Raw genomic sequence first — 57,671 nt, 5'->3', positions numbered from 1 at the left:
TAAATACAATAACCTACCTGTAGTCGAGGCGGGGAGTATTAATACGATTATCGATATGTTGAGTTATCAAAGGTTTGATTATTTCCCCCGAGGCGCATTAGAGAGTGTATTTGAGTTAGACGAATTTAAAAATAAACCTGTGGAATTAGAAAGTAACTTATTATTGATATACCCAAGTTTAACTGTTTTTTATGTGAATAAAGATAATAAGTTATTGAGAGACCGTTTGGAATTTGGTCTGAATACAGCAATCGATAATGGCCAATTTGAACAATTTTTTAATTCCCATCCAATCTCTGTTGAGGCGTTAACATTATTAAACTTAGATAAACGTAAAAAGCTATTTTTATGTAATCCATATTTACCCAAATGGGTTCCACTTATGCAGGACAAATACTGGTTACAACCTTGGCCTGAACATGTTCATAAAGACCAATGCAGTTAAGAGAGCAATGTAATTAAGAGAGCAATGGGTTAATCCGTTCTCTGAATTTTTTGGATGGTGCCATCGGCATTAAAACTGACGTTTTCCATCGCACTATGACGTTGTCGTTTACCACAAAGACTATCTTTTGCATTTATCCAACGGTGATAAAATAAAATCCACTGACCGTTGAAATTAACTATCGAATGATGGTTGTTTGCATTGTTTTCTTGCTCCATAAATACACCTTGATAAGTCCAAGGTCCAGTTGCAGACTTAGCTGTATAATATGCAAGTTCACGATTATTTTCTGGCATAGTGTAGTAATAAAGATCATTACGTTTAAACACCCAAGGGCCTTCCATTTTTGGCTCATAACCTCCCATATCCATTTTGATAAACTCCCCATCAATACTTAATAGGTCATCTTTCATTTTGGCTACATAATAGTCATGGTCTTTACCATGAAAATATAAATACGTTTGCCCGTCATCATCTGTAAAAATACTAGGGTCGTTTGCGTAAGGTTTGCGCCAAAGTGGTTTGCCTATGGCATCTTTAAAGGGGCCCGTTGGTGATTGACTAACCCCAATCCCTAATCCCATCCACTTGGTGCTTTTACTTGGCGTTTCTCTGTCCTTATAGCCATTGCCGGCTGGAAAAACTAAATAATATTGACCATTTTTATAAATGGCATCGGGGGCCCAAGCGTAGTTATCAGCCCAAGATAAATCGTCTAATGACATGACTGAGCCATGATTAGTCCAAGTATTCAGATCGCTTGAGGAAAATACCATCCAGTCTTGCATATGGAAGTCTTGTTGGCATTCAAGATCATGGCTGACATATAGATAGATTTTACCATCCTTCCACACATGAGCGGATGGATCCGCTGTTCGTAAATTAGGCCCTAAATCGAGGATCTTTGCATAGGTTGTATTGCTAATTAACACCAAGGAAATCAACATGGAAATACACATGATTAACTTGAACTTATCTAGCGAAACCTTGTAGATCTTTGAGTACATAATTTAACCTATAACCCTTTATAAGAATATGTTAAATGTTTTGGATCTGGTGTACGTAATAATTTAGACAAAGGATGTTTTTGTGCTTTTAATTCAGTCAAAACAAGTTGCGCGACTTCTCGGGCTCCTAATTGATTTAAGTGGGTATTGTCGGTGATGCCATTAGGATAATTGGGGTGTAAGTCTGGTTTTATATGCATAAAACGCAAGGCTGATAAGGTTAAACCTTGCTGTTGAAAATGTTCCCGGGTAAGGGTTTCCATATCTATAAAACTAACGTTAGTGTCTTTGGCTATGTTTCTTACAATATCAGCGTAAGGGTGAGTCAATTTTAGTTGGGCATTATCGTCAAAGTGACGGCGGGTTATGGGAGTCATTAATATAACACTAGCCCGTTTATTTTGTGTTATGTGGATCATGTTTCTGATATTAGATTCGTATTGCTCAGGTGAAGTGTAGCGGTCAACTTTATGTTTGGATTGGTCATTATGGCCAAATTGTATAAAGACAAAATCACCAGGTTTCAGGTTTTGTTCTATCTTGTCCCATAATCCTTCTGCGATAAAGGTTTTGGTACTTCGACCATTTCTAGCTAAGTTGGTCACCGTAACGTCTTGCGCAAAGAAGTGGGCAAATGGCATTCCCCATCCTGTTTCTGGGTAGTCTTTGGGATCTTTAATGGCCATGGTGGAGTCACCGGCCATAAATACTTCAATTGCTAAGGCGTGAAATGAGAAGAGGGTAATGAAGGAGCTTAATGCTCCCATAAATAAAGCTGAGGATAGTCGATTGGTTAACTTGGACATTGTTTAGTTGATTCCCTAGTTATCAGATAGGGTTTGACCACGATTTTTTCGTGCTCAGCACCTTGATCTGGTGAAATACTTTGAATGAGTTTTTGAGTAGCTAAGCGTGCAATCTTTTGTACTGGGCGCTTTATCGTTGTCAGTGATGGAATGATCCTAGAGGCGATAATATTGTCATCAAAACCAGCAATGGATAAATCACTTGGAATTTTTATTCCTAAATCGCTAGATACCCTAACTGCTCCTGCTGCCATTTCATCGTTATTAGCAAAAATAGCAGTTGGTCTAGGTGTTTGGGTTAATAATGCGCGGGCACATTCAATACCAGTCTCATAGGTATTTTCGCCAAACTGGATTCGATTTTCTGGCAAGTCTAAACCATTCACTCTAAGTGCGTCTTTAAAGCCTTCAAAACGCTCTTTAGATGAATGGAAAGCCATTGGTCCTGTGATCATAGCAATGTCAGTATGTCCGAGTTCTATCAAATGCTCGGCAATATCTGTCATAGCACCACGGTCATCAGATATTACAATATTATCTGGATCACCAAGGTCTGTTGATGCAATACGAATACAAGGTAATTTAATGGATTTAAATGCTTCTGCTAATTTGTCACTCTCTGATACTGGTGGTATGACAATAATGCCATCAACTCTTGAGCGACTAGCAAAGTTTAAGCAGTCTTCTATAAAGTCATCAGATTGCCATTGGCAAGGGTGAACTACCAGTTCAAAGCCTAATGAGGAACATATATCTAATGCCCCTCGTTGCACTTGGTCTATATAGAGTGCATCGGGATTGTCATAAATTAACCCCAACAAATACGAACGATTAGAGGCTAAACCTCGGGCTTGTTTATCTGGCTGAAATTTAACTTCTTTGATTATTTGTTCAACACGCTCTCGAGTAGCTTGACCAACCATAGGCGAGCCATTAATAACTCGTGAAATAGTTCGTTTTGATACACCGGCAATGCGTGCAACATCATTGATCGTTATGTTGGTTTTCGTTTCCATTATCTTTTCCAGTTTTAACTGACTAAACTAACGTGTTTAGTCAGTTTAAAATTCAGTATTAAAGTAAGCCTAACATTCTAGGGAGTGTCTCACTTATTGCTGGAACATACGTCACTAACATTAGCACCAAAAACATAACAAAATACAAAGGTATCATTGGCTTAATGATTTTGTGGATAGACGTTTTAGCAACTGCACAAGAGACAAAGAGAACACTGCCTACAGGAGGAGATACTAACCCAATTGACAGGTTTAATACCATCATAATACCAAATTGTATTGGTCCCATTCCAAGTTCAGCTGCCACCGGTAGAAATATTGGGGTGAAAATTAATACGGCTGGAGTCATATCAATAAAAGCACCAACCAAAATCAGTATTAAATTAATCATTAATAAAATAACAATTGGGTTATCGCTGTATTGTAAAAAGAAGTCACTAATTCCCTGAGGGATATGGGCATAAGACAACAACCATGACATAGCCGAAGATGCGCCTATGATTAACATCACTATAGCGGTCGTTTCGCAGGCTTTTAAAAATAACGCTGGTAATGATTTAGTGGAAATTTCTTTATAAATAAACACCGATAAAACCAAAGCATACAATACTGCGACAGCGCCGGCCTCGGTTGCAGTGAATACCCCACCGATAATGCCGCCAATTACAATAAAAACTAACAATAAACTCGGTAGTGCCGCGGTGACTTTTTTGGCAACTAAGTTAAAGGGTAAACGTGCAGATACCGGATATTTATTTTTAATGGCGTACAACATACATACAGTCATTAACGCCAAACCCACTAATATTCCCGGAACATAACCGGCAACAAATAAAGCGGCAATAGACACACCGCCGCTGGCGATGGCATAAATAATAAGAATATTACTTGGTGGTATTAACATGCCAGTGGTTGCGGCCGATGCGGTAACTGCGGCTGCGAAGTTTTCATCGTAACCGTGTTTTTTCATTTCTGGCACCATAAAGCTACCAATCGCAGACGTGGCGGCTACGGCTGAGCCTGATATAGCACCAAACATCATGCAAGACATGACATTCACCAATGCTAAACCACCAGGTAGAGCACCAATTAACGCCATCGCACATTCAATAAGACGTTTAGCAATACCACCTTGTCCCATAATAAGTCCGGACAAGATAAAAAATGGAATGGCTAATAAAGCAAAGCTATCAATGCCTCCAGCCATTTGTTGAGCGATGGTGGTTGTTGCGGCTGTAAAGTCGATGTGCATTAACAAAGACACTAACGTGGCTAATCCAATACAAATTGAAATAGGTACGTTGATGAGCAACATGGAAAAGAATACGAGTAATAAAATAAGCGCAGTGATATCCATTATATGCTCTCCTTGTTAGTTAAAATGGTACGAATATTAAGTGCGGCAAAAAGAGTAATAAGCATGCCTGACAGTGGGATTACGGAGTAGACCCAACCCATTTGTAAGCCAAGGGCTGCTGAAGTTTGTTTTAACTCTAAGGTCAATATCATCAAAGATAGGCCACCGTAGACCATAACTAAGGTCGCAAATAAGAGCACCAATATTTCAATTAAGACCAAAGCGTAATTTTTTAATTCAGCAGGCAGTTTTTCGACAAATAAGTCTAAACCTAAATGGGCTTTTGTTTTATACGCATAAGCGGCACCTAAAACGCCAATCCAAATAAGTAAGTAACGAGATAATTCTTCTGTGTATGAACTTGGGGATCCTAAAATAAAGCGTGAAAATACTTGCCAGCTGACGGTAACCACTATGGCTAACATCATTAACATTAATAGTTTTTCCAGCACGTGATTGATTTTTGATAGTAGAGAATTCATGAACCCAGCCTTACATTGATTTTATTTTTTTGATCTGTTCTGCAACAGGGCTGTTGTCGAAAGTTGCATGAAACGGTGCAACTTGTTTTTGGAATGCAGCTTTGTCAGGGTAGGTGACTTTAACGCCCTCTTTGATCACTGCAGCCAACGCATCATCTGAGGCTTTTTGCCATAATGACTTTTGATAAACCACGGAGTCCGCCATGGCTTGTGATAACCAATCTTGTTGTTGTTTATCTAACGAGTCCCAAACCGGTAAGCTAGCCAAAATGATGTCGGGCACAAAAGTATGTTCATCTAAGCTGTAATAACGGGCTATTTCATAATGACGGGATAAATAGTAACTCGGCGGGTTGTTCTCGGCGCCGTCAACGACACCTTGTTGTAAGGCCGCGTATAATTCTCCCCACGCAATTGGTGCTGCAGCGCCGCCTAAGGCTTTAACCATGTCCATTGCCGTAGGGCTATTTAATACACGGATCTTCTTACCAATTAAGTCTTCTGGTGTGTTTATTGGAGCGTCAGAAGTATAAAAGCTTCGGCTACCGGCATCGTAATAGCCCATACCTTTTAACTTAGCAACGGCGGTTTTATCTAAAAGAGATTGGCCAATTTCACCTTCTAAAATTTTCCAGAAGTGCTCACGGTCACGAATAAGATATGGAATGCTAAACAACTTCATTTCCGGTACAAACCCTTCTAATGGACTGACCGATACTTTTGTCATCGATAAACTGCCAATTTGCAGTAATTCAATCATTTCTCTTTCTGAGCCTAATTGCCCACCTGGGTAGATAACCAGTTCCATTTTTCCGTTGGAATAATGGTCAAGTCTCTCTCCCATATGGACCATAGCTAGATGCACAACGTGTCGTGTATCTAATGTATGCCCTAAGGTTAAACGTGTTTTACCCTGTTTTTCACCGCAGCTGGCTAAAGTGAACATGGCGATGATTATTATTAGTATGCGCATGTTTGTACCTTGTTATCGTAATTGGTTAGGATCGTGAAAATCCATATCACTGTAATCTAAATTCTCACCAGCCATACCCCAAATAAAGCTGTAATTTTGTGTGCCACAACCTGAGTGTATAGACCAAGGTGGCGAAATGACCGCTTGCTCGTTATGCACCCAGATATGTCTGGTTTCAGTGGGTTCCCCCATAAAATGACAAACCGCTTGCGACTCAGGGACTTCAAAATAGAAATAAACTTCGTTACGTCTATCATGCTGATGGGCTGGCATCGTATTCCAAACACTGCCATCTTTTAAACAAGTAATGCCCATCTGTAACTGGCAGGTTTCAACCACAGAATTGATCATAGATTGATTAATGTCTCGTTCATTACTGGTAGTTAAACTGCCCATTTGCAGTTGTTTACCACCTCCAAAAGGTACTCGTTTATTGGCGAACGATTGATGGGCAGGTGCTGAATTTAAGTAAAATCTTGCAGGTGTTGTACTTTCAACACTGCTAAATGTTACTTGTTTGTTACCACTGCCCAAATATAAAGAATCTTTGTAGTTAAGTGGGTACTCTACCCCATCTGCCGTCACAACTCCTGCACCACCTACATTGATAATGCCAAGTTCTCGGCGCGATAGAAATGTGTCTGCTTTTAATGCATCTAACGTTTCTAATGTGAGTGTTTCATTAACGGGGACCGCACCACCAACCATAAAACGTTCATAATGGGTATACACCCAATTAATGGTATCGTCTTGCATTAACGTGGCCGCTAAAAATGCATCTCGAAGTTGTTGGGTATCAAACCCTTTCACTTCGTTAGGACCGATAGCGTATCGGTTTTCAAAATGAGTTCTTGTCATAACATAAACCTATATTTATTTTTGTTAGTGTTTATTTTTATGTTTAGCGAGCTAACCAACCGCCATCCACCGCTAAAATATGTCCATTGACATAATCACTGGCTTTTGATGATAAAAATACTGCAGCGCCGACTAGATCTTCTGGGTTACCCCAGCGTCCAGCAGGAATGCGGTTTTCTATTTCTTTGTTTCGAATAGGATCATCTTGTAATGCTTGGGTATTATCGGTACGGAAGTAACCTGGTGCGATTGCATTAACTTGAATGTTGTGTGACCCCCATTCATTAGCTAATGCTTTGGTAACGCCTGCGATAGCATGTTTACTAGCTGTGTAAGCTGGCACTGTTATGCCACCAGAGTATGAGAGCATAGAAGCGATATTGACGATCTTACCTGAGCCTGTTTTGATCATTTCTGGCGCTAACTTTTGTGCCAATATAAAACTTGCGTCCAAATTAACCGCCATCACCTTATGCCATTCATCTAATGGGTAATCTACCGCTGGGCTTCTGAAAATTGTGCCACCCACATTAATTAAAATATCAACTTTACTGGCGATAGCTAACGCTTGTTCTGCAAGTTGAGTGACTGAATTACTATCGGCAAGGTCGGCACTTATTTCAAATCCCTGTTGTCCTGTTTGGTTTATAAGGTCTAACGTCTGAGTGCAACCACCTGAACGACTGCTACTGCAAATTACATTTGCACCATTTTGTGCTAACCCCAAAGCTATTTTTTGACCTAGTCCGCGACTAGCGCCTGTGACAAGCGCCGTTTTACCTGATAAGTTAAATAGTAAGTTTTCCATCTGTAACCTTTAGTACTGTTAGATATTTATGGTGTGAACAATGGATTTAGTTCGCACTGAATAATGATTGATTAGTATTCTTTGCCACCGGTAGCAAAATGTCAAACAAAATATGTTGCCACCGGTGGCAAATTGTCGTAATGTTACAAAAAACAGGTAGTAATCATGGTGATATATGAAACAATTAAATCGACAAAACTTTCCATCTAACCGTTATCCTACAAAGATAATGCAGTTTGGTGAAGGCAACTTTTTACGTGCTTTCATCGACTGGCAAATAGACCATTTAAATAAAGAAACGGATTTAAATGCGGGTATTAGCATCATAAGACCCATAGATTACGATGCACTCCCATTGTTAAATACCCAAGATGGTTTATATACCACCTTAGTTCGCGGGCTTAATGAATCTGGTGAGGCTGTTGAACAAGTTAATGTTATTGAATGTGTAAATGAAGAAATTCCAATTTACAAAGAGTTTGATAAATACATGGCATTAGCAGAATGCGAAACGCTAAAAGTTATCTTTTCAAATACCACAGAAGCGGGCATTGAGTTTATAGCTACTGATAAATTATCCGATGCACCTGCAAAAGCATTTCCGGCTAAATTAACACAATGGTTATATAAACGTTTTGTTCATTTTGGTGGTGATAACGATGCTGGATTAATGATCATTCCATGTGAGTTGATTGATTATAACGGTGACAAACTAAAAGAGATCGTACTTAAATACGCTGAGTTGTGGCAATTAGATACTACATTTATCACTTGGTTAAATGATGCAAATCACTTTTGCTCAACCTTAGTGGACCGTATTGTTACTGGTTTTCCACGAACTGAACACGACGAGTTGCAAACAAAGCTTGGTTATTTAGATAACTTTATGGTGACGTCAGAATACTTTCACTTCTTTGTTATTCAAGGGCCAAAACAATTAGAAGAGGTTCTATGTTTAAAAGACACGAGTTTAAACATTTTAGTCGTTGACGATATTTATCCTTATAAACAACGTAAGGTTGCTATTTTAAATGGTGCTCACACTGCGTTAGTCCCTTTAGCTTATATGGCAGGCATTGATGCCGTTGGGGAGGCTATGGATGATACCTTGTTCTCAAAATACGTTGAACAACTAATGTTTAATGAAATTATACCTACTCTAAACTTGCCGAAAGATGAGTTAGAACAGTTTGCATCTGATGTTATAAAGCGTTTTAAAAATCCATATATTCATCACTTATTGATCTCTATTTCATTAAATAGCATGACCAAATTCCATACTCGGATATTACCGCAACTTTTAACATATGTTGAAAACAAACAGCAAGTGCCTACGCTTATGGCACATGCCATTGCAGGACAAATATTAATGTATCGTGGAACTCGTGATGGTCAAACTATAGAGCTAAGTGACTCGGAACAATGGATGACATTGTTTAGCGATGTATGGCAGCAACATGAAGCCGGTAAAATCAATACACATCAATTAGTAGATGTAATATTAGGCGCCGATTGGCATTGGGAACAAGATCTAAATAAAGTTGCTGGATTAACTGAAGCTGTAACAAACAGCCTTGACGGCTTTTTAGAAAAAGGTGTACGTGCCGTTTTAACTCAATCTTTGGAAGCATAAATAATGAAACATATTATCCGTTTACACGCGACAGATAATGTCGTAATTGCTTTGGCGTCGTTGACTAAAGGCCAAACTTATCAAGATGGCGATGTTTTTGTCACGCCTATAAGCGACGTGAATAAAGGTCATAAAGTCGCTATCGTTGATATTGCTAATAGTACACCTGTTATTAAATATGGTGCGCCTATTGGCAATGCGGTTAAAGATATTGTTGCGGGTCAATGGGTGCATACGGATGATGTGAAAACCAATTTAAACGACGAATTAGAATATCGTTATCTGCCAGAAAATATACTGTCTAAGTTTCAGCAAGATGATTCGCCGGAAGTGCAATTATACCGCAGAGATAATGGCGATGTAGCGATAAGAAACGAGTTGTGGTTAATCCCTACTGTGGGGTGCGTAAATGGTATGGCGCAACATATGGTAAAAGAATTCTTGCGTCGTCATCCAGAGTTAGAAATTGATGGTGTCTACGTATTTCCACATCAATTTGGTTGCTCACAGCTTGGAGATGATTTAGAAACCACACGTGTGCTGCTTCAAAATATGGCCAAACATCCCAATGCGGGCGGGGCGTTAGTTGTAGGTTTAGGTTGTGAAAATAATCAAGCCGTAATATTCGAAGATGGTTTGGGTGATTATAACCACGATCGAATTAAGTTTCTGATCACCCAAATGGTCGAAGATGAAGTTGAAGCAGGGGTTGCTTTGATGGAAGAGATTTATCAAACCATGCGCCAAGATAAACGCCAACCGGGTCGATTGTCTGAAGTTAAATTCGGCTTGGAGTGTGGTGGCAGTGATGGTTTGTCAGGTATTACCGCAAATCCGTTATTGGGACAGTTTTCTGACTTTTTGATCAGTCGTGGTGGTACAACAGTGTTAACCGAAGTGCCGGAAATGTTTGGTGCTGAAACCATTTTAATGTCTCGCTGTAAAGATGAAGAAACCTTTAATGACTTAGTCGGTATGGTTAACGGCTTTAAACGTTATTACAAAGATCATAATCAACCTATTTATGAAAATCCGTCACCGGGTAATAAAAATGGTGGTATCAGTACCCTTGAAGATAAGTCTTTGGGGTGTACGCAAAAAGCGGGATTAAGCCCAGTTCAGGCTGTTTTAGAATATGGCGAGATCATGACAACTCCAGGGCTTAATTTATTAAATGCGCCTGGTAATGATGCGATCGCAACAAGTGCATTAGCTGCTAGTGGTTGTCATATGGTGTTGTTCACTACTGGCCGAGGTACGCCTTATGGTGGTTTTGTGCCGACACTTAAAATAGCCACCAACAGTGAAATGGCCACTAAAAAACGCCATTGGATAGATTTTGATGCAGGCCGTTTAGTAACAGATACCAGTATGGAAGAGTTGTTAGCTGAGTTTATTGATTTATTAGTGCGTTCTTGTAATGGCGAGCCGGTGAAAAATGAAATAAATGAATTCCGTGAAGTAGCAATTTGGAAAAAAGGAGTAACCTTATAATGAGCGAGTTTAAACTTGCCATTATAGGCGAGTGCATGGCTGAAATATCTGGCCGTGTGCTCGGCACCATGCAACAAAGTTTTGGTGGCGACACACTAAATACCGCTATATATTTAAAAACCTTATTACCTGAAGACGGTATGGTTAGTTTTGTCACAGTGATGGGGAATGACCCATTAAGTACTGCCATAATTAACCGTTGGCAGCAGGCTGGAGTTGATACCTCTTTAGTCTTGATAGACCCTGACCGTCAGGTTGGTTTATACATGATTGAAAATGATGAAAGGGGAGAGCGTACTTTCCAATATTGGCGAGACGATTCTGCAGCTAAGTACTTATTACAACATGACAAGTTTAGTGCTGCTTATACATCTATGTCTGATTACGATGGCATTTTTTTGTCAGGTATATCATTGGCGATTTTGCCCGACGAAGACAAGTATAAACTTATCGAACGGTTAAAAGTACTTAAACAGCAGGGTGTCCAAATCATTTTTGATGGTAATTATCGTCCTAAGTTATGGAACAATAAGGACACAACACAGTTATTTTACAATTTGATGTATGACATCGCCGACCTGGCGTTAATCACCTTTGATGATGAAGAATTATTATGGGGTGACAAAAATTTAGATGCTTGCCGTACAAGATTATTGCAACATGATATTAACCATTTGGTGCTAAAAGACGGTGCCAATGGTTGTTATTATACGCATCGTGGTGTGACAACTCATATATCGACTACTCCCGTAACAACCGTCATTGATACAACCGCCGCTGGTGATTCATTTAATGCTGGGTTTTTAGCTGGATGGTTTAATAATAAACCAGCTAAACATTGCGCTGAATTAGGCAATGCACTTGCAGGTCAAGTTATCCAACAGAAGGGTGCAATAGTGCCTGTAAATATTGACCTATTAAATTTATAGAGCCTTTGATATGAATCGAGTCATTATTATCTTTTTAGGGGTTGTGTTTAGTTTTATCGCTGAAGCTGCATTTAATGAACAACAAACCAAACTCTATATTGTTGGTAAGCATCAACAATATACAAATATTCAAAGTGCGATAGATGCCAGTGTTGAAGCATTAAATGCCGTTATTTTTATAAAACCTGGTGTTTATGAAGAGCGGTTGTTTATTACCCGAAACAATATTGCGTTAGTGGGGGAATCGTCTAAGAATACCATTATTAAAACGTCAATCTTACGGTCTGACTGGCGCAAGACACATCCATCGGATTGGGGGGCGGCTGCGGTTAATATTAATGGAACCGATATCGCCTTAGTGAACCTGTCTATTGTTAACGAGTATGGTTTGTTAACTGGCGATCATGAACATCAGTTTGCAGTAAGGGGGTTTGAGCTTAGCGATAGGATCATCACTCATAATTGCAATATAATTACTGGTGGGGCCGATACACTTAGCCTTTGGAACAAAAATGGCCGTTATTACCACTCCCATTGTTACTTTGAAGGGCACACTGATTTTGTTTGTCCTCGCGGTACAGCGTTAATAGAAAATTCCAAATTTTATAATCAAAAACGTTCAGCCACTATTTGGCATGACGGCGAGTTAAATTCGGATTATAAGCTTGTGGTCAGCGAAAGTGAGTTTGACGGTATCAAAGGATTCTGGCTTGCACGACATCATTATGATGCACAGTTTTATTTATTAAACTCCAGCTTTTCTAACAACATGGCAGATAAACCAATATTTAGAAAACGCTATAATAATAAAGCGGTAGAGCGTCCTAATTTGTATGGTCAGCGATATTTTTTTGAAGGTAACCGTTCTGAAAATCAATTTTCTTGGCTTGAAGATAACTTTAAAACCTCGGATGTTATTCCAAAACAATATCCAGATTTAGCCGCTTGGGTGTTTGATAATACTTGGCAACCAAATCAAGACTTAAGTCGTTTATCTCAGTTTTTAATAGAAAGCTTAAATGGACAGAAATTTGAACCATTTAATATAAATGCGGCTAAAACCAAGATGTAAAATCAGATTAGAAATAACTCACTACTGAGCTAAGTATTTGAATTTAGCTCAGCCTACATATAACACAATAGATCACAGGTACAGATATATGAAATCATTCCGTTCGTTAATGGGTGAACAGGTTTTATTGCCAATTATTCAAGCAGACACTGCAGAACAAGGCGTTCAAATTGCAAAAGCAATGCGTGATGGTGGTATTCATTTAGTAGAAGTTGTTTTAAGAACTCAGGCGTCATTAGAAGCGCTTGTTGCGATTAAAAGTGAATTCCCAGACATGATAGTTGGTGCAGGTACTATTATTGACGTTCAGTCGTTAGATGACGCGATTAATGCTGGTGCTGATTTTATCGTGACGCCAGCACTAACACCTACCTTAGGGCAAAAATTGAGTACTTGTGGCGTGCCGGTATTACCTGGTGTCGCAAACACAGCGGATATATTATTGGCCCGTGAATTCGGTTTTAAAGAATTGAAACTGTTTCCTGCTTCCTTATCAGGTGGCGCTAAGTTTATTTCGGCTATGTCAGGATTATTTTCAGATACTATTTTTTGTCCGACCGGTGGTGTGAATCAAGAAAATAAAGATGAGTATTTATCATTAAATAACTGTTTTGCGGTTGGTGGTACTTGGGTCGCATCGCCACAATGGATTGCCGACAATCAATGGTCAAAAGTGACTCAAGCTTGTTTGCAAGTAACAGCTTAAGCTTTGATTTTATTGGTAAAGTAATAATATAAATAAAACCAGTCGTTTGACTGGTTTTATTATTTTACTGATTACTGATTATTACCCTTTCTGTCTTGCCGCTTTAGAGTTAAGACAAAATGGAATCAAATAACTCGATACTAACGGTTTCGCCAGCTTGATGTCCTTGATTGTCTTGGGCAAGGATTATGTAACAATTTGCCCTGCTAATTGAAGACAGTATGCCTGAACCTTGTGCCGAAAGTGGAGTCACTTGAAGGTCGCCTTTTGGGTTAACTGCCATGCTCCCACGTTGAAAATCCATGCGTCCTGTTTTTTTCTTTATGCTGTGAGTGGTGACGGCATTAAGCTTAATGCTTGGGATTTGATTTCCGCCAGACATATATCTTAAAGCGGGAACGGCTAATTGATGAAAGGTGACGACAGCAGAAACTGGGTTACCTGGTAATCCCAAAAATACGCTGTTAGGTAGAGTGCCAAAAGCAAAAGGTTTGCCCGGCTTTATTGCTACTTTCCAAAATCCAATATCGCCAATATCATTTAAAACATCTTTAGTGTAGTCCGCATCACCCACAGACACACCACCACTGGTGATCACCACATCGGCTAATTTATCGGCATTAATAAAGGCATCCGCAATCGCTTTACGGTCATCTTCGATAATACCAAGCGATATTACATCCACATTTAATCGTTGTAACATGGCCACTAATACTTGGCTGTTACTTTCGTAAATGTCACCTTGTTGTAATGTTTCACCGGGCATTTTAAGTTCATCTCCGGTAGAAAAAACAGCTACTTTTAACTTTCTATATACATTAACGGTTGTTAAGCCTAATGAGGATAATAAACCAATATCAATCGCATTAAGTTTGTGACCTGCATTAAATAACGTATGCCCTTGTAAAATATCTTCACCAGCAATACGAATATTAGAATGCAGTTTTGCGGGATGTAATAAGGTGATTAGTACATCTGAATTGGCATCAACATTTTCCTGCATCACCACAGAATTGGCACTTTGCGGAACTACTGCACCTGTCATAATACGAATGCATTCTCCGTTATTTAATTCACCATTAAATGGTGTGCCTGCCAAGGAGGTGCCCACTAACTTAAATTGGGTGAATGGGGCAGACGTTACGTTTTTATCACTTAATGCATCATCGCGGATGGCGTAACCGTCCATGGCCGAATTATTAAATGCTGGCACATTCAAGGGAGAGGTTATCACTTCAGCTAATATACGATTATCCGCATTTTGGATAAGAATACTTTCGGTTTCCGTGATTTTTTTTATGTTACTTAACAATGTACTTTTGGCTAATTCAAAAGGCATCAAGTTAGGCACATTGTAACAAGTTGTCATAATTTTCCTTATTTAACGACATAGTCGTTTGTACTAATTAGTTCTTTTCAATCATATCTTAATATGTCTTAGGGTTTTACCTTAAGACTCACTTTTATTTACTAACTATATTTTGACGCAGACCTTTAACAACTTCACTTTTACATCGAAAACCTTGTGGCAGAAGGGATTGAGGAATTGGCGCGAAAATTGCGATTACTAGGGCGTTTAATGGTTATTCTTGAGTATCTTAAAGGATTCTGGTGTGAAATTTTCTTTTTTTAAAATATTGACGTTTGTCTTATGCAGTGTGTTCTCCTTCAAAGGGGTAGGACAGGTATCATCGTCACATTTAGAGGTTCGTACATATTCTGAAGTTGAGTTAGAAACTGGTTTTTACTTGCTGCCAGACATCATACTATCGGATGAATATTTTGATTTCAGTTCGGTTAACCTTTTCATTTCGACCGGAGTTAAAGTAGATCAAATAACTTTATACAACTCAGAGCTTATTTCTATTGATGCTGCTACTAACAGTATTTTATTTGAAAATAAAATAATTGGCGTTTTCTCAGGTGAATTAAGTGCAGAGTCGGACGATTTTAAAATTCAGTTTAATGCTTCAGCCAATAAATTGTCTATTCAAGCAACGTTAAGATCTATTTTCATTTTTAATCAAAATCCACAACCAGACACTCGTAATTTACTCATCAAATTACAAAACGCCGAAAATGACGTGACAAAAATTGTAAATAACTATTTTTACCAAAGCCCACAAGAACTAGTGGTTTTTGATGATGAAAATATGAAAGAGGAAACAACAGTTGCTCTTGTTGATATAGATGATGATACAGATTTTGATTTGGTTGTAGGCGATAAAAACGGAGAACTTACATTTTATCGCAACACTGGCGATAGTAATAATCCTTTATTTGTGCTGGATACCGAGAATAGTCCACTCGCACCGGTAAGTACGCTAAATTTAACCTATTCATTTCCAGCCTTTACTGATATCGATGGAGATGGTGATTTTGATTTTTTCCTAGGTGAAAATAAAGGGATTGTTACTTTTTATGAAAATATAGGGTCAAAATCGGCTCCTGAGTTTGTATTAAATGATCAGGCTAACCCGTTTAAAGAGCGTATTAATTATACAGTTAAACCTAACTTTCTAGATATTAATTCTGATGGTTTAATCGATGCATTATTTGGCCGACTTAATGGCGGGCTTAGTTATTATGAGAATATAGGGACCAAATTTGAACCTAGTTTTGTTCTAAAAGGATATGGCGACAATATTTTTCAAGATGTAAGAGAGCATTCTCGTGCAGCTCCTTTTCTTTATGATTTTAACTATGATGGTTTTGTCGATTTGCTTTTAGGCGAAACGGATGGTTCGTTAAATTTGTATTTGAACCTACCTGTAAATGACATGCGCAGTTACATAAAACAAAGTGATGAAGAAAATCAATTTAGTACAATTAACGTGGGTGAACATGTAACCCCAATATTTGTTGATATTAATAACGACGGGTTTCCTGATTTAATAAGTGGAAATAAAGCTGGTGAAGTTAAGGTTTTATATGATGACTCTAAATTTTCGTTTGAAATTTCCCCAGTAAACGATGCTCCAATTATCGATGTTATTTCAACCCAAGACGTTGATGAGAATACAAGATTTGTAACTTCGTTATCCATCACGGATGAAGAAGGAGATGATTGGCAGGTAGAATTATTCGGTGATGATGCGCTCCAGTTTGAGGTTCTAGAAAATAATGACTTGAACTTTATTGCAAATCCAAATTTTGAATTACCAACAGATCAAAACGCAGACAACATTTATTCATTATCCATTCAAGTAACGGATGTTGCTGGCGCCAGTAATATATTAGATTTAACGATTACCGTTTTAGACATAAATGAAGCTCCAACCATTAAGGGAGATGAGCAGATAACGGTGATTGAAAACCGATCTGAATTAGCTTTATTTGAAATCGAGAACCCAGAGACCGAATCGTTAATTATAGAGCTGTTGGGTGACGATGGTGCACTGTTTAATTTGAATGATAAGGGTGTGTTATCTTTTATTAGCCCAGCTGATTTTGAATTACCGTTAGACAAAGATAAGGATAACAACTACCAATTAACTATCGTAGTGACTGACGAAGTTGAGCAATCTGCTCAAATTGACCTTGAAATCACGGTAGACAATGAAATTGAAAATATATCGGCTAAATACACAAGAGTTGATCCATTTGAAGAAGATGACATTTCGGATGGTTTATCCGCTAAATTATTTTCCAATATAATGTTAAATGATTTTGGGGAAGATTTTGCAGATCAAAAGTTAACGATCTCCGGCTTACTGGATGGGGATAACATACAATTAGTCGCCAGTGATAGTAGTGAATTTATTGTTTATGAAAATGAAGTTATATATCAAGGCAATTTAATTGCAACCATCGACAATGAAAATAATGGTGTTAACGGTGCTAGTTTTAGCATGACGTTTACTGAGTTTGCAACAGCAGAAATAATCCACTCAATATTCCAGAGTTTAATGTTTAGTAGTGATTTAGCAAACCCTCAATCTCAACGTGTGATTACATTCAACTTTACCCACCCACGTGTCGGTAATATATCGATAGTGAACTATAACGGGTTTGAATTAATGCCAAACTTAAATCCGTTTAATGGAATGAGTTTTGGAAAATCAGTTAAACCTAGTTTTGCAGACGTAGACAATGATGGCGATTTAGACAGTTTTGTTACACAGTTCGCCAAACAACTTCAATCTTATAACAATGTTACCAATGACATCGATATAGCATTTGTAGAAGATAACCAGGCAGTCGATGCATTTAGTGAAGTAATGACACGATATGAACGTGCTTTAACATTTTCTAAGTTAAATTATGACGATAAAGTTGATGTATTAGCTGGAGAAAACGACGGAACGTTAGATTTCTTTCTAAACGTAGGAACCACAGAACAACCACAGTTTGCAGAATTAATGAATGCAAATAATCCATTTTACTTATTAGATGTGGGTGATAATTCGACTCCTGTATTTGTTGATATAGATGGTGATTCAGACTCAGATGTGTTTGTTGGTAGCTTGAGTGGAAATGTTTATTACTTTGAAAATAGTGGTGATGGATACACTTTTAAGTTTGACGTAAACATTGATGATGTTTCTTCCCATATACTCGAGGATATAAAATCGAGTAAGTCTAGTGCTCCTAGTTTTGTCGACTTTGATCAAGATGGCGACTTTGATTTAGTGCTAGGCAATGCATCTGGAACGCTGCAATATTACCAAAATATAGGTAATTATTTATCGCCGATGTTTGTCGAATTAATTGGCGAAAATAATCCGTTTAACAATGTATCAGTATCAAGTTATTCAGCCCCTACGTTTATTGATTTAGATATGGATGGCGACTCAGATCTTTTGATTGGAAGTGATGATGGAAGTATCAGCTACTTCAAAAACAATTCAGGTATTTTATTAGAAGTACTTGGTGCAAATGATACCCCACAAATAAATGCACAACCCTTATATACGGTGATAGAAAATCACTTTGAAATCGGACAAGTGTCTTTTTTAGACGCCGATGGAGATACGGTAAACCTCAAGGTTGAAGGCGTTGATGCCCATTGGATCAATATTGATGATAATGGCGTCATGTCGTTCAGCCAATTAATGACCCATGATAATCCAATGGATTTTGATGGGGACAATATATACCAATTTGACGTTATAGTGGAAGACCCTCAAGGTGCACAAAGCTCTGTAACTACCAGCGTTCAAATAATAGAATCGGCCCCTGTAGACTTTAGCCAAACCAATACGTTTTTAGTGTCAGAAAATAGTACATATGTTGCAATAGTAAAACTACGTGATGAAAATGATAATGCGTATAGATTTACATTAACGGGCGAAGATAAGGATGTTTTTGAAATTAATGCATTAGGACAATTAGTGTTTAACGCCAATCCTAATTATGAAAACCCAATGGATAAAAATCTTGATAATCAATATGAATTAGACGTAATAACCACAGATACTGATGGAAATTCGACCATTAATCCTATCAATATTAAGGTTGTAGAAGTCAACGAAGCACCAGAGTTAACTTTGTTTTCCAATGTAAGTGTTTCTGAAAATAGCGTTGAAGTGATACAAGCTCAAGTCCAAGACCCAGAAAATGAAAATGTGACATATAGCTTGTCGGGGGAAGATTCAGCATTATTTACAATTGATACTCAAGGTTATATTAAGTTTGTTGTTGCACCAAACTTTGAAAAACCGTCGGATAAAGATGTTAATAATCAATATGACATCGCGGTTATCGCTACGGATGAAAGGGGGGCGAATAGCACGAGTAATACTGCAATAGTGGTTAACAATGTGGTAGAGATGAATTACCTAGGGCCAACGTCAATATCCATAGTTGAAAATACGACTTTTGTGCAAGTTATTGACGTGGATTATTTAGATAAAACTGAATTGAGTTATCAATTATTAGGTGATGATCATGTTCATTTTAACATTGATGATTATGGCCAATTATCATTTAAACATGACATAAACTTTGAGTCGCCGATAGATGACGATTTAAATAATAACTATCAAGTAATGGTAAAAGTATCCGACATTAAAGGCGAATCAATAGATGTTGAATTAAGCGTATCGGTTATCGATGTAAATGAAGCTCCAGCCATTTTATCGGCGAATAGAGTTGAAGTAGATGAAAACACACAATTATCTTATCTATTAGAAATTTTTGATCCTGAGAATGATGAGCTGACGGTGATCTTAAGTGGTGATGATAAACCGCATTTTCAATTAATTGATGGTTATCTAGAATTAAACCAAATTCCAAATTTTGAATCGCCAAATGATTATAACCTTGACGGTGAGTATTCACTTACTGTTAGCGTTAATGATGGTGAATATCAGACAAATATTGATTTAATTGTTGTGGTTGTAAATCAGCAAGAACAAGCGGAAGTAACGGGATTAACAAACATTTCGCTTGGAAAACAAAGTGTCACTAATGGCAATATGTCAGCCATTTTACCGAATGTATCGTTGATCGATCCTGATAATAATTACCAAGATCATCAAATTATTATCAGCGGATTATTATCTGAAGACTCAATTACATTAATTGATAACGAAGAACTTGAATTAAGCTTTAATGAAGATACTGGAGATGTGTACTTCAAAGGGATGGTTATCGCTCAAATTGATCCAAATAATTCTGGTATTGCGGGCTCAAACTTTTTGATTAGCTTTAATGAACTGGCTAACAATGATGCCGTCGAAGCAGTGTTAACCTCACTCAGTTATGGCAATAACAGTGAGCAGCCAACAGAATCTCGAACTTTATCTATCATTATTAAAGATGAAACTGGTAATCAGTTGAATTTATATAATGCGGTTGATTTTTTAACCCTAGAAAATAATGCAGCACCATTATTTAATATTGATGTTGGCGAAAATGCATACCCAAGTTTTGCGGATATCGACAATGATAATGACTTCGATTTATTGGTTGGAACGGCTAGTGGAGAGCTAAAATTATTCATTAATGACGGTAATTCGTTAACGCCTGATTTCATTCAATTGGCAAGCAGCAATACTTTGCTTACTGAGTTTGCAAGTAGCTTCCATTCTACTCCAAGTTTTGTCGATATTGACAATGATGGTGATCAAGATTTATTTATCGGTGACAGTGATGGATTTATTCGATTAATAAGAAATACTAGTACGGGCTCTTCACTTAGCTACCAACAATCGGCTGCCAGTGAAAATCCATTTAGCGGTATTGATGCGGGGAGTTTAGCTAAAATATCATTTGTTGATATTGATGGAGACCGTGATCTCGACGCATTTATAAGCAACAGTCTTGGAAATATACGATTTTTCTTAAACAGTGGCACGGCTTCTAATCCTTCATTTTCAGAAAAATTAATGAATGAAAATCCTCTTTATACAATTAAAGGTTATTTTTCGGTTGTCACTACATTTATCGATATTGATAAAGACGATGATTACGACTTAGTCCTAGGCAACACTGCAGGTAGTCTTGTTTTGTATGAAAATACAGGAAGTGCAAAAGCTGCGTTATTTGAAATCAGTACAGCTGAAAACAATCCATTTTTAGACTTTGCGGTAAAAGGTGCATCTGTGCCTGTATTTGTCGACATCGATGGTGATTCAGATTTAGATCTATTTGTTGGTGATATAAATGGTCAAATCGCATTTTCAAAAAATGTCGCAGGCATAACCTTGACCATAGACAACAGTGATTATGTGAATTTAGCACCTGTAATAACATTAGATTCAGTTAAAACAGTTAATGCTGGTGATTTTGTCATTCTAGAAGCTAACGTTGAAGATGACGATGCGGCAAACCTGTCTTATAAATGGTATCAAAATAGCGGTGATCCTATTGATATGTTAAATAATGATAGTTTTAAATTTACGTTTACCGCACCTATGGTTGAAGCAGAAAAGCAACTTGAATTCGAATTAATTGTCCATGACGGTGAGTTGTCCAGTAGCAGTATAATTTTAGTCACGGTAAAAGCACAAGTTGATGGTGAAGTAATCGTAAACCGAGCGCCTATCATTGAAATGATAAGTGACATGTCAGTAACAAGCGGCAGTGAAGTAACGTTACAAGCGATAATATCTGATGCTGATGGTGATGATTTAATTTATAGCTGGACACAAACGACAGGAATTACAGTAGAAATGTTTAATACAAATACTTTAACACCAACAATAAAGATTCCAGAAGTAGATGAACAAACTGGAATAACGGTGATGTTTGAAGTGTCTGACGGTGAAGCGATCAGCGAAAAATCAATTACTATTTTGATTGAAAAACAAGATGTTATTGAAAAAAATGACGCCGGTGGGGTCATTCATTGGTATATATTTTCAGTTATGATCCTGCTGATACTTTCACGACGTAAGTATCAGCGTAAATCGAGTTGTTAAACCAATTAAATCAAAGGTAATATTTTTAATTCAAAGTCGTCTATCTTGATTACGGACGGCCCTTTTTCTTCACTAATTACGGCATTGTCAGTCATGAAAAAGGAGACTTTTGGGTAAAGTTTTGTATTTACCTTCACAAAAACGTTATCCATATACTCACGCCGTTTCTTAATTAATTCAGCTCGGTAACCAGTATATCTTTCTATTTTGGACTGTAACATTGTGAGTTGAGGTTCTAATTCGAGTTTTTTATTAGGATCCATTGTACTGTTATAACTGACTTCTAAATTCTCACGTCGAGTTACCATTTCTTGTATCCAATCAGCCAACTCAATTTCTTTATTAATGAAAATATCGTAAGTTCGATTCATACTTATATCAGTGGCAACGTTAGATTCAGTTCCAATCGTGCCAGCCTCTAATGTTTTACAAAGTAAAAAACGTCCACCAGTGATTTGTCCTTTTGGTTTTTTACCTTGGCCAACCTTAAGGCTGTTGGCTGTTATTATGCAGTGACTGACCTGGCGTTTAACATTCACCAGTGTTTTAGCGGTAATTTCGCATTGGTTAGCGAAGTCTAGGTTGATTTGTCCGCCCGATTGCAGAATACAGGTGTAATGCTGACCATTTGTTTTATCTTCTTCTATACGGCCAGATGCACCAGATAAAATTGTTAATTCGCCACCACACTTTATAACCGCTGATTCTACAAACCCTCCAATAACAACATCACCGGTGGCGGTCAGTTTCATATCTGGTGAAACATCTCCTTGAATAACCACGCTTCCTTTAAATTTAACATGTCCTTTTTGTGGATCTAACTCAGGCAACATAAAAACATCATCAATAACCAGTTCTTTACCGTCAAAACGGACAAGACCCTCTTTATCAGCAAGCAGGAGGTTTGGATTGTCAGGGCTAACCTTTACACTAGGGTTTAGTGGTAGCTTTATATCTTTACCTGGAATAGCTGGTATTGACTCGCCAAATACATTCATTCCTTCAGTGCCACATGTATATGGGATCTTTTCTAGTACAGGTTGGTCTTGAGTAACCGTGTCAATATTCCCTAAGTCTTTTAAGTCAACACTCCCGTCTGCTTGTTCTTTAGGGTTGCGGAAAGTCTCTGAGAATAGTTCAACTAGGGGTGTTAAGTATGCATTATTTCCATTAACTTCATGAAGGCCTTTGGCGATCTCATGAGTAACTAAGGTACCAGGTTCTGCCTCTTTACAGAGTGTTAATAGTTCTTTTATTAATGAAGATTTTAAACCGTAACGAACTCCAGAATTGATACAGGTTTTTTTTATCACAGCCAAATCTATATGGATCCCACCAATAGGCGTGGTGACTTGTGCTTCAACTGACATTTTTTCTTTATCAATTGAAATGCTGATCATCGCATCGACCGCTTTTGCTGCAATTGTTTCTATTGGGTTAGCCGGTAACTTGTTTTTCTTAATATCAGCCAATTTGATATTGGCTGATTTGACAAACTTGGCGATGTTATCAATCTGCACTTCTAAATTTGAGTATTCAGATTGTTGAAGTTGTTTAGTTATAACTGATGCATCTAACGGTTCCGATTCTTGATTTAGAATCGTAGAAAGGGTTAGTTGTTTTTTACTAAATTTATATTCAAAGTTTTGCACTTAACACCTTAATATAAAGACCTAGTTTATTTACCACTATGTAAACATAAATCTTCTGAGCTTAGAATGCAAAGCGCTTATTAACTTCAAAGGTACTTAATTTTATAATTAGTTTGGGGGACTTGACTCAACTTGTTGTTTTAGGTGCTCTACCCACATAGCGGTTGCTCCACATATTGCGACCGGCATGACTAATAAATTTAAAATAGGCACCATAGTAAAAATTGAGATCATTGAACCAAAGCCAAAACAAGCGGATTTGTTTTGTCTAAGAACATGACGCATATAGTCAAAACTATATTTATTATTATCAAATGCATAGTCGCAATATTGCACCGCTAGCACCCAAGCGATGAATAAAAACCAAATAATTTGACCTAGTCCAGGTAAGATTAAACCAACCAAAAAGTAGCCGATAAAACGAGGAATAAAATAAACTAATTTTTTCCACTCTCGTAATAAGGTGTGTGGAATGGCCTTAATTATTGCAACAAAGTTATCTTTATCAGGCGTTTGCCCACTTAAGTGTTGTTCTACACGTTCCGCTAGTACCCCATTAAAAGGCGCTGCTAACCAATTGGCTGCGGTCGTAAAAAATAAACTGAAAAGAAACAGCAATATCAGAAGTGCAATGGGATAAATTAGAGTGCCTAACCAAGTTAACCAACTGGGTAAATAACTTATTAACCAGTCAATGTGCAAACCAAGTTCAGTTAAAAGGTAGCCAATAGCAAAACTAAAAAGGATAAAATTTACAATAAGAGGAACTAAAACAAATCGTTTTAACCCTTTGGTCTGAATAAGAGAAAATCCAGATAAGAAAAATTTAACGCCGTCTGTAAATGTCATATTATAAAACCTAAGAGAATTTGCCGTAGTATAAGGCAGCTGTATGCCGATGCAATAATTAGAATGTTACAAATTACAACATTTTCTGTTACAGTCGAGACAAATAAATTGGATTTTTTGCATCTTAGTTTAGAATGTAAAAAATGATAATAACCTATTAATTTTTCTATATTTTTCTCATGCGCCTAAAACTAATAAAACTTGCTGGATTTAAATCATTTGTGGATGTCACTACCGTGCCATTTCCTGATCAAATGACGGCTATTGTTGGGCCAAATGGTTGCGGAAAATCAAATGTTATCGATGCGGTAAGGTGGGTACTGGGCGAAAGTTCAGCGAAAAACCTACGTGGTGACGCCATGACGGATGTCATCTTCAATGGGTCGACAAATAGAAAGCCAGTATCAATGGCCAGTGTAGAACTGGTTTTTGATAATTCACAAGGGAAGTTACAAGGCAGTTTTGCTAGCCGTAATGAAATATCGGTAAAACGACAAGTGACTAAAGATGCGGTATCTAGTTACTTTTTGAATGGCAGTAAATGCCGTCGACGCGATATAACCGATATATTTTTGGGTACAGGCTTAGGACCTAGAAGTTATGCCATTATCGAACAAGGTATGATCTCACGATTAATCGAGTCTAAACCACAAGAGTTACGTGTTTTTATTGAAGAAGCCGCGGGTATTTCAAAATATAAAGAAAGACGTAGAGAAACAGAAACTCGCATAAAACACACAAGAGAGAACTTATTACGTTTGGAAGATGTAAGACAAGAACTCTCTGTACAAATTGAAAAACTGCAACGACAAGCCGCTACAGCGAAACGATTTAAACAATTAAAAGCGAAAGAAAGGCAGTATAAAGCCGAATTGTATGCGCTTAAATGGCACAAGTATAATGAGCAGCTAAATTTATATGAAAGAGAGCGCCTTGCAAAAGAGACGGAGCTCGAGTCCTTTATAGCCCAGCAAAGAGGTGGTGAATTAGGGATGTTGCAGTTTAAGCAGCAACATCAAGACCTGTCGGATGAGGTACAAAAAAATCAACAAGCTATGTATCAAGTGGGCAATCAAATTACCCGTGTAGAACAGCAGATTGTATTTACTCAAGAAAAGTTGATAGCTCAAAAAGACGAATTAAAACAACTTCAAGATAACATTGAACAATCAGAATCCCATTTAGCTTTCGAGCAAGAACGTTCAGAAGAGTTGGCCGAGCAATTGGCTGACTTTGAGCCTGAAATGGAATTAGTTAATGAACAAATTGAACAAGCAACCGACGCTTTGTTACAAACTGAAGAAGAATATGAAAAGTGGCAAGCAGGTTGGCAACAACAACAGCGTTTGTCGGCAAACTCTAGTCAGTCAAGTCAAGTCATTCAAACTAAAATTCAAGCTATACAACAGCATATTTCAGGTATTAAACAACGTTTGTTAAAGATTAACTCAGACATCAAACAGTCTAATTTAACAGATTTAGAGAATGAGATTGAGCGAGTATCTCAGCAAATACAATTAAAAGAGATTCAAGTTACGGAGCTAGTTGATAAAGAATTAACGCTCGTCGCTACGTTTGAAAGCGCGGATAGTAACTATCAACAATTGGTTAGCGAACATCAAGATGCTACTCAATTGTGTAATAATTTATCAATACAGTTGCAAAGTTTACGTCAATGGCAAAAAGAATATGAGCAAGGTTTAGACAATCTTGATAATACCGATCTTACCGCTCAAGGGATTGAATTGGTTGGCGACTTATTAACTCAGCTAACGGTTGAACCACAATGGCAAACCGCCATTGAAACCTTATTGAGTCATCATGGGCAAAGTGCGGTTACTACTAAATTACCACAGTTAACGACAGGACATTTTGTTTGTAAATCACATAAACCCGTCATTAAAGGATCTGCCGCAGAATTGATAATGTCTGGGACTTATCCTGATTGGTTAAATACTGTTGCGGTAGCCAATACGGAATCAGATGTTCAAGCGTTATTAAATAACACTGGATGGAATAGTGTTATTACTAAATCGGGTATTTGGGTTGGTGCAAACTGGCAAAGTGCAGGCTCCATAGAAAAATCTGCTGACAGTAATGTATTACAACGGTTATCAGAAATTGATACGTTACAAATTCAATTAACGAATGCTGAACGAACACAGGTACAAACGTCTGAAAGTGTAGCGCTCGCATTATCGACAAAACAGCAATCATTGGCTGAATTAAATGAAGTCAAACAGCAAGTAATAAACGCAAAAGATAATGTGGTTAGTTTAACGACCGAGTCTAAGTTGGTTGAACAACGATTTGAACAAACACTATCAACATTAGAGAAGTTAAAAGCGGATGCTGAACAACATGAGATCTCGATTGAATTAGAGCAAGAGAAGCTATTAGAGTTAGAGTTACAGTTAGAAGTAAATCAAGATCAAGAAACCGAGCTAAAAGCCCAGTTAGACAGTTTAGAGCAAGAAAAACAGCATAAAGTTAATCAGTTAAATAATGCTAAACAAACGCTTGAAGTGTTAAAGAATCAATCTCACCAATATGCCCTAAAATCGCAAACACTAAATTCACAATATGAAGCCGTGAATCAAAATATTCTTAGGGCAACTCAACATCTACAGCAAATGCAAACTAAGTTACAGCAATTAATGGACGTGTTGGGTGAGGATAATAATCCAGTGGACGATTTAAAAGGTGAGCTTGAAGAATATTTACAATTGAAAATTGAAAGTGAAGAAAAACTAACTGATAAGCAAAATGAACTGGCATTAGTGGCTGAGAAAATTGCAGATTTAGAACAAGGACAGTCTGGTGTTTTAAAGAAACTAGATTTAATGCGAAGTGCTATTGAAACGATTAAATTAGACAGCGAAGGTGCTCGAATAAGAGCACAAAATATGCTGGAAACGCTTAATGGACTTGAACAACCTCTCAAACCAATTTTAGAATCAATGCCTGCAGAGGCCAATGAGACTGAATGGGAAACTGAACTTGAAAAAACAACCCAAGCTATTTCTCGTTTAGGGGCTATTAACCTTGCTGCAATTGAAGAGTTTGATGTGCAATCAGAACGAAAAGGTTATTTAGATGAGCAGCATAATGATTTAATGAGTGCTTTAGAAACTCTGGAAAGTGCGATTCGTAAAATAGACCGAGAGTCCAGAGCTAGGTTCAAAGAGACCTACGATAAGGTTAATGAAGGGTTACAATACTTATTTCCAAAGGTCTTTGGGGGCGGCTCTGCCTATTTAGATTTAACCGCAGATGATATGCTTGAAGCTGGTGTTACCATAATGGCTCGACCTCCTGGTAAGAAAAACTCTACAATTCATTTGTTAAGTGGTGGAGAAAAAGCGCTAACCGCTTTATCATTAGTCTTTTCAATATTCAGACTAAATCCAGCACCATTTTGTATGTTAGATGAAGTGGATGCGCCATTGGATGATGCCAATGTTGGGCGTTTTTGTAAGTTAGTTAAAGAAATGTCTGATACGGTTCAGTTTATTTTTATTAGTCACAATAAAGTAGCGATGGAAATGGCTACTCATTTAACAGGTGTGACAATGCAGGAACCTGGTGTTTCTCGTTTAGTCGCTGTAGATATTCAAGAAGCCGTTAAAATGGCTGATGCGTTATAAGAAAGGTAAGTAGTAACAATGGCTGAAGAACTAAGATTAGCGCTAATTTTATTGGGTACGCTAGCAATAGGAAGTGTTATTTTACATGGGATCTGGACGGTTCGTAGAACCGTTAGCGAAGAACGTAAAAATGCAAAGATTGAAGCTCAGGAAGCGGAACCTGAAATTGCACCTGAAGAACAAGAAATGCAAAAGTTAAAACTAAAACAAATGGAAATGAATTTTAGTGATCTACAACTAACTGAAAATAATCCTACATCGGCTGAAAGCATCCCAGTGAAAAAAATGAATTTGGATTCTATATATCATAAAGAAGATCAACCGGATATTTCTGCTGACTTGACAGAAAGTTCTGACCAAAGCACGCTTCAGCAAGGATTTAATGTTGATGTTGTAGATACAGAAGATAAATTTACCAATCAATTTGAAATTGACGATGATGAAGATTATGAACAGTCCATCATGTTAACGGATGTTTTGGATGACGACGATGTTCAAAAAGAGCCGAGTTTTCAAGCAGAAAAAACCGCTGCAGTTAATGTCGAGCCTCAAAGTCAATCTGAGCCGGAAGAAAATGAAAAACAAGAAGTCTTTATACTTTATATCGATAAGTCGGATGGAACACCAATAGACGGAGCTAAGTTGTTACCTCTGTTACTTACGTTAGGTTTTAAATATGGAGAAATGGACTTATTTCACCGCCATCAAGATAATACCGGACGCGGTGATATTTTGTTTAGTCTAGCCAATATGTTTAATCCTGGCACTTTTGATATTGACAATATGGAACAGTTTACCACTAGAGGGTTAACGATTTTTATGACTTTACCAAATAACGCCGCACCATTACCTACCTTTAATATGATGCATAATGCCGCTAAAAAAATAGCTGACGAGTTCTCAGCAATGGTATTGGATGATCAAAGAAGACCTCTGGATGTGGCTATCGTTAGAAGTTATGTTGAGCGTATACGTCGCTTTTAATTTCACTTCTTAGAATTAGCTCTAGGTCATCAATCAGATCAGCTACATAATATTAGTTGACGGAGTAAGTGGCTAAAACTTTAATTTGAGTATTTGAGACGTTTAAGCTTTTAAGCCGCGACCGATAGAGGAGTTAGTGTTTTTCTGACCGTGAGCGTTGTAGGTTGTATTTTTAGAGCCACCAATTAATAACTGTTTTACTTGCTCAATGGCTATTTGGTTTTGTGTGGCGGTTAGGTAAATCACTTCATTTAAATGCTGACATTGTAATAAGAGGTCTTTAATTTCAGACTTTAAAGTAGAAAGTAACGGTGTAGTTTTAATAACTTCTACATATTTCTCTTTGTTTAACTGGCTATCAGCACTTGTGATTGCTTCTAACTGAAGCTCTTTCTTTTTCGATATATCTAAAATGAGATTACCGTCTCGATTTTTTACCGCTTCTAACTCTTCATCTAAAATTGACAGCATTTGCTGTAAACGCAACTTTTGAGTTGTGAATTGTTTAGTAACTTGAGGCAATAAATCGTTAACGTCAGACATTTTTACAGCTCGAATTCAAACGCCGCTAGTTTTGATGCTAGTCGATCATAATTGATAGAGTATTGACCATCTGATAGTGCTTGTTTTATGTCATCAACCTTTTTGCGATCAAATGCTTCAGTGTCGCCAATGCGCTTTTGTAATTCTTTCAGTTGATTAGCTTGTGGTGTTAATGCCACAGAATCTTTATTAACCGATTTTACAGTATCAGGTTGGCTGTTTTGTTTCGTCGCATCTAGTTTTGTTTGTTCGAGTTGCTGACTTTTTTGTTGGTAAATTGCATTGTTACTGCTATTCACCCCACTGTTTTTTATATTGTTTACCATAACTACACCCATAGTTTATTTTATCTCACCAACTATATCGACCTTGGCTCCATAAACTTTAACACTTTTTTATAAATTTACGTAGATTTCTCTTAAGTCTCCAACAATTCCTTTGACGATTCGACTCGATGAATTATTTTTGACTTTTATAGACTCACCTTTAGCGCCATTTTCAATAGCAGTACCTGAGGTTTTAATCATCATTCCGCCGTTTTTAGCTATGATGGAAACGTCATCGCCTTTACAAACTAAACAGACATCGTTTTGGCCAATCTGATACCCACGTTGTATGTTTTTTAAGGCTCGACCGCCTACAATAGAACTTATATCATTAGAGCTTCTATCTTTAACTCTACGCGCTTCAACTAGTTCCACTTCTACCATATCTATATCGACCGTATTACCTTTAGCAATAGTCTGATTTGTTACTAATGTTTCAATCATTTCAGCCACAGAAACTTGAACGTATACTTTCCAAGAATTTTTTTCAGTCGCACATTTTACTTTTACCGGAAACTGACGTGTAAATGTGCGGGATTTTGCTACATAAAATGATAAATCTTGATCACATTCCCTTATTGTTATTCGACTATCAAGAGGGTGAGCCACTACTCGTAAATTTTTACTTTCATCTGGGTTAAACTCTTGTTCTACGTACGAAATAACGTCTTTAAGTAATTCATCATGTGTTAAAGTATTACTTAAACTCGCCGATACATTCATGGACATTAATAGTGTGATGAAGAGTAGATAGTAATTTTTCGTTATAATTTTCAACATATTTGTCACCTTTTTACTATGCTTTATCATAAACTTAAGTTCGCGTTTTGTTTTGATCTTTAGTAATGTCAAAATGCTGGCGAAAAGTCAGATTTTATTAGATAGTTATCATCAATTTATTAGGTGGTAGCAAGTATCATTCCTAGTTTTAACGGAGAACTTCTATGGCGGGTATTCTAGACTCGGTAAATCAAAGAACCCAGCTGGTTGGTCAAAATAGACTCGAATTGCTGTTGTTTAAATTAAACGGTCGTCAACGATATGGAATTAACGTATTTAAAGTTCGTGAAGTTTTGCAATGCCCTCCGTTAACCGCTATGCCTAGATTAAATCAATATGTTAAAGGGATTGCACATATTCGTGGTCAGACTATATCGGTGATTGATATGGGATTAGCTACTGGCGGACGACCGATAAAAAAAGTGGATGATTGTTTCATAATAATTACCGAATATAATCGTACGATTCAGGGATTTTTAGTTGATTCAGTAGAAAGAATCGTGAATCTGAACTGGGAATCTGTAATGCCACCTCCAAGCGGCTCTGGCAGAACGAATTATTTAACAGCGGTAACGGAAATCGATAACGAACTTGTTGAAATTCTTGATGTTGAAAAAATATTAGAAGAAATAGCGCCTTCAAATACACGAGTTAGTGAAGGTGTTGTATCAGATCAAGAAATTATTAAAGATCTTGGTGACCGAATCATATTAATTGCAGACGACTCTTCAGTTGCTCGAAACCAAGTTAAAAGAGCACTGGAAGGCGTTGGTGTACCAATCGTCGCTAAGAAGAATGGCAAAGAAGCATTAGATTATTTAATTGAATTATCGGAGCAATGTGAACATTCAATTACTGAAAAAATTGGTTTAATGGTCTCCGATGTAGAAATGCCAGAAATGGATGGATACACACTTACGGCAGAAGTTAAATCAAGACCTAAATTAGCTGGGTTACATGTGATCCTTCATACTTCTTTAAGTGGTGTCTTTAATCATGCTATGGTTGAAAAAGTGGGTGCTGATGATTTTATAGCTAAATTTAACCCTGATGAATTAGCTGGCGCTGTGCAAAAATGGCTTCATAAAGATTAACTTAACTAGACTGGTAAAGAGTATCTATAGTGAGTAATAAAACCTTAGGTGATAGCGATTACGGCATTTTTTGTAATTTTTTAGAAAAACAATGTGGGATCGTATTAGGGGATAGTAAACAGTATTTAGTTAAAAGCCGCTTATCTCCTTTAATGGCTAGATTTAAAATAGAATCCATTACAGATCTAGTTAATAAAACTATGCAACAATCAGAACGTCAATTACGCGCAGCAGTAATTGACGCAATGACAACCAATGAGACCTTGTGGTTCCGTGATACATATCCATATGAGTTACTTAAAAATAGGTTGTTACCAGAAATCGATAAAGGCAAACCACTAAAAATATGGTCCGCTGCGAGTTCATCTGGACAAGAGCCATATTCGATTGCGATGACAATACAAGAGTATAAAAACCAGGCTAGTGTAAATAGTCGTAGCATGTTCTCCATTGTTGGAACGGATATTTCTAATACCATGTTAGATATTTGTAAAAATGGAGAGTATGACGCCTTAGCTTTATCAAGAGGTTTGTCTACAGAGCGTAAAGCTCAATTTTTTAAAGACTCAGGCAATGGCATGATGCAAATTAACCCGGATATCAAAAGAATGGTTAATTTTAGACATTTAAATTTATTAGACAATTATCACTTGTTAGGTAAGTTTGATGTAATTTTTTGTCGCAATGTATTGATATACTTTTCAGCAGAAATTAAGTCACAAATTATCAACAAGTTTGCGGAGCAATTAAATCCAAATGGATATCTTATATTAGGTGCCTCTGAATCTATGTCTGGATTGAGCGATGCTTTTAATATGATAAGGTGCAGTCCAGGTATTATTTATCAAAAAAAATAACCATGACATAATAGGTACCATTATTGCCGTCAAACAAGTGGCAATTCCTTTATAAATTCTAATCCCTATAGATAAATGTGTACTGAATAATTCTCAGTACACATGAAAAAACTGAGTTATCCCCCCTAAAAATAACGAAAAACTTAAAAAATAAAACATTCCGATATTTCTGGCCTTCATTTTGCATTTTGATTTTACAACAATCGAGTGTGGAGGTTATATGGCAATTAGTTTAGATAAAGCGTTTGGTATTCATCAACATGCATTATTAGTTCGTTCTGAACGAGCAGAAGTTTTATCAAGTAATATTGCTAATGCCGATACGCCTGGATATAAGGCTAAAGACATCGACTTTGCCAGTGCATTAGCTAATGCAAAAAACAGTCAAAGCTATCGTATGTCTAAAACCCACAGCAAACATTTTGATTTGTCCGTTGAGATTGATACTAGTCAGAAATATAGAAACCCAAACCAGCCGGATACCGGTGATGGTAATACGGTTGATGTTCAAGTTGAGCGTAATATGTTTATGCAAAACTCAATGGAGTATCAGACTAGCTTACAGTTTTTAAACGGAAAAATTAAAGGCTTGAATAAAGCACTTACCGGAGGAAGTTAATAATGAGTTTGTATAATGTCTTTGATGTATCAGCATCAGGTATGAGTGCCCAGTCAATACGACTAAATACCACTGCAAGTAACATCGCTAATGCTAATTCAGTATCTAGCAGCATTGATCAAACTTATCGTGCTCGCCATCCTGTATTTGCAGCTGAAATGAATAAAGCAATGTCTTCACAGTCTCAAGGTGTCAATGTATTAGGCATAGTAGAGAGTGATGCTCCTTTAAATATTGAACATAACCCTAATCATCCTATGGCGGACAAAGACGGATATGTTTATAAACCTAATGTTAATGTTGTTGAGGAAATGGCAAATATGATCTCGGCAACACGTTCATATCAAACCAATGTTCAAATTGCAGATGCTGCAAAGCAAATGTTAAGTAAAACGCTTACATTAGGCCAAAGATAAGGTAACCCTCCATGATTACAAATGATGTATCTAATCCAGCACTGGATCAACTTAAGTGGCAAGAAGAACAGATTGGTACGAATGAAGTTAATGGCCAAATGGGGCAAGCAGATTTCTTTGCACTGTTGACATCACAATTAGCAATGCAAGACCCTCTAAATCCAACAACTAATGAAGATATGATCTCACAAATGACTCAGTTTACTATGTCTGAAGGGATCAGTGACTTAGGTGATAAATTCGATCAATTCTCAGCATCTATGACATCTAATCAAGCGTTAGAAGCCTCCTCTTTAGTCGGACGTAATGTTCTGGTCAATAGTTCATTGTCGTACTCTGATGGAACAGGGATTAGTGGACAGGTTCCAATTCCGTCAGCAGCTCAAACCGTTAACATGCGAGTCTTTGATGAGTCAGGTAATTTGGTTAAATCAGAGTACTTAGGCGATAGAAGTGCAGGCATGATGGACTTTGAATGGGACGGCAGTGATGAGGATGGCAATCCTTTGCCTCCTGGCCAATATAAAGTTGAATTTAATGGTTTTGTAGCCGGTGAATCTGAAGGGTTAACGGTTTTAACATACGGAAACGTAAGCTCAGTAACACTTGGTCAAAATGGCACGGGACTTGAATTGAACCTACAAGGTTTAGGTGCAATCACATTATCAGATGTATTGGCCGTTGGTGATTAAACAGTCTCGCTGTTTCATTGTTAGATAATTTAGTTTTAATGTGATGATAAGTCACAACATTGGATAGGAGATTCCTATGTCTTTTAATATAGCGTTAAGTGGTTTGAAAGCTGCTCAGAAAGATCTGGACGTAACGGCTAATAATATATCAAACGTAAATACGTTTGGTTTTAAAGAGTCACGTGCGGAGTTTGCCGATGTATTTTCATCTTCAATTTTTTCAAATTCAAAAACGGCAAACGGTGAAGGTGTTTTAATCAACGACGTCGCTCAACAATTTACTCAGGGTAGTTTGTTGTTCACATCAAATGCATTAGACATGGCGATTTCAGGCGGTGGTTTTTTTGGTATGACCAACGACTTACTTAGTCGAGATATGACCTATACTCGTTCAGGTGCGTTTAAGTTAGACTCTGAAAACTATATTGTTAACTCCAACGGCAATTATCTACAGGGATTCCCCGTAAATGATGACGGATCAGTTCGTTCTGTCAGTTTAAGTACGACAACACCTGTACAAATTCCAGATACGGCTGGTGCGCCATCGCAAACGGCTAATATCGATATGGAATTTAATTTAAACAGTAGTGATTTGCCGTTGAACCCTTTGCAATTTGATCCCGCAGATACAGATACCTATAACTTTTCTACTTCTACCGTTATTTATGATTCATTAGGTAATAGTCGTATAGCCTCTATCTATTTTGTAAAAACGACAGATCCTACTACCGTTCAAGGTATTGCTGATGCGTCAGCGGTAAACTCAGGCACAGACGGGTTTGTTGGTGGGTTAGCTGCAATCCCTTTAGCTGAGCAAAATAATGCAAACAGTTGGGTTATGTTTACTAGTGTTACCGATGAGCTAGGTAATACTTTGCCTGTTGATTTAGAAGACAATACAATTCTAAGCGGCGGTACGGGTGTCGCTTTTGAAAGTACATCAGGCCAGCGTGGTATGTTAATGCAGTTTGATGCGGCTGGTTCTGCCGTAAGCAGTACATTCCCAGTGCCTGTTACAGAACGTTTAGGTGCTTCAACTTCACCCACATCAATAGCGCCAGCGCCAGTTGCCCCGTATTTAGGTGCTGGAGCCATTACTAATGGTGCAGATCCAGATCAATTATTTAGCATAAATATGTCTAACTTAAGTCAGTTCTCTTCAGGTTATGAAGTAACAGCGTTAAGTCAAGACGGTAAAACGGTTGGTCGTCTAACGGGTGTAACTATTGGTACAGATGGATTGATAGAAGCAAAATACTCAAATGGCGATTCAACGCCAATTACCAAAATCATGTTAGCTCGTTTTGCTAATGAACAAGGCATGACTCAGGTTGGTAATACATCTTGGACAGAAAGCCAAGCTTCAGGGCAAGCATTAGCTGGTGAAGCTGACTCAGGCACATTTGGTCAAATTCGTTCTGGTACTTTAGAGCAATCAAATACTAACTTAACAACTGAGTTAGTTGACTTGATCACCGCTCAGCGTAATTACCAAGCAAACTCACGTGCATTAGAGGTGAATTCGACAATCACCCAAACTATCTTACAAATACGATAGTTTTTTATTCACTATCTTTATTTAAGCCAGTCATAGACTGGCTTTTTTATTGGGCTTTAAAAATGACTCTAAATGGTCTCATGGCATAGGTAGGATGAGACGTAACTTAGTGAAATAGTTTTGTTAATTTGTTAGAATCCGCCGCCTTTCTAACCGGAATACTGTATTTCGGTTTCCACATTATAAATATCGTGCTAAATAAATTGGAGTTGTCATGTTTAATCTGATCACTAAAAGTGATTCAAATGTAAAAAATGACGTGTTATCGGGGATCACTGTTGCATTAGCATTAGTCCCTGAAGCCGTAGCCTTTGCTTTTGTAGCTGGTGTAGACCCTATGATTGGTCTTTACGCTGCTTTCATGATGGGGCTTATTACGTCTGCAATTGGCGGACGACCAGGAATGATCTCTGGTGCGACAGGTGCAACTGCCGTTGTTATGGTGGCATTAGTAGCTCAATACGGCATTCAATATCTATTTGCCGCTGTGATTTTGGCGGGCTTAATTCAAATTATGTTTGGAGTATTTAAGCTAGGCAAGTTCATTAGGCTCGTGCCTTACCCTGTAATGTTGGGTTTTGTTAATGGTCTTGCTATCGTTATATTCCTCGCACAAATGGGACAATTTAAGGTATTTGATACATCTGGAATACAACATTGGATGGAGGGAAGCCAAATGTATGTCATGTTAGGATTAGTTGCTTTAACTATGGCAATCATTCATTTCTTACCTAAATTAACGACAGCTATTCCATCGTCTTTAGTGGCGATATTAGCGGTAACGTTTGCTGTACATGGGTTAGATTTAGAAGCACGTACCGTTATTGATTTTGTAAGGGATATGTTACCAGAAGTTGATAAAGCCGCAGCAACGTTGGCTGGAGAGCTGCCATCGTTTAATATTCCAATGGTTCCTTTCACTCTTGAGACTTTATATATCGTATTACCAACTGCAGTTATTATTGCGTTAATTGGTTTGATTGAGTCGTTATTAACATTAACGCTAATTGATGAGTTAACTAATACTCGTGGTCGCAGTAATAAAGAATGTGTTGGTCAAGGTGTCGCTAATACAGTAAATGGCTTCTTTGGCGGCATGGGTGGTTGTGCCATGATCGGTCAGTCAATGATTAATATTAACTCAGGTGGTCGAGGTCGTTTATCAGGAATTACAGCAGCAGTAGTTTTATTAGCCTTTATTTTATTCTTAGCTCCTTGGATTGAAATGATCCCATTAGCGGCACTTGTTGGCGTTATGTTTATGGTTGTTTTAGGTACCTTTGAATGGGCTTCTTTTAAAATATTACGAGGTGCAAATAAAGAAGACGCATTTGTTCTGTTATTAGTAACTGGTGTCACAGTGGCTGCTGATTTAGCGATTGCTGTTGTGGTAGGTGTGATAGTTTCTGCGTTAGTGTTTGCTTGGAAACATGCATCTCATATATTCGCTCGTACCCATTTAGATGACGAAAATTGGAAAGTTTATGAACTTGAAGGTCCGTTATTCTTTGGCTCAGTTGGAAGTTTTAAAGAACTATTCGACGTAGAGAATGATCCACAAGATGTGGTTATTGAATTTAAGAACTCTCGTATTTGGGATAGTTCTGGTATTGATGCTATTGATGGTTTAGCCGATAAATATGAAGCCGCAGGTAAGAAGCTACATATTCGTCACATAAGTCCTGAATGTAGAGAATTATTAGTAAAAGCACAAAAATACGTTGAAATGAATATAAACGAAGACCCTCGTTATCATATAGCTACGGATAAACTTGCTTAAATAGCTTGTTAAATAGGATATGAAATGCCGCTTAATACAGCGGCATTTTTGTATCTCTTTGAATCTTTTTTTGTGGGGATGTCTCTCAATGCTCTCAATGTAAAGTCGCTGGAATTGACGTTAAGAAAGCTTGTTTAGACTATTTGAATCGTTATGCATTGGCATGTTTAAGGTAGCTATTTTCAAGATATAAAAAAACCCACAATAACGTGGGTTTTTTTGAAACAGATAGTGATTAGTTATCTAAGAAGGTTTTCAGTGGCTCTGAACGAGAAGGGTGACGTAATTTACGTAACGCTTTCGCTTCAATCTGACGAATACGTTCACGCGTTACATCAAACTGTTTACCTACTTCTTCTAATGTGTGGTCGGTATTCATATCGATACCAAAACGCATACGTAGAACTTTCGCTTCACGGGCTGTTAACCCTGATAACACGTCTCGAGTCGCATCTTGTAAACCTTCAGCTGTCGTTGTGTCGACAGGAGATGAGATAGTTGTATCTTCAATAAAGTCACCTAAATGTGAATCTTCATCATCACCAATTGGCGTTTCCATTGAGATAGGCTCTTTCGCAATCTTAAGTACTTTGCGGATCTTATCTTCTGGCATTACCATACGCTCAGCTAACTCTTCTGGAGTAGGCTCACGTCCCATTTCTTGTAACATCTGACGAGAAATACGGTTTAGTTTATTAATCGTTTCAATCATGTGTACCGGAATACGAATAGTACGTGCTTGGTCAGCAATTGAACGAGTAATAGCCTGACGTATCCACCATGTTGCATAAGTTGAGAATTTATAACCACGACGGTATTCAAACTTATCAACGGCCTTCATCAAACCAATGTTACCTTCTTGAATTAGATCCAAGAATTGTAAGCCACGGTTTGTGTATTTTTTAGCAATTGAAATTACCAAACGTAAGTTGGCTTCCACCATTTCTTTTTTAGCACGACGAGCTTTTGCTTCACCGATAGACATGCGACGATTTATGTCTTTAATCGCTTCAATGTTTAAGCGAGTTTCTTGCTCAATTTCTTTTAACTTTTGAATGCTACGACGAACTTCAGTGTTTACGTCTTGTAATCTTCTTGCTGTTACATCACCGCCAGCTTGCAATAAGTCAAACCATGATGTTTTAGTTTCGTTACCTGGGAAGATTTTAATGAAATCTTTTTTAGGTAATTTTGCATAACCACAACAATGTTTCATGATCAGGCGCTCTTGAACACGAACACGATCCATCATTTCACGCATATTACGTACTAAACGGTCAAACTGTTTAGGGATTAATTTAAATAATCTAAAGTGTTCACCTAATGCTAAGATTTTTTCTTGTGTATCAGGATGAGCACGACCTAAATGTTCAATAGAGTACGTAGATTCTTCATAAAGGCGACGCAGCTCAACAAAGTGCTCACGGGCTTCTTCTGGATCTGGACCTGTGTCAATTTCTTCTTCGTCTTCATCTGAATCTTCATTGTCACCGTCTTCGTCGGCTAATTGATCTTCAGTAAGTTCAGAACCAACGTGAGTTGCTGCTGGTGCAACGTCTTCTTCATTAGGATCTAAGAAACCAACAATGATGTCACTTAAGCGAATTTCTTCAGCTTCAAATTGATCCCATTGGTCCAATAAATAACTGATAGCTTGAGGGTATTCTGCAACAGAAGATTGAACGGTATAAATACCAGCTTCAATTCTTTTAGCGATTACAATTTCGCCTTCGCGAGTTAGTAATTCAACTGTGCCCATTTCACGCATATACATACGAACAGGGTCAGTTGTACGACCTATCTCTTTTTCAACAGTAGCAAGAGCAGCAGCAGCAGCTTCAACAACTTCGTCGTCACTGGTTTGCTCTTGCATTAATAATTCATCAGCATCTGGTGGTGTTTCACACACTTTAATGCCCATGTCGTTGATCATTTGAATAATGTCTTCGACTTGATCTGCATCGATCATATCCTGTGGAAGGTGATCGTTTACTTCGGCAAAGGTTAAGTAACCTTGCTCGCGACCTCTAAGAATAAGAAGTTTTAATTGAGACTGAGGAGTTTGCTCCATACAGATTATCTTCCACCTAGTTATTGAATATCAAAATCGGATTGCTTGTCTTAACCAAAAATCAATATGCTTTTGGCTAAAAAAGCGAACTTGTAATTATAACATTAGAATTAATTTCTGGCTATTATTTACTGGTTATTATTTATCAGAAGTAAATTAAATGAACGCCAAAAAAAGTATATAAATTATAGTGCTATTTATTTTTTTAATGCCATCAAAAGGGCACTATATTCTTTCCACTCGTCTTTATCTAATTGGTTTGTTTTACCCTTTATTTCTAGTTGCTCTAAACGTTTTTTCAAGTAGCTATCTTGTAAAAACTTAAATGTAGTAATAAATTCCGGCGCCAAATTTTCTTCAGTTATATGATGTTCCCAGGCAAATAAACGAGATAAAAACGAATACTCCTTACTCTCTCTAAACCGTTCTAACAAAACATGTGATTTAATTTCAGGTTGTTCTAAAATCGTTTTTTGAATGTTAATCAGTACATTAAATCCTGGTAAATCAGCTTCACTTAATGCCGGAATAAAAGGGACTGATTTTGCAAGTACCGGATGTTGCAGTAACATCGCAATCGCACGACGCATGGGGGTAATTTGTAATTCCGTTTGTTTTTGCCTAACTTGCGCGATTGGGGAACGATTAAATCCAACTAATTTTTCTACTTGTTTTCCAATCAATTCTGCTAGTTTAGCCATTAATGCTTCTTTGTAATAATCGCTAGGTACTAGCTCTATTAGCGGTTTAGCCGCGGATAATAGCGCGGATTTACCAGCGTCAGTAGTAATATCTAGGTCAATTAAGAAATGTTCATAGAAGTAACTCAGTAAAGGAGTTGATTGACTAATTCGTTGTTCAAATGATTCTTTACCTTCTTTTTGCACCATAGTATCTGGATCTTCACCGTCAGGTAAAAATGAAAATCTAAGGTCAATACCATCTTTCAAGTGAGGTAAGGCATTTTCTAATGCACGCCATGCTGCATCACGCCCCGCACGATCGCCGTCATAACAGCAAATTACTTGACGGGTAGCTCTAAATAACATTTGCATATGGTCAGCGGTTGTTGCGGTTCCAAGAGATGCAACTGCATAATTAATACCTTGCTGAGCCAAGGAAACCACATCCATGTAACCTTCAACAATTAATACTTTTTCAAGCTTTGGGTTTGCTATTTTGGCTTGATAAAAGCCATATAATTCACGGCCTTTATGGAACACTCGTGTTTCTGGCGAGTTAAGATATTTTGGCATAGAGTCGTCGATGACTCGGCCTCCAAAACCAACAACTCTGCCGCGTTTATCTCTAATCGGAAACATGACACGGTTACGAAAAAAGTCGTAGGTTCTGCCACTGTCATTTTGCGTAAGTACTTTTAAATCAACTAACTGTTGCTGTTGTTCTGGCGTTTTTGATAGTGACTTTAACGCTTTATCCCAGGCGTCGGGGGCATAACCAATGCCATATAATTGTGCAATTTCACCACTTAAGGAGCGCGATTTTAAGTACTCAATTACTTTAGGGGAATTTTCATCATGTTTTAATTGGTGTTGAAAAAACTTAGTGGCGGTTTCCAATAAATCGTAATCAGACAGCTTTTGCTCTCGACTGACAGATTCGTATTTTTGTGACTTGCCTTTAACATCTTCTCTTGGAATTTCAAGCGCATGCAAACGGGCTAATTCTTCAATGGCTTCTACAAACTCAAGTTGCTCATATTCCATTAAAAAACCGATAACATTGCCATGAGCTCCACATCCAAAACAATGATAAAACTGTTTGTCTGGACTTACGCTAAATGATGGTGATTTTTCATTATGGAAAGGGCAACAAGCTTGATAATTTTTGCCTGCTTTTTTTAGAGGTACTTTTGCATCAATTAGATCGACAACGTCAGTGCGTTCAATTAAATCATCGATAAATTGTTTTGGGATACGACCAGACACAAAACCTCTTATTTATTAAATGTACATTTGAATAGGGGATTATTGCAGAATCAGGTCCTGCTGAAAACAATAGAAAAACACTTACTGCAAAAACAACAAAACCGCACATTAAAAAATGTACGGTTTCGATATAAATTCTAACTTGAGTTGTCGATTAAAACTTAACTGTTAAGTTGAGCTCTTACTAATCCACTTACTTTACCCATGTCAGCACGGCCTGTAATAGTTGGTTTTAACTCAGCCATCACTTTTCCCATATCCTGCATGCTAGTCGCACCGGAATTGGTTATAGCATTCGCTATAAGTGATGTTACTTCTTCCTCACTAAGAGGTTGAGGTAAAAATTCATCAATGACCAATATTTCAGCCGCTTCCTTTTCAGCTAACTCTGTTCGACCAGCACTTTCAAATTGTGCTTGAGAATCACGACGCTGTTTAACCATTTTGGTTAAAATTGCAATCACGTCTTCATCGACCAGTTCAATTCTTTCGTCAACCTCTCTTTGCTTAATAGCCGCCATCACCATGCGAATTGTACTTAAGCGTTCTTTTGCTTTAGCACGCATTGCATCTTTTTGAGCGTCTTTAAGTTGATCTTTCAAGTTCATTGAAAAGCCTTTAGAGAGATTGAACCAATATTAGTAAAGCTTGATGCGACGAGCGTTTTCGCGTGAAACCTTTTTCAGGTGACGCTTAACTGCTGCTGCTTTCTTACGCTTACGTGCCCAAGTTGGCTTTTCGAAATGTTCGCGACGACGCACTTCTGAAAGGATACCTGCTTTTTCACATGAACGCTTGAAACGACGTAGAGCAACATCAAACGGTTCGTTCTCTTTAACTTTAATAACTGGCATTTAAAAATTCACCTCAGTATTTGGATATATGGTTAAATATTAACCAAGACTAATAAAAATAGTGCGGTATTTTAATGGCATCTAATACTAAATGTAAAGTCCTAATTTAAATACTGGAGGAATAATTAAAGAATGGGTAGAATGCCGCCAACTTAAAAGGCTTTGACGTAATTTACTCGGCTAAAAATTGGCCAGAAATGGTTTCAATTATGATTACTAATAATGAAAGGTTTACACTAAATGTTAATTTTAGGTATCGAATCTTCTTGTGATGAAACAGGTATCGCCTTGTTTGATACTAACAGAGGGCTGTTAGCACATGAAATATATAGTCAAATAGATGTACATGCTGATTATGGTGGTGTCGTTCCAGAACTGGCATCTAGAGATCATGTAAGAAAGACCATTCCTCTTATTAAGCAAGTGATGGCAGATGCAAATGTATCAAAAGACGAAATTAATGGTATTGCCTATACATCAGGTCCTGGTTTAGTTGGTGCGTTAATGGTCGGGGCTTGTATCGGTCGTTCATTGGCTTTTGCATGGGGGATTCCTGCTGTGCCTGTGCATCATATGGAAGGGCACTTATTAGCACCTATGTTAGAAGATGATACGCCAGAGTTTCCTTTTATTGCTTTGTTAGTTTCAGGTGGGCATACCCAATTAGTGGAAGTCAAAGCCATTGGTGATTATCAAATACTTGGAGAGTCAATAGATGATGCTGCAGGTGAAGCGTTTGATAAAACCGCTAAGTTATTAGGTTTAGATTACCCAGGCGGTCCTATGTTGGCTAAATTAGCTGAATCAGGTACTCCAGGTGTTTATAAATTCCCAAGACCGATGACTGATAGACCAGGCTTAGATTTTTCATTTAGTGGATTAAAGACCGCAGCGGCAAATGTGATTCGCTCAGAAGGCATTGTTTTAGCGGGTAGTAAATCTACTCAAAATGAGAATGCGCCAGAGAATGTTGACCAAATAAAAGCAGACATAGCCTATGCGTTTCAGGAAGCCGTTGTGGATACCATAGCTATCAAGTGTAGGAGAGCCGTTGAACAAACGGGCATTAAAACCTTAGTGATCGCTGGAGGTGTCAGTGCCAATACTGAACTTCGTAGTAAATTAGCTAATCTAATGAAAAAGCACAAAGGACAAGTTTATTACCCTCGTCATGAGTTTTGCACTGATAATGGCGCTATGATTGCTTATGCGGGTGCACAAAGGCTTAAAAAATACGGTAATAATGAATTATTAATTAAAGCTCGACCAAGATGGTCTATAGAAGAGTTACCTGCCATTTAAACTTTACGGCATTTACTAATTACGCTTAGTTTTAGGTTCAGTTCCATCTAATAACCTAAGTACATTTGGCATATGCCGTAAAACAATCAGACAAGCAATCATACTAACAGGTAAAACATATTTATCAGCTATATATAGTGTTACTAGCGGGGATATGCCTACAGAAATAATGGCGGCAATGGATGAATAGCCGGTTTTTCTAAACACTAAATACCAAATGCATAAAAGACTTATCCCTAGTGTGATCCCTACAGGTAATAAACAGCCAAACCCAGTTGCCACGGCTTTTCCACCTTGAAACTTAAAAAACACCGGGAACATATGGCCAAGACAGCAGGCTAAACCTGCAAACCCAATTTCTGTCGGGGTTAAGCCAATATAGTAACTTCCCCAAGTTGCAATTATCCCCTTTAATACATCAAAAAACAAAACGGCAATCGCCACCGTTTTCCCAGCCATGCGATAGACATTTGTCGCCCCAGGATTATTAGAGCCTACGGTCCTAGGGTCTGGCAAATTTTGCAATTTGCTAAAAATAATTGCGGAATTAATCGAGCCTAATAAATAGGAAATAATTAATACCAACAAAAAGTCTAACTGCATCAGTTTCTCATTTTAGTTTTTTGGGATAGAATTCGCGCTCTTTGTGATAACGCCAATATAAATAGTAAATTATATAGGTATTTGCGCCTAACTAGGCATCACTATAACGAGTTAGTGGCCAATATGGTATCCGACCACAATCGTTAACTCAATCAGATCTAATTCAGGAATATTAAATGGTTCACGATATAGTTTTTATAGAAGCGCTTAAAGTAGATACGGTCATTGGCGTTTATGATTGGGAAAAGACCATCCAACAAACGTTACAATTTGATATCGAAATGCGAACCGATATTAAAGCTGCTGCGCAAATTGATGATTTATCAAAAACCGTTGATTATTCAGAAGTTGCGGCCGACGTTGTAGAGTTAGCAAAACAAAATCAAGCGGAATTAATTGAAACCGTAGCTGAAAAAGTAGCACAGCTCATTTTGGCTGATTACCATGTTAGTAGTGTTAAAGTGTCACTTCGTAAATTAGGTGCTGTGGCCAATACTGCGAGTGTTGGTGTCATAATTGAACGTGCCAATACGTTAAATTAATAATCCTAAAATATTAAAATAAGGAAGGTATATTGTGGGATTAATCGAAATCATTGTTTTGTCAATATTGCAGGGGCTGACTGAGTTTTTACCAATATCAAGTTCTGCACATTTAATTTTACCATCACAAATACTAGGTTGGGACGATCAAGGTTTAGCGTTTGATGTTGCCGTTCATGCGGGAAGTTTGTTTGCCGTTGTACTGTATTTTCGTCAAGAAGTAGGACGTATGGCCGTAAGTTGGTTTGCTTCTTTGTTTGGCAAACATGACTCTGAAAGTAAATTGGCGTGGTTGATTATTTTAGGCACGATACCAGCTGGATTAGCGGGTTTTATATTTAAAGACTTCATTGAAGGGAATTTAAGAACCGCAACCGTCATAGCCGTTACAACTATTTTATTTGGTTTATTATTATGGTGGGCTGATAAATATGGCAAACAAACTAAAGGTGAATATCAAGTCTCAATTAAGGAAGTACTAGTAATAGGTTTTGCCCAAATGTTAGCACTGATTCCAGGTACCTCTCGAAGTGGTATTACTATTACTGCAGGTTTGATGATGGGGTTAACGGCAAAAGCGGCAGCACGATTTTCATTCTTATTATCCATCCCATTAATATTTGCAGCCGGTGGATATCAAACTATTAAATTAAGCCAACAAGTTATGCCTGTGGATTGGACGGCTATTGGGTTAGGTACGGTACTCTCTTTTATTAGTGCATATGCATGTATACATTATTTTTTAATCTTAGTTGAAAAAGTAGGCATGTTACCTTTTGTGATTTATCGCTTATTATTGGGTGGTATATTAATCGCTTTTTTTATCTAATTTAAGAAATGAAACAGTACAGAGTTAACCTTCTGTACTGTCCTTTGTTTTTACCAATGTCAATATGCGTTGGATTTTATCTATTCTTCGCTTTGATAATTCAGTTCTGATCTCTGCACCACTAAACCCAGATTTAATAATGTCTTGCACCGCTACTTCGTTTGCCGTTTCTAGTAAATCTAAAACGAATTGGCTTTGAGGGTATGCTTTGTTTTCAAATCCAGCTCGTCCTTGTAAATCGGCTTTGCAGGCGAGTAAAAATTGATTAAATCGTTCTGGTTTGCGCCACGCATCTGTTTTATCAAAAAGACTTAAAACGGTATTAGCGTTTAAATCGAATATTCGATGAACATGAGTATGGAATTCACAAGTAATAGCCGCTAACTCTTTAAAACTATTAGGTACTTTTAGTCTAAGACACACTTGGTTTACTAATGTCACGCCTGTTTTTTCGTGGCCATGATGGTGCGGTAGATTGTCTTTGGGGCTTAACCCTTTACCTAAATCATGACATAACGCAGCAAACCGAATTTCATCAGATGTTGTCAACAAACACGCTTGTTTTAATACCATCATAGTATGAACACCCGTATCTATTTCTGGATGCCATTTGGCAGGGTTTGGTACGCCCCACAAAGCGTCTAACTCAGGTATGAGTACCGCTAATGCTCCAACCTCATGTAAGACTTCAAAAAACACATGGGCAGACTGTTCGCCAAGGGATAATTGCATTTCTTGCCATATTCGTTCAGGTGTTAATGCTAATAATTCTCCTGAATCCGCAATTTTAGCCATTAACGCCAAAGTTTCTTCGGCAATCGTAAAACCTAAATGATGGTAACGTGCCGCAAAACGGGCGACTCGTAATACCCTGAGTGGGTCTTCACTAAATGCATCAGAGACATGACGTAAAATTTTATTGTTTAGATCTGATTGGCCATTATAAGGGTCAATGATGTTATGGTCAGAGTCCATAGCCATGGCATTAATAGTAAGATCTCGGCGCAACAAGTCTTGTTCAACGGTGATATCTGTCGAAAATTCACAAACGAAGCCGGTATATCCGCTACCTGCTTTTTTTTCAGTACGTGCTAACGCATATTCTTGGTGAGTAACAGGATGCAAAAATACGGGGAAAGATTTACCGACCTGTTGATAACCTAATTCAAGCATATTTTCGATGGTTGCACCGGTAACTAACCAATCTTTATCTTTAATGGGGTAGTCTAAAAGCGTGTCTCTTACCGCACCGCCGACGAGATATATTTGCACTGAAAAAACCTTAACCTAACTTTTACTTATTCCGCTAGTATATTCTGTTATTATCCGAAAGTCGCTAATGTAGCGAGTTGTCATTAACTTATAATAGATAAACCGGTAATTTGAAGCAGCCATATGTACCTAGAGTATTTTCAATTAAAACAAGAGCCGTTTAATATAGCCCCTAATCCAAATTTGATGTATCCAAGTAGCCGGCATAAAGAGGCCATAGGTTATTTACGTTATGGCCTGCGTGGTAACGGTGGTTTTGTGATGTTAACGGGGGAAGTTGGTACCGGTAAAACCATGGTTAGCCGAGCTGTATTAGGCGATTTACCTGATAGCTTTAATGTGGCATATATTCTTAACCCTTCTTTGAATAACATCCAGTTATTACAAACCGTATGTGACTCATTTGAGATCTTAATTACAGATAAAAATGACCACAAAGCATTATCGGATGCATTGCAAAATTTTCTTATAGAACAAGACAAATTAGGTCAGTCGAGCTTATTGGTTATTGACGAAGCGCAACATTTATCAGCAGAGGCATTAGAACAATTACGTTTGTTTACTAACTTAGAAACGAATGACAAAAAGTTACTGCAGATCATTTTGATTGGCCAACCTGAATTACAAGAAAAACTGAATACTCGAGAACTTCGCCAACTTGCTCAACGTATTACAGCGAGATATCACTTATTACCGTTAACGAAAGATGAAACCTTTGAATATATCAATCATCGAGTGATTGCGGTTGGCGGTAATCGACCTTTATTTGATAAAAAAGCCATGACCACCATTTTTCAACAAGCTAAAGGCACACCAAGATTAATCAATTTATTGGCAGACCGAGCCTTGATGGGCGCTTATGCTCAAGGTCGTTCTTTTGTGGATAATAAAATGGCTAAACAAGCGGCATATGAAGTTTTGGGTAGTAATTTAGGTTCTGACGTCAGTCATAAAACGCTCAAAGTGGCGGTGTTATCTATTATTGCAGTGACCGCGCTAATCACCGTAATAACCCGTAATTTTTTCACGCAATGATAATGGATTACTTGAAATGAGTTTGTTATATCAAGCCTTATTGAAAAACAGTCAGAACCAATCTTCAACCAATAATACGTCGGATATGAGTGAAGATAATTCAATTCCAAAATCAGTCGCGACTAAACAAAATTATTCTGCGCTGTTAACAAGTCAAAGTAACGTGGATAATGACCAAACCAATGCTTTTACTACCAATCGTTTTACTAACATAGCCCAAGGTTATCCAAATAATGCTTCATCAGTGCCTTGGTTGGTATGGATTTTTATTGCTAGCTTATTGCTCGTAGTCGGATTATTAGCGGGTTATATTTATGGGAATGCGAGTTTGTTAGGGCAGAGTGAGTCTAATTACAAACTGGCCGCAATCGATACGCAAGTTAACAACTCGCAAATGTCTCCTCTTTTGTCAATATCTTCAATGCAGAAGCCTGAGCAAGTAAAACCTAATGAAGTTTTACCTTCTAAAAAAAATGATGAGCCACCAATAACTAATAAGTCATTAGCCTTGTCAGGGGATGGAGCCGAAGCATTACCAGAACAAATAACACAAACTCAAAATAAGAGTGATGAGATCAACGTTACCGACGATAAAACAATTGAAATAGCATTGGATGCACAAGGTCAGGTGGTGTCTAAAGTAAGTACAAGCAAAGAAGATAAGGTACCTAGTGCTCAAACGACAGAAGACATACAAACGCGAACCGATTCAAACGTTAATATGGTCATCGATAGCGACAACGACAACAGTGAAACGGACAATCAAATGGCGTTAAGCGAGGTATCGGACAAAATTAAAGCGTCTTTTGCTGAGGCGATAAAAGCGACCGAAAAAAGCCCAACTCAAGACGAAAATTTTCAAGTTAACTTATATTCGAATGATGACTTATTAATGCTTGAAGATCTCACCGTTTATCAATCTAAAACATTACCTGATTTGATATATCAAATGCATATTTTTGCGTCGGATGCGAGCGAACGTTGGGTTAGGATTAATGGTAAAACATTATACGAAGGGCAAACACTACAAGCCGGATTAACCTTGTTAGAGATTAAACAAGACTTGATCGTATGGCGTCATAATAATATGAAAATAGGCCAAGTTGCATTAGTTGATTTTGTAAAAAATTAATTAGGGTGAATTGGTCTATTTATAGATAACGTTCTACCAGATCTGAGAATGTATCTTTCGCGTAAAAATCAATAATCTCATCTGTTTCTTTGTTTTTACTCAGTGATAATGTAGCCACATTAATGTGTTGGTGTAATCGATTGTCATAGATGAGTTTTATGTCTGGTTTAACGGTTGAGCCATGATGGCCCAAAACAATACCAACCCGGCCACTTTTTAGTAACACTAATGATCCAGGAGGGTAAATACCAATACACTTAATGATCTGTTGCAAGATTTCAAAATCAAACTGTTTTTCCATTTTTAACAAAGTTTGATAGGCCTGTATCGCAGTCGGATATTTACCTTTAATTGGCGTATGCATTAAACGGTCAAACTCATCAATAATGGTAAAAATACGAATGGCGTCATTAATATCGGTTAACTTTTGTCCTGTGGGGTAACCCGACCCATCTAATCTTTCATGATGCATCCGAATGACTTCTATCGTTTCTTTAGCCAAGCCTCCAATCTGACGAGCGATGTTAATACCATTCTCAACATGAGCTGGACTAATAAAGTTATCTTGTTCTCTGGTTGTTTGATTGATTGTGAGTCGGTTGGGTTGTTGAATACTTTGTTTCATATGCAATTTACCAATATCGTGCAGCAATGCACCCACAATCCAATCTTGGATTAAATCAGATGGCCATTTCATTACTCTAAACGTATTACAGTAATAAGCCGCCGTTCGTATAGCGTGGCCTAATTGATAATCTTCAAATGTCATTGCTCTTACAATGCATAAAAGCGCTGAAGGGTTTCGGTAGCCCGATGCAATAAATGTCATCGTTGCTAAATAAAAAGGACTGACATCAAAGATGTCTTTTTCTCGTATTTGGCTAAATGCCTTTTGTAGGTGCGTAATTAACTTCTCTATCGCTAATTTAGCTCTGGGAAGTTCATCCTCAAAGGGAACATCATTAAATTCTGATTTAACCGCGAGTTCATGGTTGGATAATCCTTTGGTTAATTGTTTTTCTGTATCAACAATGACTTCAACGACACCTTTAGCGACCAGTTCATGGATGATAGTGTTATCGGAAATCCAGCCAGGGGATGACACCTTTATTTGGCCCATTTGTTGCGAAATTTCAGCAACATATTGACCTATTTTTAATCGTGTTATTGGGCACTTCACAAGTGTTGGCATTCGGTAACTTCAGTGTTTGATGATATTAAAATGAATTGATGGTCTATGTGTACTTAACAATGACTAGAGTAAACCCGCTTAGTTCAACAAAACTTGTTTGAAAAAACGTAACATATCTATCTTAAAATCTTCTGGTTTAACGCTACGTTCTATTTCATCGGTCACCTTTGCACTAGCAAGATCAATGATTCTAGGTTCAATGTGACTTTTATTGTTAACGCTATAAAAAATATTAACCACCGGTGATAATGGGTTTTGTTTATTAGATTTAATAACAATGCCTAACTTGTTGCTTTTCATTTGTACCAACGTGCCAACAGGGTGAAGCCCCATGCATTTTATAAACTCAGCAACAAGAGATGTATCGAGTTTAGTGCCAGCTTGTTTTTGTAATTCTTTATAAGCGTTAATGGGGGTTTTTGCTTTTTGATAACTACGTTGAGCCGTAATTGCGTCATAACTATCAACAATTGCAATCATTCTTGAATATTGATTTAGTTGCTCATTTGAGAGTTGATTTGGGTAACCTGAACCGTCTAATCTTTCATGGTGTGTCGCAACTAGATCTAAGCTTATTTGATTCAAACGTTTGGATTTACTTAGCACATTTACACCAAGCGGAACGTGCATTTGGATTTTCTCTATTTCAGCATCAGTTAGCGCAGAGGACTTGGTTAATATTTTATCATTGAGCGATATCATTCCTAAATCTAACAACATAGCGCCAGTGGTTAAACTTTGAATGATGTCCTTGTCTATACCTAAATGTTTGGCAAAGATAGTCATTAAAATTGCAACGTTAATCGAATGTTCCATTAAATATTGATCTTTATCTCGCATTCGAGTCACGCAGGCTAGGGCATCTTGATTTCTAAATACAGAGTCAATTAAATTGTCGGCAAGAGCATGATGTTGTTCAACATCAAGGGTGTAACCTGACTTAAAGTGACTAAATGCGCTATTTTGAATACCTTTTGCTTGTAGATATAAGTTCGATGCCGTATTGATCTCCTGCTCAAAACTAACGGATTTCACTGTTGCTTCTTGGTTGATCTTTTCGGTTTTTTTATTTGGGGTTGAAGGCTGTTTGATTTTACTTTTGGATAAATCAACTAATACAGCCGTAACCCCTTGTTTTGCCAAAGCTGAAATGGCGGTTTGTGATCTCACTAATCCTTGAGTCTTGATCTTTAATTTACCAATTTGTTTTACCACTTCGGCAACGTACATACCCGGTACAAGCTGCTCAATAAGATATTCTTGTTTCATAGATTCAAGGCGATTCTCGATTGTATTTGATGTAGCTAAACTAGCAGAACACCCTATGTTGGTACAAATTAATCTGCTAATAAATATTTTTGTCGAGCATTTTAGCGTTATCAATTTACCTTAGGCTAGATTAGCCCTATAATACGCGGCTAATTTTTAACTCAACTAGAGAATTATTAATCAGTGTCTAAACCAATCCAAGCAATTCGTGGAATGAACGACTGTTTACCAGTGGAAACTGCTCAGTGGCAGCAAGTTGAATCTGTGATCCGTCAAACCGTAGCCAGTTATGGATATTCAGAAATTCGTTTTCCAATCGTAGAATTTACCGAATTATTCAAACGTTCAGTTGGTGAAGTAACAGATATCGTTGAGAAAGAAATGTACACTTTTGACGACCGTAATGGCGATTCTTTATCTTTACGTCCAGAAGGTACGGCTGTTTGTGTTAGAGCTGCAAATCAAGGTGCCTTGTTATATAACCAACAGCAGCGACTGTGGTATACCGGACCAATGTTCCGACATGAACGCCCTCAAAAAGGCCGTTACCGTCAATTCCACCAGTTTGGCGTTGAGTCATATGGTTTCGCTGGTGCCGATATGGACGCAGAGGTGATTTTATTATCAGCTCGTCTGTGGAAAACGTTTAACATTACAGAACATTTAACACTTGAAATTAACTCTTTGGGTTCAAATGAGTCGCGTGCAGATTACAGCGCTGCATTAGTTGAATATCTGTCAGCGCACGAAGATAAGTTAGATGATGATTCAAAACGTAGATTGACGACTAATCCGTTACGTATTTTGGATAGTAAAAATCAAGATGTTCAGAACTTATTAGAGGCGGCGCCAAAATTATCAGATTACTTAGATGAAGAGTCCGTCGAACATTTTAAACAATTACGATTACGATTAGATGCTGCTGGTATTGAATATGTAGTAAACGAACGTTTAGTTCGTGGTTTAGATTATTACAACAGAACCGTATTTGAGTGGGTAACTACAAGCTTAGGTTCTCAAGGGACCGTATTAGCTGGTGGACGTTATGATGGATTAGTTGAACAACTAGGTGGTAAACCTACTCCAGCGGTTGGTTTTGCTATGGGGATTGAACGATTAGTCCTGTTGTTACAAACCTTAGAAATTTTAAAGGAACCAACCTCAACGGCTGATGTCTATATGGTCGCTGCAGGGACGGATGCAGAAATAAAAGCGGTTGAAATAGCAGAACATTTAAGACAAGCTGCACCGCATGTAAGAGTCGTTAACCACTGTGGTGGCGGTAACTTTAAGAAACAAATGAAACGTGCTGACAAGGTAGGTGCATCAATTGCTCTTATCTTGGGAGACGAAGAAATTACAAACCAACAAATTACCATAAAAAACTTACGTGAAAATGTAGAACAAGAAGTAGTTAGTTGGACTGAATTGGAAGGCCGTATTAATACGATCTTTGCTTAAATTGATATTTGCAGGAATTTTCCCCTGCTGATGTAGTACAGATATAGAGGTTATAATGGAAGTTTATTCTACTGAAGAACAACAAGTTGAAGCGATTAAAAGTTTTTGGAAAGAAAACGGCACTCAAATCGTTTTAGGTGCTGCGTTAGGTTTAGGTGGTTTCTCTGCTTGGAACTGGTATGTAGATAACCAAATTGCAGAGCAAGAAGCAGCTTCGGCTCAATACGAAGAATTTATTAAAGTAAGCCAAAGTGAAAACGCTAACTCTGAATCAGTCGAGTCAGAATTAAAAGCATTTACGGCTGCTTATGGTGAATCTGGTTATGGTGTGTTTGTTCAACTTTTAGCAGCTAAACAAGCCGTGACTGATGGTAAGTTTGAACTTGCTGCCACCAACTTAACGACCGCATTATCGCTAACGGATTCAGTTAGCTTAAAAGATTTGGTGTCATTACGTTTAGCTCGAATTCAATCAGAGTTACAACAGTACGATGCGGCTTTGAAAACCTTAACAAGTGTTAAAAGTAAAGGTTATGAAGTACGTGTTGCTGAGTTAACGGGCGATGTTTATTTAGCTCAAGGTAATAAAGATAAAGCGCGTATGTCATATCAATCTGCTGCCGATAACGGTGGTTTAGAAGGTAATAACTTATTAAAAATGAAGTTAGACGATTTAGCGTTATCTTCAAAAACAACTAGCTAATTAAGGCCCTGTTTAATGTTAAAACAAGCCAAAATAACGGCACTTTCATTTGCTTTATTGTTCGGGTTAGCCGGCTGTGAAACAAAAGAAATCAAAGAAGAGTTTCGTATTGCAGAAATAAAACCGATTAATTCGACGTTAGATGTTGAGTTAGTATGGAGAGAATCTGCAGGCGACGGTGTTGATAATTACTTTTCAAACTTATCACCAGCCGCAGTTGGTGATCTTGTATTTGCGGCAAGTCGTGATGGCGAAGTTATCGCGTTTAATAAAGACAGCGGTGATGAAGTTTGGTCAACAGACGTTCGTGAAAACCCACCAACATTATGGGATACGTTAACGTTTACAACAATAGCGCCTGAAAAATTAAGTGGTGGTATTACTGCAGCCTATAAAAATTTATATATTGGTACTGAAAACGGCGATGTTATTGCGTTATCGCAAGCAACCGGTGAAATATTATGGCGTACCGAAGTAAAAGGTGAAGTGGTTGCTCCACCTGCAGCAGGTGAAGGCTGGATAGCCGTAACTACAGCAGCAGGTTTTGTAGCTGCATTACATCCTGATACCGGTGAGCTACGTTGGCAAATTGCCACCGATGTTCCTGCATTATCGTTACGTGGTACCTCTTCGCCAACCATTGCTGGTGGTGGTGTTTTAGTTGGCACAGCCACGGGAAAATTGTCGGTAATTATCCTTGAAAAAGGCATTCCTGCTTGGGAACAAGCAATAGGGGTAGTACAAGGTTCAACCGAACTTGAGCAGTTAATTGATGCTGACAGTAAGCCTTTAATCAACGGTTCTACGGTATATACAATTGCTTACAATGGTAACTTAGCCGCATTGGACATGATGTCTGGTCGTGTATTATGGAAACGTGAATATTCGTCATACCGTAATTTAGCGATTGATACTGGTGTTATTTACTTAACGGATGCTAAAGGTAATGTGATTGCTGTTGATGCTAATAGTGGTATCGAAAAGTGGACGTCATCTGAGCTATATAATCGCCGATTAACACAACCTGTTGTTTATAAAGGTAATATCGTAGTAGGTGATTATGAAGGTTATTTTCACTTTATAAATAAAGAATCTGGTAAAATAGCAGCTCGTTATAAATTTGCTGACTATGACCGTTCTGTATTCTGGTGGTTCGTTGATTGGTTTTCTTTTGAAGAAGACGGCGCTTATACTAAACCTGTCGTATCAGGTGATAAGCTCTTTGTACAAACCCGAGATGGCAAAGTGAACGCTTTACGTCTACCGTAATATATAGTTTATTTATATTGGGCTTTGTGTTTTGTATGAACAAACACAGAGCCTTTTTTGTGTCATAGTTTAAAACTTAAATTGTGGCTAGAACCTAGATATTTAATACAAATGTTTAGGCCTTTTTTGTAATATTTAAATACATCACTCACCAACGTTGAGTGTATGTTTGAGGTGAATTCAATGCTTCCTGTGGTTGCTTTAGTTGGTCGTCCTAATGTCGGTAAATCGACTTTATTTAATCGATTAACTCGTACAAGAGACGCGCTAGTAGCGGACTTTCCCGGACTAACTAGAGATAGAAAGTACGGTCAAGCAACACACGCCGAACACAATTTTATTGTGGTCGATACCGGAGGTATTGATGGTACTGAAGAAGGTATTGAAGTTGAAATGGCCGAGCAATCTTTGTTGGCCATAGATGAAGCTGATGTTGTGTTGTTTTTAGTGGATGCCCGAGCGGGTATGACAGCGGCCGACCAAGCTATCGCTGAACATTTAAGAAAACAAAATAAAACAACCTTTATCGTAGCCAATAAAGTTGATGGTATTGATGGTGACTCATCAAGCGCTGAATTTTATAATTTAGCTATGGGTGATGTACATCAAATTGCGGCCGCTCATGGTCGTGGTGTTACTCAACTTTTAGACCATGCATTAATGCCTGTTATTGAACAATTGTCTGAGCAGTTTGAAGATGAGTTAGCGGCTCAAATTCAAGAACGTGGTGAAATTGATTTAGAACAAGAGTTTGCAGAGCCTGAGTTTGACGAAAATGGCGATGTTATTGAAGTTGAAGAACCAGAGGCGGTACCATTTGAAGATGTGCCGATTAAGTTTGCATTAATTGGTCGCCCAAATGTTGGTAAATCGACATTAACTAACAGAATGTTAGGCGAAGAGCGTGTCGTTGTTTATGACATGCCAGGTACGACTCGTGACTCAATTTATATTCCAATGAGTCGCAATGATCAAGATTACGTGATTATTGATACCGCAGGTGTTCGTCGCCGTGGACGTATTCGTCAAACTGTAGAAAAATTCTCAGTAGTTAAAACCTTACAAGCCATTGAAGATGCTAACGTCGTATTGTTAATGTTGGATGCAAGAGAAGGTATTTCAGATCAAGACTTAAGTTTGTTAGGTTTTGCTTTAAATGCGGGTCGTTCAATCGTGATTGCGGTGAACAAGTGGGATGGATTAGATCAAGATATTAAAAATGAAGTAAAACGTGAATTAGATAGACGTTTGGGCTTTATTGATTTTGCCCGTTTACATTTTATTTCAGCTTTACATGGCACTGGCGTTGGTCATTTATTTGATTCAATTGATGAAGCGTATCGTTCAGCGACAAAACGTATCTCAACGTCAATGGTGACTCGTATCATGAAAATGGCACAAGACGATCACCAACCGCCAATGATCAGAGGCCGTAGAGTTAAATTAAAATACGCCCATGCCGGTGGTTATAATCCTCCACGAATCGTTATTCATGGTAATCAGGTAAAAGACTTACCGGATTCTTACAAACGTTATCTAATGAATTATTACCGTAAAGCGTTAGACGTGATGGGGACGCCAATTAAGATAGAATTCAGAGAGGGTGTGAACCCATTTGAAGATAATAAACAAAAAACCATGACCTTGTCACAACAAAGACAAGCCGGTGGATTCATAAGAAGACATCGTCGACCAGGTTAGTATTTTCAAAAATGCTTCTTTAATTAGAAGCATTTTTGCATTACAGGCTTGAATTATATGGCTTTGCTGCTTTTATTTAGAAAGTCATGGTGGTAATCTCATGAAAACTGTTTAAGTACAGCTAACTCATTAAGCAATTAGAGAAGTCATTGCAAGAAGTAGGTAATGAAGAATTTAGTAAACACTTTTCCTAAACAACATAGAGTAACGGTCTTGATTGTATCAATGATCTTAACTTTATTGATCCTGATCCCAAGTGAATCTGCCAAAGCATCAAAAGTAATCAACGCGCCTGTGGTTTCAAATTACGCAGCATTATCGGTTGGTGAATCCTACCCATTACCTTTGGATTTGGGTCAAGATGAAGCCAATTTAGAATTTACCGATGTTATTAATGTTGAGATCCGCAACGGTGATTCTTTAGCAACAATTTTTAAACGGGTAAAACAACCGCAAAAAACCATGTTGTCTATCGCCGGTTCGGGCGAAGCTGGAAAAATATTTACCCATTTAATCCCAGGACGTTTTTTAGAGTTCGAAGTGAATAAAGACAACGAGTTGGTATCGTTAAGTTATGAACAAGATCAATTAACCACGGTTATAGCCAAACTGGCTGATGATAAATCCTACTATACGACGTATGAAGAAAAATCGAGAACGACTAAGTCGGTTTATTTTGAAGGTCAAATAGACAGTAATTTTTGGAACGCTGGGGTAGCTTCAGGTTTAAATGATACA

48 protein-coding genes (2 of these 48 only partly in view) are annotated in these 57,671 nt (G+C 37.8%); 26 read left to right on the top strand and 22 right to left on the bottom strand.

Annotated features, from left to right (window positions below):
• On the top strand, positions 1–445 hold the 3' portion of the coding sequence (locus KO505_RS08020) for a hypothetical protein (protein WP_216054925.1). The gene continues 407 nt to the left of window position 1, outside the view; 445 of the gene's 852 nt are visible here — the last part of the coding sequence; the start codon falls outside the window, past its left edge; the stop codon is at positions 443–445.
• 29 nt (positions 446–474) lie between these two features.
• On the opposite strand, the gene KO505_RS08015 is transcribed toward KO505_RS08020, so the two are convergent.
• Genes KO505_RS08015 through KO505_RS07980 form a run of 8 tightly spaced genes read right to left on the bottom strand, consistent with a single transcriptional unit; the run spans position 475 to position 7,752 of the window.
• Positions 475–1,452, bottom strand: coding sequence for a family 43 glycosylhydrolase (locus tag KO505_RS08015; protein WP_252731702.1), 978 nt, complete (start codon positions 1,450–1,452; stop codon positions 475–477).
• A gap of 8 nt (positions 1,453–1,460) precedes the next feature.
• Positions 1,461–2,258 carry a rhamnogalacturonan acetylesterase gene (locus tag KO505_RS08010; protein WP_252731701.1) on the bottom strand — a complete coding sequence of 266 codons (798 nt, stop codon included), beginning with the start codon at positions 2,256–2,258 and terminating at the stop codon, positions 1,461–1,463.
• Positions 2,246–3,274 carry a LacI family DNA-binding transcriptional regulator gene (locus tag KO505_RS08005; RefSeq protein WP_216054924.1) on the bottom strand — a complete coding sequence of 343 codons (1,029 nt, stop codon included), beginning with the start codon at positions 3,272–3,274 and terminating at the stop codon, positions 2,246–2,248. Before KO505_RS08005 ends, KO505_RS08010 begins: the two co-directional genes overlap by 13 nt.
• A 58-nt stretch (positions 3,275–3,332) precedes the next feature.
• Positions 3,333–4,631, bottom strand: coding sequence for a TRAP transporter large permease (locus KO505_RS08000; RefSeq protein ID WP_216054923.1), 1,299 nt, complete (start codon positions 4,629–4,631; stop codon positions 3,333–3,335).
• On the bottom strand, positions 4,631–5,113 hold the full coding sequence (locus tag KO505_RS07995; RefSeq protein ID WP_216054922.1) for a TRAP transporter small permease: 483 nt from the start codon (positions 5,111–5,113) through the stop codon (positions 4,631–4,633). The genes KO505_RS08000 and KO505_RS07995 overlap by 1 nt, the downstream gene beginning before the upstream one ends.
• 10 nt (positions 5,114–5,123) lie before the next feature.
• Positions 5,124–6,086 (bottom strand): TRAP transporter substrate-binding protein, encoded by a 963-nt coding sequence (locus KO505_RS07990; RefSeq protein WP_216054921.1) that lies wholly within the window; start codon positions 6,084–6,086, stop codon positions 5,124–5,126.
• Between the two features lie 12 nt (positions 6,087–6,098).
• Positions 6,099–6,944 (bottom strand): 5-dehydro-4-deoxy-D-glucuronate isomerase, encoded by an 846-nt coding sequence (gene kduI, locus KO505_RS07985; RefSeq protein WP_216054920.1) that lies wholly within the window; start codon positions 6,942–6,944, stop codon positions 6,099–6,101.
• A 43-nt stretch (positions 6,945–6,987) separates the two neighbouring features.
• Positions 6,988–7,752, bottom strand: coding sequence for an SDR family oxidoreductase (locus KO505_RS07980; RefSeq protein WP_216054919.1), 765 nt, complete (start codon positions 7,750–7,752; stop codon positions 6,988–6,990).
• Between the two features lie 175 nt (positions 7,753–7,927).
• On the opposite strand from KO505_RS07980, the gene KO505_RS07975 reads away from it, so the two are divergent.
• The 5 genes from KO505_RS07975 (at position 7,928) to eda (ending at position 13,586) form a co-directional block, all read left to right on the top strand.
• Complete coding sequence (locus tag KO505_RS07975; RefSeq protein WP_216054918.1) at positions 7,928–9,385, top strand: tagaturonate reductase; 1,458 nt, start codon at positions 7,928–7,930, stop codon at positions 9,383–9,385.
• Between the two features lie 3 nt (positions 9,386–9,388).
• Positions 9,389–10,879, top strand: coding sequence for a UxaA family hydrolase (locus tag KO505_RS07970; protein WP_216054917.1), 1,491 nt, complete (start codon positions 9,389–9,391; stop codon positions 10,877–10,879).
• Entirely contained in the window at positions 10,879–11,808 is a 930-nt protein-coding gene (locus tag KO505_RS07965; RefSeq protein WP_216054916.1) for a sugar kinase, read from the top strand. The genes KO505_RS07970 and KO505_RS07965 overlap by 1 nt, the downstream gene beginning before the upstream one ends.
• Positions 11,809–11,818: 10 nt before the next feature.
• Entirely contained in the window at positions 11,819–12,880 is a 1,062-nt protein-coding gene (locus KO505_RS07960; RefSeq protein WP_216054915.1) for a pectinesterase family protein, read from the top strand.
• Between the two features lie 88 nt (positions 12,881–12,968).
• On the top strand, positions 12,969–13,586 hold the full coding sequence (eda, locus tag KO505_RS07955; RefSeq protein WP_216054914.1) for a bifunctional 4-hydroxy-2-oxoglutarate aldolase/2-dehydro-3-deoxy-phosphogluconate aldolase: 618 nt from the start codon (positions 12,969–12,971) through the stop codon (positions 13,584–13,586).
• Positions 13,587–13,695: 109 nt separating this feature from the next.
• Here eda and glp read toward each other — a convergent pair whose 3' ends face one another.
• Positions 13,696–14,955 (bottom strand): gephyrin-like molybdotransferase Glp, encoded by a 1,260-nt coding sequence (gene glp / locus KO505_RS07950; protein WP_216054913.1) that lies wholly within the window; start codon positions 14,953–14,955, stop codon positions 13,696–13,698.
• Between the two features lie 244 nt (positions 14,956–15,199).
• Between glp and KO505_RS07945 the strand changes: the two genes are divergently transcribed.
• Entirely contained in the window at positions 15,200–21,952 is a 6,753-nt protein-coding gene (locus tag KO505_RS07945; protein ID WP_216054912.1) for an FG-GAP-like repeat-containing protein, read from the top strand.
• 5 nt (positions 21,953–21,957) lie between these two features.
• On the opposite strand, the gene KO505_RS07940 is transcribed toward KO505_RS07945, so the two are convergent.
• Entirely contained in the window at positions 21,958–23,604 is a 1,647-nt protein-coding gene (locus KO505_RS07940; protein WP_216054911.1) for a FapA family protein, read from the bottom strand.
• Between the two features lie 108 nt (positions 23,605–23,712).
• A complete protein-coding gene (gene cysZ / locus KO505_RS07935) occupies positions 23,713–24,453 on the bottom strand; it encodes a sulfate transporter CysZ (protein WP_216054910.1) in 741 nt (246 codons plus the stop codon).
• Between the two features lie 179 nt (positions 24,454–24,632).
• On the opposite strand from cysZ, the gene smc reads away from it, so the two are divergent.
• Both smc and zipA read left to right on the top strand, forming a co-directional pair.
• Positions 24,633–28,100, top strand: coding sequence for a chromosome segregation protein SMC (gene smc, locus KO505_RS07930; RefSeq protein WP_216054909.1), 3,468 nt, complete (start codon positions 24,633–24,635; stop codon positions 28,098–28,100).
• An 18-nt stretch (positions 28,101–28,118) separates the two neighbouring features.
• On the top strand, positions 28,119–29,084 hold the full coding sequence (gene zipA / locus KO505_RS07925) for a cell division protein ZipA (RefSeq protein WP_216054908.1): 966 nt from the start codon (positions 28,119–28,121) through the stop codon (positions 29,082–29,084).
• A 102-nt stretch (positions 29,085–29,186) separates the two neighbouring features.
• Here zipA and KO505_RS07920 read toward each other — a convergent pair whose 3' ends face one another.
• From KO505_RS07920 to flgA, 3 genes are all read right to left on the bottom strand, one after another.
• Positions 29,187–29,627: a flagellar export chaperone FlgN gene (locus KO505_RS07920; RefSeq protein WP_216054907.1), complete on the bottom strand. Its 441-nt coding sequence runs from the start codon at positions 29,625–29,627 to the stop codon at positions 29,187–29,189.
• A 2-nt stretch (positions 29,628–29,629) separates the two neighbouring features.
• The gene (gene flgM, locus KO505_RS07915) at positions 29,630–29,953 is read right to left on the bottom strand and encodes a flagellar biosynthesis anti-sigma factor FlgM (protein ID WP_216054906.1); all 324 of its coding nucleotides are present in this window, start codon (positions 29,951–29,953) and stop codon (positions 29,630–29,632) included.
• A 69-nt stretch (positions 29,954–30,022) separates the two neighbouring features.
• Entirely contained in the window at positions 30,023–30,676 is a 654-nt protein-coding gene (gene flgA, locus KO505_RS07910) for a flagellar basal body P-ring formation chaperone FlgA (RefSeq protein ID WP_252731700.1), read from the bottom strand.
• Positions 30,677–30,897: 221 nt separating this feature from the next.
• Between flgA and KO505_RS07905 the strand changes: the two genes are divergently transcribed.
• The 7 genes from KO505_RS07905 (at position 30,898) to KO505_RS07875 (ending at position 37,749) form a co-directional block, all read left to right on the top strand.
• Positions 30,898–31,827, top strand: a complete 930-nt coding sequence (locus KO505_RS07905) for a chemotaxis protein CheV (protein WP_216054904.1) — start codon at positions 30,898–30,900, stop codon at positions 31,825–31,827.
• Between the two features lie 29 nt (positions 31,828–31,856).
• Positions 31,857–32,684 (top strand): protein-glutamate O-methyltransferase CheR, encoded by an 828-nt coding sequence (locus KO505_RS07900; RefSeq protein WP_216054903.1) that lies wholly within the window; start codon positions 31,857–31,859, stop codon positions 32,682–32,684.
• Positions 32,685–32,904: 220 nt separating this feature from the next.
• Positions 32,905–33,303: a flagellar basal body rod protein FlgB gene (gene flgB, locus KO505_RS07895; protein WP_216054902.1), complete on the top strand. Its 399-nt coding sequence runs from the start codon at positions 32,905–32,907 to the stop codon at positions 33,301–33,303.
• 2 nt (positions 33,304–33,305) lie between these two features.
• The gene (gene flgC, locus KO505_RS07890; RefSeq protein ID WP_216054901.1) at positions 33,306–33,719 is read left to right on the top strand and encodes a flagellar basal body rod protein FlgC; all 414 of its coding nucleotides are present in this window, start codon (positions 33,306–33,308) and stop codon (positions 33,717–33,719) included.
• An 11-nt stretch (positions 33,720–33,730) separates the two neighbouring features.
• A complete protein-coding gene (locus KO505_RS07885) occupies positions 33,731–34,411 on the top strand; it encodes a flagellar hook assembly protein FlgD (RefSeq protein ID WP_216054900.1) in 681 nt (226 codons plus the stop codon).
• A gap of 76 nt (positions 34,412–34,487) precedes the next feature.
• A complete protein-coding gene (flgE, locus tag KO505_RS07880; protein WP_216054899.1) occupies positions 34,488–35,969 on the top strand; it encodes a flagellar hook protein FlgE in 1,482 nt (493 codons plus the stop codon).
• 214 nt (positions 35,970–36,183) lie between these two features.
• Complete coding sequence (locus KO505_RS07875; RefSeq protein WP_216054898.1) at positions 36,184–37,749, top strand: SulP family inorganic anion transporter; 1,566 nt, start codon at positions 36,184–36,186, stop codon at positions 37,747–37,749.
• A gap of 235 nt (positions 37,750–37,984) precedes the next feature.
• On the opposite strand, the gene rpoD is transcribed toward KO505_RS07875, so the two are convergent.
• The 4 genes from rpoD to rpsU all read right to left on the bottom strand — a co-directional run bounded on the left by rpoD (position 37,985) and on the right by rpsU (position 42,623).
• Positions 37,985–39,820, bottom strand: coding sequence for an RNA polymerase sigma factor RpoD (rpoD, locus tag KO505_RS07870; protein ID WP_216054897.1), 1,836 nt, complete (start codon positions 39,818–39,820; stop codon positions 37,985–37,987).
• Positions 39,821–40,017: 197 nt separating this feature from the next.
• On the bottom strand, positions 40,018–41,769 hold the full coding sequence (gene dnaG / locus KO505_RS07865; protein ID WP_216054896.1) for a DNA primase: 1,752 nt from the start codon (positions 41,767–41,769) through the stop codon (positions 40,018–40,020).
• A gap of 161 nt (positions 41,770–41,930) precedes the next feature.
• On the bottom strand, positions 41,931–42,377 hold the full coding sequence (locus tag KO505_RS07860) for a GatB/YqeY domain-containing protein (RefSeq protein WP_216054895.1): 447 nt from the start codon (positions 42,375–42,377) through the stop codon (positions 41,931–41,933).
• Between the two features lie 30 nt (positions 42,378–42,407).
• A complete protein-coding gene (rpsU, locus tag KO505_RS07855; protein WP_105053374.1) occupies positions 42,408–42,623 on the bottom strand; it encodes a 30S ribosomal protein S21 in 216 nt (71 codons plus the stop codon).
• A gap of 240 nt (positions 42,624–42,863) precedes the next feature.
• On the opposite strand from rpsU, the gene tsaD reads away from it, so the two are divergent.
• Complete coding sequence (tsaD, locus tag KO505_RS07850) at positions 42,864–43,925, top strand: tRNA (adenosine(37)-N6)-threonylcarbamoyltransferase complex transferase subunit TsaD (protein ID WP_216054894.1); 1,062 nt, start codon at positions 42,864–42,866, stop codon at positions 43,923–43,925.
• A gap of 15 nt (positions 43,926–43,940) precedes the next feature.
• Here tsaD and plsY read toward each other — a convergent pair whose 3' ends face one another.
• Positions 43,941–44,528, bottom strand: coding sequence for a glycerol-3-phosphate 1-O-acyltransferase PlsY (gene plsY / locus KO505_RS07845; RefSeq protein WP_216054893.1), 588 nt, complete (start codon positions 44,526–44,528; stop codon positions 43,941–43,943).
• 176 nt (positions 44,529–44,704) lie between these two features.
• Here plsY and folB point away from each other — a divergent pair, with 176 nt between their 5' ends.
• Complete coding sequence (folB, locus tag KO505_RS07840) at positions 44,705–45,070, top strand: dihydroneopterin aldolase (RefSeq protein WP_216054892.1); 366 nt, start codon at positions 44,705–44,707, stop codon at positions 45,068–45,070.
• A 34-nt stretch (positions 45,071–45,104) separates the two neighbouring features.
• A complete protein-coding gene (locus KO505_RS07835) occupies positions 45,105–45,899 on the top strand; it encodes an undecaprenyl-diphosphate phosphatase (RefSeq protein WP_216054891.1) in 795 nt (264 codons plus the stop codon).
• Positions 45,900–45,923: 24 nt separating this feature from the next.
• Here the strand turns inward: KO505_RS07835 and KO505_RS07830 are convergent, their stop codons facing one another.
• A complete protein-coding gene (locus KO505_RS07830; protein ID WP_216054890.1) occupies positions 45,924–47,171 on the bottom strand; it encodes a multifunctional CCA addition/repair protein in 1,248 nt (415 codons plus the stop codon).
• A gap of 123 nt (positions 47,172–47,294) precedes the next feature.
• Between KO505_RS07830 and KO505_RS07825 the strand changes: the two genes are divergently transcribed.
• Both KO505_RS07825 and KO505_RS07820 read left to right on the top strand, forming a co-directional pair.
• Positions 47,295–48,206 carry an ExeA family protein gene (locus KO505_RS07825; protein WP_216054889.1) on the top strand — a complete coding sequence of 304 codons (912 nt, stop codon included), beginning with the start codon at positions 47,295–47,297 and terminating at the stop codon, positions 48,204–48,206.
• Positions 48,207–48,222: 16 nt separating this feature from the next.
• Positions 48,223–49,338 (top strand): general secretion pathway protein GspB, encoded by a 1,116-nt coding sequence (locus tag KO505_RS07820; RefSeq protein WP_216054888.1) that lies wholly within the window; start codon positions 48,223–48,225, stop codon positions 49,336–49,338.
• Positions 49,339–49,357: 19 nt separating this feature from the next.
• Here KO505_RS07820 and KO505_RS07815 read toward each other — a convergent pair whose 3' ends face one another.
• Together KO505_RS07815 and KO505_RS07810 are read right to left on the bottom strand one after the other, a co-directional pair.
• Positions 49,358–50,530: an HD-GYP domain-containing protein gene (locus KO505_RS07815; protein WP_216054887.1), complete on the bottom strand. Its 1,173-nt coding sequence runs from the start codon at positions 50,528–50,530 to the stop codon at positions 49,358–49,360.
• A 78-nt stretch (positions 50,531–50,608) separates the two neighbouring features.
• The gene (locus KO505_RS07810; protein WP_216054886.1) at positions 50,609–51,799 is read right to left on the bottom strand and encodes an HD-GYP domain-containing protein; all 1,191 of its coding nucleotides are present in this window, start codon (positions 51,797–51,799) and stop codon (positions 50,609–50,611) included.
• Positions 51,800–51,982: 183 nt separating this feature from the next.
• On the opposite strand from KO505_RS07810, the gene hisS reads away from it, so the two are divergent.
• The 5 genes from hisS to KO505_RS07785 all read left to right on the top strand — a co-directional run.
• Positions 51,983–53,260, top strand: coding sequence for a histidine--tRNA ligase (hisS, locus tag KO505_RS07805; RefSeq protein ID WP_216054885.1), 1,278 nt, complete (start codon positions 51,983–51,985; stop codon positions 53,258–53,260).
• Between the two features lie 55 nt (positions 53,261–53,315).
• Positions 53,316–53,963 carry a tetratricopeptide repeat protein gene (locus KO505_RS07800; protein ID WP_216054884.1) on the top strand — a complete coding sequence of 216 codons (648 nt, stop codon included), beginning with the start codon at positions 53,316–53,318 and terminating at the stop codon, positions 53,961–53,963.
• Between the two features lie 15 nt (positions 53,964–53,978).
• Complete coding sequence (gene bamB, locus KO505_RS07795) at positions 53,979–55,232, top strand: outer membrane protein assembly factor BamB (RefSeq protein WP_216054883.1); 1,254 nt, start codon at positions 53,979–53,981, stop codon at positions 55,230–55,232.
• Between the two features lie 183 nt (positions 55,233–55,415).
• Positions 55,416–56,933 carry a ribosome biogenesis GTPase Der gene (gene der / locus KO505_RS07790; protein ID WP_216054882.1) on the top strand — a complete coding sequence of 506 codons (1,518 nt, stop codon included), beginning with the start codon at positions 55,416–55,418 and terminating at the stop codon, positions 56,931–56,933.
• A 165-nt stretch (positions 56,934–57,098) separates the two neighbouring features.
• Positions 57,099–57,671: the beginning of a peptidoglycan DD-metalloendopeptidase family protein gene (locus KO505_RS07785; RefSeq protein WP_252731699.1), read on the top strand. 726 nt of this gene lie beyond the right edge of the window; only the first 573 of its 1,299 coding nucleotides appear in the window; its start codon is at positions 57,099–57,101; the stop codon falls past the right edge of the window.

The organism is Psychrosphaera sp. F3M07 (assembly GCF_018860345.1).
In the GTDB taxonomy this organism is placed as follows: Bacteria; Pseudomonadota; Gammaproteobacteria; order Enterobacterales; family Alteromonadaceae; genus Psychrosphaera; species Psychrosphaera aquimarina.
This window is presented reverse-complemented; position numbering and strand designations above follow the sequence as displayed.

What these genes read in the sequence shown, in the direction of transcription:
- eda (WP_216054914.1), top strand. Translation starts at nt 12,969, where the DNA reads ATGAAATCATTCCGTTCGTTAATGGGTGAACAGGTTTTATTGCCAATT.
- KO505_RS07810 (WP_216054886.1), bottom strand. Translation starts at nt 51,799, where the DNA reads ATGAAACAAGAATATCTTATTGAGCAGCTTGTACCGGGTATGTACGTT.
- cysZ (WP_216054910.1), bottom strand. Translation starts at nt 24,453, where the DNA reads ATGACATTTACAGACGGCGTTAAATTTTTCTTATCTGGATTTTCTCTT.
- KO505_RS07860 (WP_216054895.1), bottom strand. Translation starts at nt 42,377, where the DNA reads ATGAACTTGAAAGATCAACTTAAAGACGCTCAAAAAGATGCAATGCGT.
- flgA (WP_252731700.1), bottom strand. Translation starts at nt 30,676, where the DNA reads ATGAATGTATCGGCGAGTTTAAGTAATACTTTAACACATGATGAATTA.
- bamB (WP_216054883.1), top strand. Translation starts at nt 53,979, where the DNA reads ATGTTAAAACAAGCCAAAATAACGGCACTTTCATTTGCTTTATTGTTC.
- plsY (WP_216054893.1), bottom strand. Translation starts at nt 44,528, where the DNA reads ATGCAGTTAGACTTTTTGTTGGTATTAATTATTTCCTATTTATTAGGC.
- tsaD (WP_216054894.1), top strand. Translation starts at nt 42,864, where the DNA reads ATGTTAATTTTAGGTATCGAATCTTCTTGTGATGAAACAGGTATCGCC.
- KO505_RS07815 (WP_216054887.1), bottom strand. Translation starts at nt 50,530, where the DNA reads ATGCCAACACTTGTGAAGTGCCCAATAACACGATTAAAAATAGGTCAA.
- KO505_RS07800 (WP_216054884.1), top strand. Translation starts at nt 53,316, where the DNA reads ATGGAAGTTTATTCTACTGAAGAACAACAAGTTGAAGCGATTAAAAGT.
- flgB (WP_216054902.1), top strand. Translation starts at nt 32,905, where the DNA reads ATGGCAATTAGTTTAGATAAAGCGTTTGGTATTCATCAACATGCATTA.
- kduI (WP_216054920.1), bottom strand. Translation starts at nt 6,944, where the DNA reads ATGACAAGAACTCATTTTGAAAACCGATACGCTATCGGTCCTAACGAA.
- KO505_RS07820 (WP_216054888.1), top strand. Translation starts at nt 48,223, where the DNA reads ATGAGTTTGTTATATCAAGCCTTATTGAAAAACAGTCAGAACCAATCT.
- KO505_RS07960 (WP_216054915.1), top strand. Translation starts at nt 11,819, where the DNA reads ATGAATCGAGTCATTATTATCTTTTTAGGGGTTGTGTTTAGTTTTATC.
- KO505_RS07885 (WP_216054900.1), top strand. Translation starts at nt 33,731, where the DNA reads ATGATTACAAATGATGTATCTAATCCAGCACTGGATCAACTTAAGTGG.
- KO505_RS08010 (WP_252731701.1), bottom strand. Translation starts at nt 2,258, where the DNA reads ATGTCCAAGTTAACCAATCGACTATCCTCAGCTTTATTTATGGGAGCA.
- zipA (WP_216054908.1), top strand. Translation starts at nt 28,119, where the DNA reads ATGGCTGAAGAACTAAGATTAGCGCTAATTTTATTGGGTACGCTAGCA.
- KO505_RS07975 (WP_216054918.1), top strand. Translation starts at nt 7,928, where the DNA reads ATGAAACAATTAAATCGACAAAACTTTCCATCTAACCGTTATCCTACA.
- KO505_RS08005 (WP_216054924.1), bottom strand. Translation starts at nt 3,274, where the DNA reads ATGGAAACGAAAACCAACATAACGATCAATGATGTTGCACGCATTGCC.
- KO505_RS08015 (WP_252731702.1), bottom strand. Translation starts at nt 1,452, where the DNA reads ATGTACTCAAAGATCTACAAGGTTTCGCTAGATAAGTTCAAGTTAATC.
- KO505_RS08000 (WP_216054923.1), bottom strand. Translation starts at nt 4,631, where the DNA reads ATGGATATCACTGCGCTTATTTTATTACTCGTATTCTTTTCCATGTTG.
- KO505_RS07970 (WP_216054917.1), top strand. Translation starts at nt 9,389, where the DNA reads ATGAAACATATTATCCGTTTACACGCGACAGATAATGTCGTAATTGCT.
- folB (WP_216054892.1), top strand. Translation starts at nt 44,705, where the DNA reads ATGGTTCACGATATAGTTTTTATAGAAGCGCTTAAAGTAGATACGGTC.
- smc (WP_216054909.1), top strand. Translation starts at nt 24,633, where the DNA reads ATGCGCCTAAAACTAATAAAACTTGCTGGATTTAAATCATTTGTGGAT.
- flgE (WP_216054899.1), top strand. Translation starts at nt 34,488, where the DNA reads ATGTCTTTTAATATAGCGTTAAGTGGTTTGAAAGCTGCTCAGAAAGAT.
- rpoD (WP_216054897.1), bottom strand. Translation starts at nt 39,820, where the DNA reads ATGGAGCAAACTCCTCAGTCTCAATTAAAACTTCTTATTCTTAGAGGT.
- flgC (WP_216054901.1), top strand. Translation starts at nt 33,306, where the DNA reads ATGAGTTTGTATAATGTCTTTGATGTATCAGCATCAGGTATGAGTGCC.
- rpsU (WP_105053374.1), bottom strand. Translation starts at nt 42,623, where the DNA reads ATGCCAGTTATTAAAGTTAAAGAGAACGAACCGTTTGATGTTGCTCTA.
- flgM (WP_216054906.1), bottom strand. Translation starts at nt 29,953, where the DNA reads ATGGTAAACAATATAAAAAACAGTGGGGTGAATAGCAGTAACAATGCA.
- KO505_RS07995 (WP_216054922.1), bottom strand. Translation starts at nt 5,113, where the DNA reads ATGAATTCTCTACTATCAAAAATCAATCACGTGCTGGAAAAACTATTA.
- KO505_RS07905 (WP_216054904.1), top strand. Translation starts at nt 30,898, where the DNA reads ATGGCGGGTATTCTAGACTCGGTAAATCAAAGAACCCAGCTGGTTGGT.
- KO505_RS07990 (WP_216054921.1), bottom strand. Translation starts at nt 6,086, where the DNA reads ATGCGCATACTAATAATAATCATCGCCATGTTCACTTTAGCCAGCTGC.
- KO505_RS07825 (WP_216054889.1), top strand. Translation starts at nt 47,295, where the DNA reads ATGTACCTAGAGTATTTTCAATTAAAACAAGAGCCGTTTAATATAGCC.
- der (WP_216054882.1), top strand. Translation starts at nt 55,416, where the DNA reads ATGCTTCCTGTGGTTGCTTTAGTTGGTCGTCCTAATGTCGGTAAATCG.
- KO505_RS07965 (WP_216054916.1), top strand. Translation starts at nt 10,879, where the DNA reads ATGAGCGAGTTTAAACTTGCCATTATAGGCGAGTGCATGGCTGAAATA.
- glp (WP_216054913.1), bottom strand. Translation starts at nt 14,955, where the DNA reads ATGACAACTTGTTACAATGTGCCTAACTTGATGCCTTTTGAATTAGCC.
- KO505_RS07875 (WP_216054898.1), top strand. Translation starts at nt 36,184, where the DNA reads ATGTTTAATCTGATCACTAAAAGTGATTCAAATGTAAAAAATGACGTG.
- KO505_RS07980 (WP_216054919.1), bottom strand. Translation starts at nt 7,752, where the DNA reads ATGGAAAACTTACTATTTAACTTATCAGGTAAAACGGCGCTTGTCACA.
- KO505_RS07920 (WP_216054907.1), bottom strand. Translation starts at nt 29,627, where the DNA reads ATGTCTGACGTTAACGATTTATTGCCTCAAGTTACTAAACAATTCACA.